Source organism: Sphingobacterium sp. WOUb80 (assembly GCF_050058145.1).
Lineage (GTDB): Bacteria > Bacteroidota > Bacteroidia > Sphingobacteriales > Sphingobacteriaceae > Sphingobacterium.
This window is the reverse complement of the sequence record NZ_CP165617.1, coordinates 4,094,680-4,152,350: the sequence shown is the minus strand read 5'-3', so window position 1 is coordinate 4,152,350 and position 57,671 is coordinate 4,094,680. Positions and strand designations below refer to the sequence as shown.

Below are 57,671 nucleotides of genomic sequence, written 5' to 3'. Positions count from 1 at the left end.
GTCGGATGGACGATTTTGGATCAATTGGAAGGAACAATATAAATGGTATGAAAATAAAAAAGCACCCCGAAGGATGCTTTTTTAGGATATAAATCAAAATCGGATTAACGATTTGAAAATTCAACGTAATCGCGTTCAGTGTGGCCAACATATACTTGTCTTGGACGACCGATAGGCTCTTTGTTTTCACGCATTTCTTTCCATTGTGCAATCCATCCCGGTAGACGGCCTAAAGCAAATAATACGGTAAACATATCTGCTTTGAAACCTAACGCACGGTAGATGATACCTGAATAGAAATCAACATTTGGATAAAGTTTTCTGTCGATGAAGTATTGGTCATTCAATGCCGCTTCTTCTAATTTCTTCGCGATATCCAATACAGGATCTTGAACACCTAATTTTTCCAAGATATCATCACATGCTTTTTTGATGATTTTAGCACGAGGGTCGAAGTTTTTGTAAACACGGTGACCGAATCCCATTAAACGGAAAGGATCGTTTTTGTCTTTTGCCTTAGCAAGATATTTTTCAGCATCACCACCATCATTTTTAATGGCTTCAAGCATCTCGATTACGGCTTGGTTTGCACCGCCATGCAATGGACCCCATAATGCATTGATACCTGATGCAACAGATGCATAAAGGTTTGCATTGGATGAACCAACGATACGAACCGTAGATGTCGAACAGTTTTGCTCATGATCAGCATGTAAAATCAACAATTTGTGCATGGCGTCAATGACAACAGGATCAAATGTTTTTTCATCATTCACTTCTCCAAACAGCATGTTTAGGAAGTTGTCAATGTAGCCAAGATTATTTTTTGGATAAACAACAGGGTGACCTAATGATTTCTTTTGAATCCAAGAAACGATTGTTGGCATTTTTGCCAAAAGGTTGATGATCGTTTGATCTTCTTCTTCGTCTGTTAAGTTTGGATTTAAAGATTCTGGATAAAATGCCGACAATGCGCCTACTAAGCAAGAAAGCTGACCCATTGGGTGAGATTTGGACGGGAATCCAGCGAAGAAATTTTTCATATCTTCGTGGATCATCATTTGCTTCTTGATGTCAGCTCTGAATTTTTCCAATACTTCTTTTTTCGGAAGCTCTCCATAAATCAACAAATAAGCAACTTCCAGGAAAGTTGATTTCTCTGCCAACTGCTCAATTGGATATCCTCTATATCTCAATATGCCTTTTTCACCGTCAAGGAAAGTAATCGCACTTTTCGTTGCACCTGTATTTTTGTATCCTGGGTCTAACGTAATAAATCCGCTTAGATCTCTTAATTTGGAAATATCAACTGCTTTTTCATTTTCAGTACCGACAATGACCGGAAGGTCATACGAAGTGCCGTCTAAATTTATAGATGCTTTATCTGACATGTTTATATATTATCTTATATCTGATTTGTTATGCTAATCTCACAAATTTAACTATTTGATATTTAAAATTGAAAGTTCTTTTAGAATTAAAATGACATGATTGCGTCATTTTGGATAATATTCACTAATTATTTACTTAAATAAGCAAATAATTTATTCAAATTTAACATTATCTTATTCTGCAAAAATATCAATCGATTTTTCTTTGTGCAACCTTTCCTTTGTCTTCATAGTTGCCCTGTTTACCTGATCCGAAAAAGGGTATGATGACAAAACAAACCAGAATAATGGAAGTCAGTGTCAGAATTCCTGTGGTCCACAATATTTTGCTGAAATTTTCTGCATCTAATAGTTGAATGCCCCAGAGCCCCAAAAGGAAATAGGTGGCCACGAAAAGTATCACCAGTGTGAATAATATGCCGAATATGTATTTCATACCTGAATTAATTTATTTGTTATGAATGGATTCGCCACAGTATAATTGAGTCGAATCGTCCGATGAATATCCCTTAATACATTATATTTTGTTGAGAATCTGTTTTTTTAATGTATCGAATTCTTCTTGGGTAATGATATTCTCACGGAGCAGCAGCTGCAGCTTCTGGAGTTTCTCGACAAAGTCGCCCTCTTGCTGAATATGATCTTTGATCTCCTCTTTTTGAAGGTCAAATTGCTTTCCGAGTTCCATGCCGACTCCCAGTTGTGCACCTACACCGGCGATTCCCCCTTCATTTTTAGCCGCATCGCGTAGTGCCCGTAATTTTTCCAATTCAACATAGCTTAAGCCTGCCTGTTGTGCCGCTTGTGTCTGTGTGCTTAAATCTGCTATTTCTCCAATTCTTCGTTGTGTATTAGCATCAAATTGAGTCCCTAAAATTTTGAAATCCGTGATGTCGAGACCAAGGTCTTTAAAGTCTTGTTCAACAGCGGTCTTGATGTCGTTGGATAGCAGTCCCAGTTGACTGTCAATCTCATTATAACCTAGTTTCTTTTGTGCAATCTGCGCAATAATTTGTTGGGGAATCCGATTATTGATGATGTCTTGAATGACAGCTGTGCTGACCGTATTTTGGTTAGCCACAATGTTTTTGTAGAAATGCACGGGTTCTTTGATCAGGTAGGAGAATGTTCCATTCAAGCCGATTTCTATGGGTAAGTTATAGTGCGGGTCGATGTATTTAATCGGAGATCCTGTACCCCAGGACTGATTAACGATAGCGGCCGTGCGAAAAAAGTAGATGTAAAGTTTATGTTCGGATTCAAAATTTTGCCGCAAGCGCGCTAAAGTGGTGAAAAATGGATGGTTATCCGTTTTTAGGTTGTATGTACCGGCCTCGGTCAGGAGGTTTTCACCTTTTCCTTCGTAGACAAGGATGCAGCCCTGGCCTGGAGCGAGAATCAGCTTGCTGGAATTTTTGATCTCATTCTTCTCCGATGGAAATTTATACCATAGTAATCGAGGATCCTGGTTTTTCCACTCGATGACCTCAGAAAGCTGGTTGTTAAAAAGATTAAATAGTCCCATAGTGTTTAATTTAGTGTGTCGAATTTAGGGTTATACCCTTCAAACTTGTTGATTTGTTTGCCATTATTATCAAAATAATAATAGCTGCTCCCGTCTTTTACGATAAAACCATCCTTTAATAGGCACCCATTTCCATAAATAGACTTCAGGTCTGTGCTGATCGTTTTTTGTATGGCACCTGTTGTTATATCCAGCAGCTGTATCTGTAAGGGGTCGTCTTCAGCAGGTGTCGGTTTATACGCAATGAGGAGCGTTTTGTCGTTTTGTGCGACCACCACGGGCTGAAAATAGAGCCTTCCCGGTGTAAAGTCTTTGAAACTAATCAGACGGGCTCCTTTAAATTGCCATGGATTGATCAGCACCTTTTTGTAGGGGTCACGGTCGGTGAAAATACCTGATCCGCCATAGTCCTTATCCCAAGAAAAGCGCGGGCTATCTTTGGGAAATCCATATTGGTATTGGTAGCTGTACTGGATTAACTGAATTTTTTCCTCTGGATAGTAACTGGATTTACTTGAAAAGGTGAATTCCGTTTTTGTCGTTGGATTGGGCAGTTTTTTCCTTCTTTCGTCATATAGCTGCTTATCGGGAATAGATTTGTTGATTAAGGGATAGTAAGCTAAATTTTGCCCTTCATTGTTGATAATTTGATAGGCAGAACCATAGTCTTCGTATTTAAATTCAACTTTCGCGATGCCTGTGCTTAAAGACGGCGCATCTTTTACATAGTTCTCCAGTACACTTTTATAAGTGAGTGTATTTCTGTCAAGCTGATAAATGTATTTGGATTTGACGATAATATAAAGATTCTGATCTTCAAATACCTGAAGTTTGACATCGCTGCTCGACAGTTCGACAGGAGTTTCCATCAACGTCTTTACCCATTCTTTTTTACCGGTTTTGGGGTCGAAGAGTCCAATATAAACTTTGTTGTCCTTGCCTTCGTCCATTCGATTCCTGAACGTCCCAACGTTACCGACGACAACGACATGCGGCGCATTATCTTTGCCCAGAAATAACATGTTGCTCGCATAATTCCATTCCAATGGTTCGGCTTCTTCTTTTTTTTCTGGTGTGTTGGAGGAGCTGTAAGTTGAATAATTCGGTTCCGGCTTTTTAGAAAAGATAGCGCTTAAACCACCGATGACGAACATAAGTGCAACAAAACCTACTATCGCAAATAATACGATTCGAATGGCTTTATATTGATCTTGGTTATTACGTGGGTAGTTATAGTTGTGGTTGATATTGATGTCATCGCTATCCAGAAAAAATTCTGTTCCGCAGCTATCACATTTGTAATAATCGGGACGTAATGTAGTGATTTTTATGCTTCCGCAATGCGGACATTTGATCGCTTTGATATTTTTAGCCATTTATCTTTTTTGTATTTGTTTTGAACCATGCATTTAGCGCAGAAGGTCCGACTGATTGCTCTCAATTTTGCACAGTGAAAACGCCTGTTTTTTCAATTGATGAACGATTGATGAATGAATTTAGTATTAAAATAAACGTATCACAAATTTTCTGCCAGCTAACTTATATTCGTCGGATTTGAGTTTAAATACGCAAGAAATGAGCCATTTCTTTTTTTAAGCGTTGGAGGTACTGCTATTTAGCATGGATTTATAAAACAGGGAAAAATATTTTTTGTATTTACGAATTATTCGTAGATTAGTGAAAGATTAGAAAAAGGAAGATAAAGACATGGAAAAATTAACAGCACAGGAAGAGCAGGCAATGCAATCTATTTGGAGCCTAAATGGAGGTTTTATAAAAGAGATCTTGGATAATGTAAAAGGCGAGAAGATGCCCTATACAACTTTGGCTTCTACAGTGAAGAATTTAGAACGCAAGGATTTTGTGAAAGCAGTACGCTATGCCAATGCCAAGCGCTATGAGCCAATGGTGAGTGAGGAGGATTATAAGGCTAAGTTTATGAACTCCTTTGTGGGCGATTATTTCAAAAATTCCTATAAGGAGATGGTTTCCTTTTTTGTACAGGAAGAAAAACTGACCGCCGATGAGTTAAAGGAGATCATGGACATGATTAAGCATAATAAATCTTAATAGCATGGAAAGTCTACTAACCTATATTATACAAGTCAATCTCTTGTTGGGTATTATCTATCTAGGATATATGGGGCTATTGAAAGGCTTGACCTTCTATTTTTTAAATAGAGTCTACTTTTTAGTAGGTGGGCTATTTGCTTTTGTATATCCATTTCTGGATTTAAAGTCTTTGTTTGTACAGCGTGGGCTGGATATGGGGGTGGTAGGCGAGCAAATTTCGCTTTATATGACGGAACCGGAGGTTCAGCAGCAGCTGACGTTAGGAAGGTTGGTGGAAATCGTGTTTATGGTCGGTGCCGTTTTATTGTTATTAAAATTTGTATTTCAATTAGTGAGTTTATTGCGGATTCATCTGAATTCGAGGTCCGATCAATGGAGGACCTACCTATTCAGGAATGTATTGATTCCTATCGTTCCATTTTCGTTTTTGAATAAAATCTATGTTAATAAGGAACAGCATCTGGATGCTGAACTAAAAGATATTTTTAAGCATGAGGATATTCATGTGAAAGGCCTTCACAGTTTGGATATTTTATTGTTTGAAATGATATTGGTGTGTTGTTGGTACAATCCTTTCGTCTGGCTCATGCGCAGGGCCATTCGCCAAAATTTGGAGTTCCTGACTGATCAACAGGTTCTCGATAAAGGAATTGACAAGCAGACGTACCAATACAGCCTATTGAATGTGTCCAAAAAGGGCACTTCAGTAGGGTTGAGCAATCAATTTAATTTTAAACTTTTAAAACGTCGCATTATGATGATGAACAAGAAACGATCATCGAAAATAGAATTGAGTAAGTATGCTTTTCTTTTACCTGTATTTTTATTGACTGGGGCAGCATTTACGGTAAGTAAAGCCGAGGGCAGTATAGAAAACGTGGTCGATAAGGTAAATGAGACGGCTGTTATCGACTTGAACAGAGATTTACAGGTTGATGTTTCCTTGCCAGCAAAGATGGTCAGTAAGGTAAATAAGCCTTTAGTGGAATTGAATACCATAGAATTAAAAAAAGATACTGTAAAATCCAAGAGTGGAGCAGATACTATTCATTTTCGGACAAGTATGAAATTCGAAAAGGAGCCTCTCTATATTGTAGAAGGGAAGGAGGTTAATCCAACTATTATGGCTGCTATCCCGGGATCGGAAATCCAGTCGATCGATGTGATTAAAGATAATGGAAAGGCAATATATGGCGAAAAGGGTAAGAATGGAGTTATTCTTGTTACGTTGAAGAAAAAAGGTTCACCTACGATCACCAATCAGACACTTACCTTTACCTATGATAAAAAAGAAGATGTCGGTAACGCTGTCAAGACGGTGGCGAAAGGGGAGCCTTCGGAAGTTGTCGTGACGGGTTATAAAAAAGAAGATGCGAATGCACCGGAGCTCAAGGGAAAGGTACAAGGAGTTGTAGTCTATATGAAGGGACAATCTACAGATCTTGAGCCGGGCAAGTTTGGTGCCCGTAGTATTGGTGGGATTAAAGGAGATCCGCTATTTGTTGTTGACGGAAAAATTGTCGCGGACTACAGCAAGGCTAAAGAGATCGATCCGAATACAATTGGTCATATATCGGTCTTAAAAAATCAACCTGCCACTGCACTCTATGGTGATCAGGGAAAGGATGGCGTTGTTATTATTACCACCAAGGCATATGCAAAAGAACATCCTGAAGCGGTGTCTTCTGATGTAGAGGACCGTCTATCTGGAAAAGTGAAAAAAGTAATTAAGACCGAGTTGGAGAAGGAAAAAGGTGAAGCGGTTAAGAAAGAACAGGGGCAATAGTCCATTCAATAAGAAAAAGCCGATTTATTCGGCTTTTTCTGACTTATTTTGTATTAAGATTCGTCATGGTCAGCTCGATGCCGATATTGACGAAACTCTGGATCATTTTAACGGAATGGTCAATTAAAGCTGGTAGCTCAGCTTGTTCTTCTTTGTCAAAAGGGCCAAGGACATAATCTACCTGCCTGCCTTTTGGGTAATTATCTCCGATCCCAAAACGCAAACGGGGATACACCTGTCCGCCGCAGAGTTGTTCAATGGATTTGAGCCCGTTATGACCGGCACTGCTTCCTTTGGGTTTCATGCGTAATGAGCCAAATGGAATAGCCAGATCATCCACAATAACCAATACATTCTGAATTGGAACTTTACATTGTTGCATGTAATAGTTGACAGCCTTACCACTCAAGTTCATGTAAGTCGTGGGCTTAATCACGGTGACATTGTGCCCTCTTTGCTTAAACTCGCTATAATAAGCTAATTTTAGTAAGGAGAAACTGGCACCGGCCTGTTTAACAAGTTCATCAGCTACCATAAAACCTATATTATGCCGTGTGTCGGCATATTCACTGCCGATGTTGCCTAATCCAACGATAAGATAATTCATGACGCAAAAATAGAAATTTTAACAGAAATGAAAGTGAAAAAAAAAGCACCGAATTTCGGTGCTTTCTGTAGTATTTTAAGAATCTTGTTCAGATTATTTTTTACCACCTTTAGTTGCTTTAGCTGCTTCTTGTTCAGCTTGACGCAATGCACGAGACATGATTACTGATACAATTGTATCATCAGCATTGTTCAATACTTTTGCGTTTTCCAATTGAATTTGACCTACACGAACTGATTTACCAACTTCTAAAGATTCCATTGGTACAGCAATTTCTTGTGGTAAGTTTGCAGGTAATGCTTTTACGCGTAAATTACGTAATTTTTGAACTAATTTACCCCCCATTTTAACACCTGGAGAAGTTCCTGTCAATTTGATAGGAATATTTAATGATACTTCTTTGTCATCAAATAATTCTAAAAAGTCGATGTGAGTAACTAGGTCAGTTAATGGGTGGAATTGTGCATCTTGAACGATAGCTCTTTTAGTTTGACCTTCAATGTTTAATTCAACAATGATTACGTCTGCAGTATAAAGAACTGGTTTCAAATCAGCTGCGGATACAGAAAGAGCTGTTTGCTCGGTACCACCGTAAAGTACTGCTGGTACTAAACCTTGGTAACGCAATTCTTTTGCATCTCTTTTCCCTACGTTCTGTTCTTACAGAACCGCTAATAGCAATTGATTTCATCTTTTAATTTTTTATAAATTTGAGGTGCAAAGATAATCTATTTTTTGATATTACCAAAAAATGTGATCGATATTAGCTCGAAAACAGGCACTTATTCAAGATCTTCAACTTTTCTATGTTCATGATTGCGCTCATTCAACTTTGCTTGTTTAGCCTAATGTATGACCAAATTGATACCATTTCCTATGTTAAGACTAGAATAAAACTATTTTAGCAGGGATATAACAGGGGGTTAACAGGGATTTACCCCTGTTAACCCCCTGTAAATACCTTGTTAATATAGAAGTTAATATAAATCAAGTGTTAACTCCTATACGAGTTAAAAAAGCTGCTCGCTTGTTGTTAAAAGATAGGGGGCAAGCGGAATAGTGCTTCTAAAGGTTTGTCGCTTTTAAAAAAGGGTGGGCTGGTGCCATACAAAAAAAACTCTGGTCGTTCCGCCAAATGCTTCCCGTACCAGAGTCCAATATTTAATAGCTACAACGAGACGTTTATTCTACTTCAAATAAATCGGAGATAGAAGAGTGTTGATTTACGCTTTTGATAGCTTTTGCAAATAAATCAGCTGTTGATAACACTTTGATTTTGGTTGACTGTTTTGCTTTTTCTGGATCCAATTGAATGGTATCAGTCACAATCATTTCCGACAATACAGAATTTTCAATTGTTTCATAAGCCTTTCCTGATAGCACAGCGTGCGTACAAACTGCTCTTACAGATCTTGCACCATTTTCCATAATCAATGCCGCTGCTTTTGAAAGTGTACCGGCTGTATCACAGATGTCATCGATCAATACAACATCCTGACCTGTTACGTCACCGATGATAGACATCGATTCGATTTCGTTCGCACGTTTACGACGTTTGTCACAGATAATAACTTCTGCATTGAAAAATTTAGCAAAGGTACGTGCTCTGTATGAACCACCCATATCTGGTGAAGCAATCGTTAGATTTGGAAGTTTTAACGATTTGATATAAGGAACAAAAATGATAGAGCCATCCAAATGGTCAACAGGGATATCGAAAAAACCTTGGATTTGTGCTGCGTGTAGGTCCATCGTCATGATGCGGTGGATACCAGCTGCAGTCAACAGATTGGCGATCATTTTTGCGCCAATAGCAACTCTTGGTTTGTCTTTTCGATCTTGTCTTGCGAAACCAAAGTAAGGGACTACCGCTGTGATATAATGCGCTGAAGCTCTCTTCGCTGCATCTGTCATCAATAATAATTCAAAAAGATTGTCGGTAGGTTGGTTGGTGGATTGGATGATGAATACATCGCTTCCGCGAACTGATTCATTGTAGAAAGGTTGAATCTCACCATCGCTAAAACGCGATAATGTTTTGTCTCCTAGTGGTTTCCCGTAAGATTGTGCGATTTTTTCGGCTAGTTCTGTAGTGCCAGAACCTGCAAATAGTTTAACCGTGTTGAATTGCAAAGGCATGGTTTTGTATATTTATGTTGGGTTATTGTATTGTCGTTTATTCAATATTTTTATTCCCTTACTGTTTTTTAAAGTTAAACATTAAAAAAAATGGATTGTTTTCACAATCCATATACGCTTAACTTTAAAAGTTGTCCGACCTGGATTCGAACCAAGACAAACAGAACCAAAAACTGTTGTACTACCCTTATACTATCGGACAATGTCTCTAAAAAGTCAACGTTTCCGTTTTTCTCTTTTTGACGACGCAAAGATAGAGATTTGTTTTAAAAATCAAAATGTAAATTTAAAAAAATCTAAACCCTTTTATAAATAATAAGCCTTGCATATAACGCAGAAAAGGCTTGCATTTGCAAGCCTTTTCTATTGTTTGTTGTCCGACCTGGATTCGAACCAAGACAAACAGAACCAAAAACTGTTGTACTACCCTTATACTATCGGACAAACAATACCAAAAGTGTTTTCTATCGTGATGATGTCGTTCACATTTGATGATGCAAATATACGGACTATTCTTATTTCTGCAAATAAAAATGAACTCAAAAGTGCATTGGGGCTGATTTTCAAAGAAATAATTTTTGTTTTTATCTAAAATGAAGGGTCTGGTTGCTGTATTTCTTTCCGGATTTTCGTTTCCAATAGACTATGTTGCATATCATTCACCTGTAAAGTGCCTAATATCGCTGGGGACAGAAATGTTTTTTTAATTAAGATGTGTTAAAAAATCAGAATAAAGTTCATTTCTTATTAACTTATCCTTATTTTCGAGCCGTATTAATAATACTTTTTACAGTTATCATTTTATGAACTATACTAAAATCAACAATCTTTTAGGATGGATATGTGCGCTAATTGCAACTGTAGCGTATGTCATGACTGCCGAACGATCGACGAGCTGGTGGGACTGTGGTGAGTTTATCGCTTCAGCCTTTAAGCTTCAAATTGTGCACCAGCCAGGAGCACCTTTATTCTTAATGATTCAAAATATCTTCTCAAACCTTGCCGGTGGGGATGTTACGCGAATTGCGTTCTGGATGAATGTAGGCTCGGCGGTATGTAGTGGTCTGACCATTTTGTTTTTGTTTTGGACAATAACAGCCTTAGCAAAGAAAATCGTTGTAAAGGGTGTTGATGGATCGTATACATCAACCGATTTAATCAAAATATTCGGCTCGGGTGCTGTAGGCGCCTTAGCTTACGCATTTACAGATACATTTTGGTTTTCTGCGGTGGAATCTGAAGTATATGCCATGTCTTCTTTATGTACAGCGGTTGTATTTTGGGGCATTCTAAAATGGGAAAACCACGCCGATGAAGCTGGTTCGGACCGCTGGTTGATTTTTATCGCCTATGTAATGGGGCTTTCCATTGGAGTTCACTTACTGAACCTTTTGGTTATTCCTGCAATTGCTTTGGTTATTTATTTTAAACGGTCGAAAACAGTTACATCATCAGGGGCAATCAAAGCATTCTTAATTGGTGTCGTTGTCTTGGCGTTGATTTTATGGGGTATTATTCAATATACCGTTAAAGCGGCGGCATATTTTGATCTGTTCTTTGTGAATAGTTTGGGCATGGGCTTCGGTACAGGCTTCAACCTATTTATGGTTTTGGCCATAGCCCTTTTTGTCTACGGTATCTGGTACTCGATCAAGAAGGTCAAACCTATGCTGAATCTGATCCTGATCAGTGCAGCATTTATCATTTTTGGTTATAGCTCTTTTGCCATGATCATGGTACGTGCCAAAGCAAATCCTACGTTAAATAACAGTGATCCGGATAATGCGTTCTCCTTTGTAAGTTATCTCGGACGTGAGCAATATGCAAGTGAGCCTCTTTTAAACGGGCCTACATTTGATGCGCAGGTAGTTGATGCGGAGCCGACTTATACGTATAGAAAAGATAAGGATAAGTATACAAAAGTGGAGAACGGCATGGACTATAAATATGATAAAACCATGTTTTTTCCGCGTGTTTACAGTTCTAGGGATCAGGGCCATATTGATTATTACCGTGATTATTTAAAAATACCTGACGGGCAGTCTCCGACGTTTGGTGATAATTTGAAGTTCTTTTTCAGTTATCAGATCGGACATATGTACGGACGTTATTTCCTATGGAATTTTGCTGGCCGTCAGAATGACCAACAGGGTCAAGGGTCGTTTACAGAAGGTAATTGGATCTCAGGTGCTAAACCTGTAGACCAAATGCATGTCGGTGGACAAAATGCCATTCCAGATTCATTGAAGACTGATCCTTCGAATAACAAATATTATTTCTTGCCTTTGATTATTGGTTTAATCGGTGCATTTTGGCATTTTGGAAAGAGACAGCGCGATGCGGGAATCGTGGGCTTGCTGTTTTTCTTTACAGGCTTAGCAATTGTATTGTATTTGAATCAAAGTCCGCTTCAACCTCGTGAGCGTGATTATGCTTATGCAGGTTCATTTTATGCCTTTGCGATCTGGATCGGTTTGGGGGTATTTGCAATCGCTGATTACTTGAGCAAAAAAGTAGATGGTAAAGTGGCTGCCGGTGCTGCTACCGTAGCTTGTCTATTGGGTGCTCCAGTATTGCTGGGATTTCAAAACTGGGACGATCACGATCGTTCGGAAAAAACTACTGCACGTGATCTTGCTAAAAATTATTTGGCTTCTTGTGCGCCAAATGCCATCTTGTTCACCTACGGTGATAACGACACCTATCCTTTGTGGTATGTACAGGAAGTTGAGAATTATCGTCCGGATGTACGCGTGGTGAACTTAAGTTTGTTGAGTTCGGACTGGTACATGCGTCAGATGAAACAGAAAGTGAATCAGGCAGACGGCTTACCGATCAATATCGACGACGAAAAGTTCAAAAAAGGCGTGCGTGAAGTCCTTTACTATCAGGATATGAAAGTACCTGGGCATGTGGATCTGGATTTGATTATGCAGATTTTATTGTCCGACGATCAAAAGAACAAATTGGAGTTGAGAGGGGGTAAGTTCGAAAACTTCCTGCCAACGAAGAACTTTAGCCTTCCGGTGAATAGAGAGTCTGTTCTCAAAAATAATGTAGTGCCTAAAGCTTGGCAGGAATCCATTGTAGATACAATGAGCTGGACCTACAACAGAAATTATATCTCTAGAGCCGAACTGTCTATCTTAAATGTGTTGTTAAATAACGATTGGAAACGTCCGATCTATTTCGCAACGACCGTTCCAAATGATAATTACCTTGGTCTGGATAAATATTTGGTGCAAGAAGGTTTTGCATTGCGTTTAATGCCGATTGCTACGCCTGCTGGAGCGGAAGGTACACTGGTCGATACGCAGTCTGCTTTTAAAGATATTACAACGAAATATCAATGGGGCAATATGGCGCATGCTTCTTACTTGGATCCGGAATCGTATCGTATGATTACCATGATTACAAATACAGTAATGGGTGGTACAGCGACACAATTGATGATGGAAGGGCATAAGGATGAGGCGCGCAAAGTCGCTGTTGAAACTTATGAGAAGATGCCAAAACGTGTTTATTTGATGCGTGATGTTTTAGGGTATATTCCAATTATCAATGTACTGTATGAAACTGGCGAAACCAAACGTGCAAATGAGATCGTAAACCGCAATTTGAAGTTTATGACACAGAATATGCGTTGGTATCAGGATATTGCCCAGACCAAACCTGAACTCGAGTATTCAAATATTGGTACTGCTTTACGGGCTTTGGGTGCTTATAAGAGTATCTTGGCCTCTACTTCGGAGAAGCAATTGCTGCAGCAAGTGACCGATTTAGAGAAATCATATAAACAACAATATGGTGTCGAATAACAGTTAAAGACATTATTTTACTATAAGACGCTGCCCTTTGCTGCAGGCCTTCAAAAAAAGAAATTTATTTTTTGAAAGCGATGTAGGAAAGGGCAGCTTTTTTTTGATTATTTTTTCTTAGCTTAAGGGCGTATAAACCAGCCTGAATTAGGATGAAACACCCCTGTTGAAAAGCATATTTACTTATGAAAAATACGGGGGATTCTATATGGCCTTTACAACCACTGAAGGTGGTATAGCTGCCCCAATGATGGTGAAAATCAATACTTAATAAATAATTATTTGCATATGAAGCGTCAGTTAAAATTGTGGGATGCAGTTATGCTGGTCATGGGATCAATGATCGGAAGCGGTATTTTTATTGTCTCGAGTGATATGATGCGGCAGCTGGGCTCCGGATATTGGTTGGCGGTCGTCTGGCTGTTGACTGCATTGGCTACAATTGCGGCAGCAATATGTTATGGTGAATTGTCGTCCATGTATCCGAAGGCTGGGGGGCAATATACCTATCTGACAGAAATATTTGGGAAGCCAATTGGCTTTTTATATGGGTGGAGCTTGTTCACCGTCATTCAAACGGGGACTATCGCTGCGGTTGCTGTTGCCTTTGGTAAGTTTACCGCCTACCTTATTCCGCGGCTGAATGACGCAGCTCCGCTGTTTCAGCGTGGAGAGTTTAAGATTACCTGGATCCAGATTCTCGCTATGGGGGTTATTATGCTGCTTACCTTTATCAATACAAGAGGGATCAAAAGTGGGAAAACCGTTCAATCCTTTTTTACTTCTGCAAAAATCATTGCGCTGATTTTATTGATTGTAGGTGGCTTGTTGTTGATTAAAGAAAATCACTTTTCGGAAAATATGGCGTATGGCTGGGATTCTTTTCAAAATTTAAAAGGTGCTGGCTGGTCGCAAATCTCCGGGGGAGCATTGATGGGGGCATTAGCTGCAGCAATGGTCGGTTCGGTATTTAGCAGTGTGGCCTGGGAAAATGTAACTTTTGTTTCCGGCGAGATTGTCAATCCGCAGCGTAATGTTGTTCGGGCATTGGTTATCGGTACGAGCCTGGTAATGTTGCTTTATATCAGTTGTAATTACATTTACCTGGCGGCTTTAAATCGTGAGGAGATTGCTTTCGCAGCCAATGATCGCGTTGCCATTGCCGCCGCGGAAAAAATGTTGGGGCATAGCGGGACGATCGCCATGGCAATTTTGGTTATGATCTCTACCTTTGGCTGTGTCAATGGACTTGCGCTTTCAGGAGCACGTGTTTTTCAGACCATGGCAAAAGATGGCTTATTTCTGAAGCAAGCTATTCCCAATAACAAATATGATGTGCCTGCAAGATCACTATGGCTACAGGGAATCTGGGCCTCCCTGCTTTGTCTAAGCGGACAATACGGCAATTTACTTGATATGATATCCTTTGTTATCGTGATATTTTATATGATTACTGTGCTTGGTGTTATTATACAACGTCTCCGAAGACCGGATCTGGAACGCAGCTATAAGACTTTCCTCTTTCCGGTGACACCAATCTTGTACTTGCTGATCGGTACAGTATTTTGTGTGTTGTTGATTATTTATAAACCACAATATACCTGGCCTGGCTTTATATTGGTGCTCATTGGGGTACCTGTATACTTTTTTGCACGGAATAATAAAAATACACAGGCAGACTAGTGATCACAAGCTGTAAAGTGTCGATTTCGCATAGGGCTGTCTGCAGAGAAAAATGGGAAATCTGCATCGCTAAAATCAGATGGACATAGGAGCAGGGAATCATGCAAATATTGAAATTAATTGCCCTTCATGGCTTCATTTTTGTTAAAAAAAGTGTAGCTTTGCTCAAACATTCCCATAATGAAACAGTCGATTTTATTAGACGGACCAAAATTTCAAATCACAATTCAAAGACTATGTCGTCAATTGATTGAGAATCACGGTGATTTTTCAAATGCTGTCGTCATAGGTATTCAGCCCCGAGGAACTTTCTTAGCTCGACGTATAGTCAAAGAGCTCGAGCAGATGATCGGAAAAGAGATTTTAGTTGGTGATTTGGATATTACCTTTTATCGCGATGACTTCCGAACAAAAGGGAATGCCGGCCCGCTCTTAGCAAATAGCACAAATATCAATTTTATTGTAGAAGGTAAAGACGTCATTTTTATAGATGATGTTTTATGGACAGGACGTACTATTCGTGCCGCGATGGATGCTGTACAGGCATTCGGCCGGGCAAGAAGCATAGAGTTGCTTGTTTTGGTCGATCGTCGATTCTCTAGACAGATCCCTATTCAGCCTGATTATATCGGAATACAGGTAGATTCTATTGATTCACAAAAAGTAATTGTTAACTGGAAAGAATCCGAGGATCAGGATAGTATTATCTTGATTACGGAGAAGAAAACTTCAGCTAGCGACTAGTATTGGTGTAGCAAGATTCTAGAGGTATTGTAGACTCTTGGAGAAGCACACTGTCAATAAAAAATGATTAGTAAATATTTGAATATACTATAAAATGTCATCTGTAGCAGAACAATTAAGCACCCGCCATTTATTGGGGATCAAAGATCTAAATGAGAAAGATATCCAATTGATCCTGGATACAGCAAGCAATTTCAAAGAGGTATTAAATAGGCCAATCAAAAAAGTCCCTTCATTACGGGATATTACGATTGCAAACGTGTTTTTTGAGAATTCAACGCGGACACGTCTGTCCTTTGAACTTGCTGAAAAAAGACTTTCTGCAGATATTGTTAATTTTGCGGCATCTTCGTCTTCCGTAAGCAAAGGCGAAACACTCATCGATACGGTCAATAATATTCTTGCCATGAAGGTCGATATGATTGTGATGCGACATCCCTATGCCGGAGCAGGGGTATTTCTAAGTAAACATGTGGATGCACAGATTGTCAATGCAGGTGACGGTGCACATGAACATCCTACGCAAGCTTTGCTTGACTCTTTTTCGATTCGTGAGCGCTATGGTGATGTAGCCGGCCGTAAAATCGCTATCGTTGGAGATATCACACATTCACGTGTTGCATTGTCCAATATCTTATGTCTTCAAAAGCAAGGGGCAGAAGTGATGGTGTGTGGTCCAACAACATTAATTCCCAAACATATTACTTCATTAGGTGTAAAAGTTGAGCACGATTTGAGGAAAGCGCTGAACTGGTGTGATGTGGCAAATATGTTACGGATTCAATTGGAACGTCAGGATATTGCCTATTTTCCTTCCCTAAGAGAATACTCCATGCTATATGGACTCAATAAAGAAATTCTGGATTCTCTGGAGAAGCCGATCACAATTATGCATCCCGGACCAATCAATCGGGGTGTTGAGATTACATCGGATGTCGCGGATAGCGAACATTCCATTATTTTGGATCAGGTTGAAAATGGTGTTGCTGTGCGTATGGCTGTCTTGTATCTACTAGCAGGACAACGCGGATAGTTGAAGCTTCGTTCTATTACCCCTGTGGGGATTCGAAATGAGGTTATACTGTTTTCTAATTCAGCAATATTATGCCTGACTTTATTTTTTGTCGGGCATATTTTTTGTGCAAAATTTCCGTTATAATACAGGGTTATACACAGATGTTAATAACTTTTGTGTAAAATAGCTCAATTAAAGTATAATTTAGTAAAATGAATAAAACTATCTCCCTGAGAAGTGGAGGTTTGAATTGATTTTCAATAAATTTTGATCTATCTTCAAGCCATCAAAGGCGGTAGAGTTTTGATGAATTTGAATTTAAATCAAATGATCGTTTTTTGGAGGGAGATTCACTTACATTTGCAGATAAATAACATATTAAGGTTTCACATATTATGTATAAGAAGATTTACCAGGTGGGAGTTGCATTAACCGTTATGGCGACGCCAGCATTAGCGCAACAGACAGAATGGCAACAAATCAACAAGGCGTACAAAACAGGGATGGAATTGTATGAACGCGGAAAATTTAGTTCTGCTTCAGCACAATTTGACCGGGTTGAAGCGTTGAGGACAAAATCCAATTTACAATTGGACGAAACAGAGGAACTGTCTTTGTTGAAAGAGAACGTACGGTATTATCAAGCGGTTTGTGCCTTGGAATTGGGCGAATCCGATGCCGAAAACCGTTTTCTAAAATACATTAAAGATTTCCCTGTCAGTGCAAATGCTAAAGCGGCTTATTTTCAGATCGGTAAATCCTATTATGCTAAAAAAGATTATGTTAAAGCACTAGAGTGGTTTAACAAAATCGATAGCAAAAATTTGGCAGGTAAGGAAAATGTCGAATATCGCTTTAAATATGGATATGCTTCCTTTATGACAAAGGATTATAAAACGGCGAAACCATTATTTGAAGGATTGAAAGATCAAAAAACTGAATTTCAGGAAGCTTCGATTTATTACTATGCTTACTTATCGTACTTAGACGCAGAGTATAAAACCGCATTGAATGAATTTGAACGTCTGAATGGATCGAAACAATTCGAAAATAGCTATCCTTACTATATCACGGCCTTGTATTTCTTGGATAAACGCTATGATGATGTGCTGGACTACGCATTGCCAATTCTCTCAAGAACGAAACAAGAAAACGAAACAGAGATGTTCCGTATTATCGCGGCAACGTACTTTATTAAGGGTGATTTAAAAACATCAAAAGAATATTACGATAAATTCCAGGCACAAGATCAAGGTAAGACGCAGAATAATCAGGATAGCTACCAAATTGGTTACATTGCCTATAAATTGAAGGATTACGATAAGGCGATCACCGAATTGGAAAAAATGACTGATCCTGATGCATATTATCAATCTGCGATGATTACCCTGGGTGATTCTTTCTTGAAGAAAGGCAATAAGCAATCTGCACGTAACGCATTTTTCCGTGCCTCGAAATTGGATTTTGATCCTGCAATGCAAGAAGAGGGTTTATTCAATTATGCTAAGCTTTCGTATGAATTGGAATTTCACCAAGTGGCCTTAGCATCGACACAGGAATACCTAAAAACGTATCCAAAATCCAAACGTTTGGAGGAAGCGAAAACCCTGCTTGCAGAAGTATTGTTGAGTACAAAAAACTACCGCGAGGCAGTTGATATTTTGGAATCTATCCCTAAGCGTGGAAAAGAAGCAAACGCAGCTTATCAAAAGGTGACTTACTATAGAGGTTTGGAATATTATAACGAACGTGCTTTTGAAAATGCAATTTCCCTATTCATGCGCTCCGAAGAGTTCCGTTACGATGAGGAAATTTATGCCTTAGCAACCTACTGGAAAGCGGAAGCGATGTACGAAGTTCGTAAATACGGTGAAGCGGTTACAAACTTCAATAAATTTTTACGTTTACCAGGCGCCAGCAAAACGGATGTTTACAGCTATGCCAATTATGCATTAGCCTATGCGGCTTTCCGTAATGGTAACTACAGCACTGCGGCAAATTACTTCGAGCGTTTCTTAGCGTCTGGTGGTTCGAAAGGAATAGAACTGAACACACGTAATGATGCAATTGCTCGTTTAGGTGATTCTTATTTCTCTTCGAAAAACTACGGTAGAGCATTAACAGAATACAATAAACTGATCTCCTCTAAAGCTCCTAGTCAGGATTACGCGTTATTCCAGCGAGGTATTATTCAAGGATTACAAGGGGATAACAATGGTAAGATCTCAACATTGAATGCTGTTATTTCACAATTCCCGAGTTCTAATTATGCCGATGACATTGCATTTGAGATTCCTTATACTCGTTTCTTGATGGGGGAAAGTGATCAGGCAATTGCTGGTCTTCAAACGATGGTAGAAAAATATCCGCGTAGCAGTTATGTGCCGCGTGCTTTGGTGACGATTGGTCTGGTTCAATACAATCAAGATAACAATGATGCCGCATTGGCAACTTTCCAACGTGTAGTCGATCAATATGCATCAACCGACGAAGCAAGACAGGCCATGCGTTCCATTGAGAACATCTATTTGGACAAAGGCGACGCAACAGGATATATCAAATATGCTACGGGAACAAATTTGGGTGACGCTTCGAAATCTGAGCAAGACTCACGTTCATTCTCTACTGCGACAACTTTATTCTCCAGAGGTAATTATCAAGGTGCAGTGGAAGCTGTAAATGCATATTTCGACAAATTCCCGAAACCAAATCAAGAGAAATATGCACGTTTTGTTCGTGCTGAAAGTAACGCAGCTTTGGGCAATACAGAAGATGCACTACATGATTACAATATTATCTTGAATGACTGGACATCTCCTTATACAGAACGCACGTTGATTTCGGTGTCCAATTTGTATTTGAAACAAAAGAAATATAACGAAGCGACACAGCTGTTGAAAAAACTGGAGCTTACTTCTGAATATAAGTCTAACTATGGTTTTGCAATCAACAACCTCATGGTCTCTTATTACCAAATTGGAGATTATAAGGAAGCCTTAAATTATACCAATGCGGTTAAGAATTACGAGAAGTCTTCGGAAGAGGAGATCGCAAATGCCTTCTTGTATGCCGGTAAATGTTATGTGAAGCAGAATAAGAAAACTGAAGCAATGAAAGAATTCAGTTTAGCAGCATTAAAGAGCCGTACAGTCTTTGGGGCGGAAGCAAAATACAATGTTGCAGTTCTGCAATTGGAAAATAAACAGTACGATGCTTGTATTAAAACAGCAATGGATTTATCTGATAATTTTTCTTCCTACGAATATTGGGTAGCAAAGAGCTTTATCACTATGGCTGATGCTTATGCAGGTAAAGGAGATTCTTTCCAGGCGAAAGCTACACTTGAATCGATTGTGGAAAACTATGATGCGAAAGACGATATTTTGCCAGCAGCAAAAGAACGTCTAAATAAATTGAACAACAAAAAGAAATAGGATATAATGAAGAAGTTGCAAAATAGAAACGTGAAGAAATATACTTTAGCAGCGCTTTTGATGGGCGTGGGATTGAATTCTTTTGCACAGGAAACAGGCAAGAAGAATGATCCTGAAAAACCGGTCACTATCGATTCTTTTGATGTTGTTCGTGATTATAAGCCAATTCTTGCGGATGCTGTAAAAATCCGCCGCAGCCCGGATATGACCAATAAAAGGGAATACCAACCCAAATTGTCCTACAATAATATTTTGGACAAGAAATTGGATATCAATACAGGTTTGAAACAATTGAATGTACAAGAGATTCCTTTTGCACAACCTTTTGAGCATAGTAGCAACTATGTCAAATTTGGTATCGGTAACTATAATAGTATTTTGGGCGAGGCTTATTTAGCTTCTGAACAGTTTGAAAACACACGTTTTGGCTTATTTGCAAAGCATTTGAGCCAAAAGGGTAATATTGATGGACAGAAGTTCAGTACACAGGATATCGGTATCTTTGGCCGCCGTGTATTGGATGCCGTCACCGTTAAAGGTACCCTTGGATACAATCGTTATGGAACAAATTTCTACGGTCAGACCTTTGATCAATCAGGAACAACCTTGTTGAATACAACTCCGGATAAACAGACTTTTACAGATATCTATTTGAATGGGGAGCTGTCAAGTAATGTGGATCCAAAAAATGAGCAGGCATTAAGCTATTCCGCAAAAGTTGATGGCTATTTGTTTAAAGATGCCTACAAAGCCAAAGAAAATTCGATTGCGTTATCTGGTTATTTGAACAAGCGTTTAAGTGCATTCAATGTTGGTGCAAATTTAAGCGTGACAATGAATAACGTGAAAGATAGTGCCGAGGTGAAAAATCACTTAGCAGTTATCAATCCATATATTCGTTTTAAGGGCGACAACTATAACGTAACCTTGGGGGCGAATTTAACTTCTGAATTTGGCGATAGCTCAAGATTCAATATTTTCCCATCAGTGGAGGCTGATTTTGCTTTGGCACCTGAATACATCTCTTTGTTTGCCGGAATTAATGGTGGCGTAAAACAAGCATCTTTCCGTAGTTTCGCTAAAGAGAATCCGTATTTGGCTCCTAACGCTAAAATGATCAACTCGATTGAGAAAATGAATGTTTATGCGGGTTTAAAAGGAAATGCTGGCGCAACATTTGGTTATAAAGTAAAGGTATTCTACAAGCAGATAGAGGGACTGCCTTTATTTAAAAATAGTGCATTTGGCGATAGTCAAAATGGTTATGTTCCTTGGGCTTTTGATGTTGTTTACGATGGCGTGATCAATAAGGCTAAACATATGGGATTGGAAGGAGAAATCAATGTACGTCTTTCTCAACTGGTTAATCTAGGCGGAAAAGTGTATATAGATGATTATAAATTGAGTGACGAGGAAGAAGCATGGGGATTGCCAAAATTCCGTATGCAGGCTAATGCACGCTTCAACATTTCCGATAAATTTTTCGTAGATGCTGAACTTTCTACACAAGGCAATACCTATGCGTATATTTATGATTATAACACAGATGGCAGTCGTATTGCCAACAGTGGGCATAAGGCAACAATAGGCTCGTTTGCTGATCTTAATGCAGGCGCAGAATACAGAATCAAAAAACAATTTGGTATTTTCGTCAAAGCAAATAACATTTTTGGAAAAGAATACGAACGTTATATGTATTACCCAAGATTGGGCTTTAATGTAATTGGTGGTCTTAATTATTCGTTTTAACGAATTAAGATTATAAATTTGCATCTTAAACATAGTGCGCGATGAATCTAGGCAAAAACATTAATAGTTTATTAAAACGTTATGCGGAAGTATACGTGCCCGGAATAGGTGTGTTCAAACGAATTCATTCTCCGGCTCAGTTCGATAAACAGAATAATGTGTTTTTGCCCCCGATTTCTTATGTTGAGCTGGACTATTCTGCTCAACATGGATTTAATATTGTGCATTATATCCAGCAACAGGAAAACTTGGGCCTCAATCAGGCGCAACAGATTTTGTCGGAAACTGTTGATAAGCTGCGGGCCGATTTGGGGCAATTCGGACAGGCTAAATTAGATGATCTTGGATTATTGATTAGTTATGGTGCGAGTTTAGTCTTCAAACCTTTGGACCTATCGGGGTTTGACTTTCAGCCGGTTACAAATCTTGTTGCACCGGAGATTGAAACAGTTGTTTCGTCTTTGGAGGAAGCGAAAGAAGAAGAGCTTACAGCTCCAGTAGGAGAAGAAGAAGCTGCTGTGGTCGCTGATCATCAACAGGAACTTGAGGATGAACTTGTTTCGGATACCGAGGTCTCGGAAGAAACAATTGCGGTTGAAGAGGTCAAAGAAGAAGTGAGATCTGCAGATGAACCGGTCGCGGTAACGGATTCGGTAGCGGATGAGCTTTCGCAGGAGACAGCACCAACAAACGATCGTACCGATGTTGAAGCTGAAGAATCGTTGTTAGCGCAAAAGGAAACTGAAGAGTTTGAACCTGTGGATGCTGCTGTGATAGCTGATAGCAGTCATTCGGTTACTCCGAAAGAAGAAAACACTTCAAAAAAAGAAATCGGAGCTATAGCGTCGGCTAATGCCAATTCAACATACGCGCCAAATGTCTATGAAGAAGAACCCCGCCATTCCAATGCGATTTGGTATTGGATCACCGGCATTATTGTGCTGGCTATGGTTGCTGTAGGGGTCATTTACACGAATCCTGCCTTAAAGGATTCACTATTTGGCGCAAGCAAACCAGTTGTCAAAAATGCGGATACAATTGTTCAGAATAAACCGATTGTGCCTACTGATACAGTGTCCAATACGTTGCAAGCCGATAGTTTGAAGAAAATCGATTCATTGGCCAAGCGTAATGTAACAGATTCTGTTAAAAAGACAGCAGCTGTACCAGCGACCAATGCGGCAGCAAAAACTCCGGTTTTGGAAGCAAATCCTGTGATCAAAGAATCTATTCCTGTTGCGCAACCACGGTACCAGGTGGTCATTGGATCAGCAAAAACTATGGCAAGCGCCGAGCAGGAAGCACAACGTCTTCGTGCATTGGGCTATAAAACAGCTCGCGCTGTTGAAGGGAAAAATAAAAGAGATAAAAAGAAAATTATCTTAAATACCTATATGACAAACGAGGAAGCACAGCTTGCTAAGAAGTCGGTACTCAATAAAATCAAGGATGCTTGGGTAGATCCCCTATAAAAGTTAAAACTATATAAAACTATTAATAATTATGTCATTAGTACAAGATACAGCACGGGCTGCTGTGGATTCGTTTAATCAAGCTGCACAACAACCATTACCTGCTGCTGCGCCTACAGAAAACATGAGTTTGATCGATATGATGATCAAAGGGGGATGGATTATGGTTCCAATTTTACTGTTGTTCTTTATTGGATTGGTTATCTTTTTTGAACGTTATTTGACCATTCGTCGTGCCGCAAAATATGATAACAGCTTAATGTCGCAAGTAAAGGCAAATGTTTTGTCCGGAAACCTGGATTCAGCATTAGCTGTAGTTCGTTCAAGTAACTCAGCTTTGGGACGTATGTTGCAAAAAGGCTTATTGCGTGTCGGCAGACCGATCAAAGATATTGAAGGAGCGATTGAAAATGTAGGTAAATTGGAAGTTGCCAAGCTAGAAAAGAACATCAATATTTTGGGTATTATTGCTGGTATTGCCCCAATGCTTGGTTTCGTGGGTACTATTTTTGGTGTAATTAAGATTTTCCACGACGTAGAATTAGCGGGTGGTATTGATATTGCATCTGTATCCGGAGGTTTATATGTAAAAATGGTATCTTCTGCATCAGGTCTTGCCGTTGGTATCTTAGCTTACCTAGGTTACCATATTCTGAATATGATGGTGGAGCGATTGATTTTACGTATGGAAACGGATGCAGTAGAATTTATTGATTTATTGGATGAACCAGGACGATAATGAACTTACGAAGTAGAAAAAATAAACCATCTGCAGAGGTACATACTTCAGCGCTGAATGACATCATGTTTTTCCTGATGTTGTTCTTCCTGTTGGCTTCTGCAGTTTCTAATCCGCAAGTGGTGAAGCTATTATTGCCAAAGTCAAGTGCGGGAGAACAATCTGTTGCTAAAAAGACCGTCACGGTATCGATTACAAAAGATTTGGGCTATTTTATTGACAAAACTCCAGTTCCCATTGAAGGATTGGAAGCTGCAATTCAATCGCAAATGGCTGCGGGTGAGGAAGTGACAATTATGCTCTATGTCGATAATACAGTTCCCATTCAAAATGTTATTTCTGTAATGGATGTCGCTAATCGATTGAAGATTAAAGTGGTATTGGCAACAGAACCAAAAAAAGATAAATAGGAACAATTAAACTTTTTTAAAGTTTATTGGTCAGCTATTAATATAGGAGATTAATGCGATGAGATATCACCTTCAACATGAAGAAAATAATTTCCCCAAAGCATTGGGGATATCGACTTTGGTCATGGCATCGTTGCTCTTGATTGGATTTTTTGTTGTTTTTAAAGCTCAGGTACCCGATGAATATGGAATGGGAGGGATGATCGTCAATTACGGGACTTCACCTGAGGGAATGGGAGATGACTATATGAGTGTTGAGGAGCCATCGGTGGATCCTAATGCCAATAATGAACGTCCCGACCGTATTGATCCTGTAGAAACACCTACCCCAACGCCAACGCAGCAAGTTGCGGAGAAAGCGGTCGTCACACAGGATTTAGAAGATGCCCCCGCGGTAACAAAAACTGAAAAGAAAGTCGTTTCAAAAGCACCGGAAACAACCAAAGCGGTAAAAGAGGTGGCACCTCAGGCTAACGCCAAAGCGCTTTTTAAAGGCAATAAAAATAATGGTACTGGAGGTGGTGATGGTACAGGGACAACTCCTGGAAATCAGGGTTCCAAATTGGGTGATCCTTTAGCAAGTAATTACGGCGAAGGTGGATCTGGAAATGGTAACATGATGTTGTCTATTGAAAACCGAAGTTTTACGCAACGGCCAAGTATCGACGATAATGGACAGCAAGCAGGAAAGGTTGCTGTAGAGTTTAGAGTCAACAAGCAAGGGGTTATCACCTATGCGCGTGCTGGTGTAAAGGGAACGACGATAACCGATCCATCGTTATTGGAGAAATGTGAGCGTGCTGTGCGTGGCGCCCGGCTAAACCAATTGCCGAATGCTCCCGACTCGCAAACTGGACGGATTGTATTCAATTTTAGATTAAGATAAAAATCATTCACATGAATGCTTATAATGAGGCAATCGAGTATCTGTATACTCGATTGCCTATGTTTACAAGGGATGGCGCCTCAGCCTTCAAAAAAGACCTTGACAATACCATCAAACTTTGCGCTGCGTTGGACAACCCACAGCGAAAATTCAAAACATTACATATTGCTGGCACAAACGGAAAGGGATCTACCTCCCATATGTTGGCCGCTATTTTGGCCGAAGCAGGATATAAGACAGGTCTCTATACTTCACCACATTTACTGGATTTCAGAGAACGTATCCGCGTCAATGGTCAGTTATGTGAGAAAGAATTTGTTGTTGATTTTGTTAATACCCATCGTGAGCTTATAGAAGAAGTCAGTCCGTCGTTTTTCGAGATTACGGTAGCCATGGCTTTTGATTATTTCGAGAAGAATAAGGTTGATATCGCTGTCATTGAAGTCGGCCTTGGCGGGCGTTTGGACAGTACCAATATTATTCAGCCTTTGCTGTCGGTAATTACCAATATTGGTTTTGATCACATGAATCTTCTTGGTAATACACTGGCAGAAATTGCTGCTGAGAAGGCGGGAATTATCAAAAGAGATACTCCTGTGGTTATTTCAGAATATGCCGAAGAGACGGCATCCGTCTTTTTGAATAAAGCACAGTCAGAACAGGCTCCTCTCCAATTCGCTTCAGATATATATAGTACGAAGATGTTAGCAGTAGACCAGGATTACCTAACAGTACAAGCTGTTGATCCTACAGGTCATTCGGTGGCCTATCAGCTCGATCTGAAAGGCTCCTATCAGGTAAAAAATCTTGCAGGTGTGCTATTGGCAGTGGATGAGTTACGTAAACAGGGCTTTGAGATCAGTGAGCAGCATGTTCATCGTGCGTTAACAAAAGTACAGAAGGCTACAGGAATTCAGGGCCGCTGGCAACAACTGTCTAAAGATCCATTTGTTATCTGTGATACGGGGCATAATGAAGATGGAATTCATGAAGTACTGAAAAACTTGGCTACGACAACTTATGATAAGTTGCATTTCGTCATAGGAGCGATGCGGGATAAGGATTTGTCTCATATGTTGCCTTATCTTCCGAAAGATGCAATCTATTATTTCTCAGCTCCGGATATGCCGCGTGCAATGCCATCCGAGGAGCTGCGGAAAGAAGCTTTGGAATTTGGTCTAATGGGGCTAGATTATCCATCGGTAGGTGCTGCGTTTGATGCTGCCAAAGATGCGTATCAGCAAGGTAACCTTATTTTTGTTGGCGGAAGCAATTTTGTTGTTGCGGAAGTGCTTGCTCGTTTGACGCAGGAATAGGAATATCACTTTTCTCGCAAATAAATCTGCGGGAGGAATTCATAGAAATCGATCAAAAAAAGGGAGCTGCATGAACTGCAGCTCCCTTTTTTGTTATTTTGTGCCGTTGGTCATTAGTCATTGATAGTCAATTCACCGCGAATATCCTTTTCAATCCAATAAGCAACTTCTTTCTGATCTTCCAATTCACCTTGAAGGTACATTAATTTGGTGACAGCTGCTTCGAATGTGAGGTCATAGCCATTGAGTACACCGATGGATTTAAGTCCTTGTGAGGTCTCATAGCGCCCCAATTCTACCGATCCAACTTTACATTGGGAAATATTAAGGATATTTTTACCCTGTTCAATTGCTTCCTTTAGTAGATCCAGAAACCAAGTGTCGGTGGTTGTATTGCCCGATCCGAATGTTTCCATAACTACGGAGCGGACATCGGAATCTAGGACGGCTTTGATTGTTTGTGCAGAGATCCCCGGAAATAATTTCAATACGGCTACCCTGTTGTCCAGTTTGGTATGTAAAATAAATTCCTTATCAATATTATTTAATAAAGCATCTGTATTGTATTGCAGGTGAATACCAGCTTCAACCAATACGGGATAGTTTGGCGATCTAAAGGCCTCAAATTTGGCCGAATTATATTTAAAAGAGCGATTGCCACGGAATAATTTATTGTCGAAAAGAATGCATACCTCTTGGATAATGGAGATACCATCCTGCTTCGCCGAAGCGATTTCCAACGCTGTCATCATATTTTCCCTTGCGTCCGTCCGGATCTCACCGATAGGTAGCTGAGAGCCGGATAAAATGACCGGTTTTTGGAGGCCTTCCAACATAAAGCTCAATACTGATGCCGTGAAAGCCATGGTATCGGAACCGTGTAGAATAACAAATCCGTCATAGTCTGCATAGTTATCCTTAATAATTTGTGCCATTTCAATCCATATTTCAGGCTTCATGTTAGATGAATCGATAATGGGTTCGAAAGAGTGCACGGTCAGCTTATAGTCTAAGCGACTTAAATCAGGGAGATTACGTTTGATTAATTCAAAGTCGAAAGGAACGAATGTTCCTGTTTCATCTTTAACCATTCCAATGGTCCCACCTGTGTAGATAATAAAGATATTATGCATTGAGTTTTGAAATTATATACCAAATATACGTTTTGAATTTTCTGTTGTGATTTCTGCCACCTTCTCGACGGAAATCTGATGCAGATCAGCTACTTTTTGCGCGACGTAAATCAAATAGCTGCTTTCATTTTCTTTACCGCGGAAAGGGACAGGCGCCAGATATGGCGCATCGGTCTCAAGAACAATATGCTTCAAGTCGATTTCTTTGACCACTTGATCTAAGCCCGCTTTTTTAAAGGTAACGACTCCGCCAATACCAAGAGCGAAGCCTAAATCGATCGCCTGATGGGCCTGCTCGAGGGTGCCCGTAAAACAATGCAGTACGCCAAACAATTTATCATCGTGCAGTTCTTCCAATAATTCGAACAATTCTGTAAAGGCTTCCCGACAATGGATATCGATTGGTAAATTTAATTCCTTAGCCCATTGAACCTGAGTTCGAAAGGCATCTTTTTGAATTTCAAGCGTGCTTTTATCCCAATAAAGATCCAGCCCAATCTCACCTATGGCATGGACTTTGTTTGTTTCCAAGCTCTTTCGGATGGTGTCTAACTCTTCCACATAGTTTTCCTTTACATCGCAGGGATGCAATCCAAGCATGGGAAAACAATGTTCTGGATAAGCTGCTACGGTATCAAATACAGGTTTTATGGAAGCGCTATTCACGTTCGGCAAAAAAAGGCGTTGTATGCCATTATCAAAGCAACGTTGGAGGTGTTCTTGCAGTTTTTCGGTTCCTGCATGGTAATAAATGTGTGTATGTGTATCTGTAAGCAACATAGTTTTCTGCGTGGAGGCAGCGGGTTAGGGTAAAAACTTGTTTTTATTATTATCGAATAAAGTGGTCTACTTAATTACCAAAATTTCAATTCGCTCTCCAAAGATAACTTATTAATTAGCAAAAATGAAAATTAATACAGGATTCCTTCGATTGAGATGAATTCCTTTTTCGTATCTTGGAAAACGCCATCAACAGGAGCTCCGACCTTCATGCCATGGAGGCATTTGCAAAGATTATTATTGGTCCTTGAAAAGAGAGGTTTTAATAAAAAGAGTCAGAAGTCAAACATACCGTAAGATTTACTGTTAAACAGATAAACGAGGCGGTTGTTGTCCTATTTTTATAAGAATAAATGAATCATATGATGAATAAGAAGTTATGCCTGGGTTTATTGACTTTGGCGTCGGTTATGTTTTTAAACAAACTACATGCACAATCCCTGATTGACCCATCGGTAAAAGATATTATTCAAAAAGCCTTTCAAACAAATAAAGAATTGAAATTAAAGGCGTACGAGGTTGATAAAGCGAGACTGGAGGCAGAGGGGGTGAAAGCAAACCGGCTACCACATGTCTCAGCACTTGGCTTATACGGTTATGTACATAGCAATGGGAGTGTGGACATCCCTACGGTTAATATTCCTTTATTAAATTTAGGCTTGTTTGAGGGAGCAACTGGATTTAGTATGCATGGGCAAGCTGCTTATGCGGGGGTGTCTGTAAAGCAGATTATCTTTTCAGGCTTACAGATTCCGAATGGAATAAAAGCTTTGCAGGAGAAGGCTGTAGCTCAACAATATTTAGAATCAGCCAGTCGAGAGACACTCTCAAAGGATATTATAGCATCTTTTGATCAGTTAATGTTGTTAGATGAGGTGGATAAATTAATTGTAGATTCGGAAAAACGATTAAAGAAAGAGCAGGAAAAGGTAAATAAAGCTATTCAAAACGGACTTGCAATTCCTTACGATCGAGATAAATTGAAATTGGCCTTGCTTGAACTGGAGGAGAAGAAGGTAGAGGTTTCTGGAAATCGGGATTTATTGTGCCAAAAGATCGAACAAGAGACAGGGGTGTCTTTTCAAGAAGTAGGCGGAATTCATTATGGCCTTAAACCTATATTTTTGTCGGAGCTACCAGGTGACGTTGAGCAAAGATCCGAATTGAAAGCACTAGATGCTTCCTCAAAAGCGTATGAGTACCTGTATAAAAAAGAAAAGGGGGGAGCTCTTCCTGCTGTCTTTGCCTTTGGATCAGCAAACTATCTGAATGTATTCAACTCCAAGCTCACGGTGAAAGACCAACCGCTATTTGGTACCGTCAACTTACCGCTCAATTCAATAAAAGGTAGTCCTAACTTACTAGTCGGAGTGGGGATAAAATGGGATCTATATACCGGTGGAGAGCATCACAATAAGATTAAACAAGTTAAACTCGATCAAAATATCAATACCACCAAACGGGAAGATACGCAGGAAAAGTTAAATCTATTATTGAGCAAGAATACAGTGACCTATACAACTGGCAACCAAAAGTTGAAAGTAGGGGAACAGCAGCTGAAAGTTGCCGAAAATAACCTTTCTATGGCTGTCAAACAGTATCAAGCAGGATTGATTGATGTGACCGAGCTGCTGGCTGCTGAAAACGATTGGTACAAAGTTAATTTGGGCTATTTTAATAATGTGTTGCAGCAACGCACTGCTGCAGTTGAATTACTACATACATCAGGAAAATTATTGCAAACTATACATGAGTAAGATGAAGAATTTATATGGGATATTATCGCTGTCTATTTTTGTTTCTTGTACAAATCAAGTGAAAGAGAAGGCTATTGAAGGGAAGGTAGAGCGTGAGCAAGTGACAGTTGTAACCAAAGTTCCGGGAAAAATCGCAAAACTTCTGGTTGAAGAAGGGGATTTCGTGCATGCGGGCGATACCCTGGCCATTTTGAGTATTCCCGAGGTGGATGCTAAAGAGGAGCAGGCAAAGGGGGCTTTACAGTCTGCTGATGCGCAATATAATATGGCCGTTAAGGGAGCTACAAAAGGACAATTGGTACAATTGCAGGCTAAAGTAGACGGTCTAAAGGAACAATATGAATTTGCCAAAAAATCAATAGGTAGGCTGGATGCGCTTTTGCAAGACAGTCTCATTCCGCAGCAGAAGTATGATGAAACCTATGCGAAATACCAAGGTGCAAAAAATCAGTACCTCGCTGCTCAGGCTGAATTGGCCGAAGCGAAAGGCGGCGCTAGGCAGGAACAGCAGATGATGGCCTTGGGGCAGAAAGAACGTGCGCTAGGTGCAGTATCTGAAGTTAGTGTCGCTGCACAGGAGAAATATGTTATTGCACCACAAGATATGAGCGTAGAGACGATTAACCTAAAGGTCGGGGAACTGGCCATGGCAGGTTATCCGATTATTAATGGCTTTCTTGACCGATCAACCTATTTTAGGTTTACATTGCCCGAAAATCAAATTGGAAAAGTCCAAAAAGGCGGATCTGTCGACGTAGAAATTCCTTATTTGAACCATAAAAAGGTTAAAGCGAAGGTGATTAGCATTAAAGCCTTGAATTCTTATGCAAGCATTGCCTCTGCTTATCCTGATTTTGATCCGCAACAGGCTGTGTTTGAATTAAAAGTTGTACCTGTGGACGCTGCAGAGGCAAAGGATTTGTTAACTAAAACGCTTGTGGTTCTCCATGCAAATTAAAGGGCTTGACTGTGAAAAAATTTTTAGAATTGATCCAACGGGAGTTTAAGCTCTTCTTCAATAATAAAGTGTTGTTGATGCTTTTTCTGGGGGCACCTGTATTGTATGGTGTCTTAGTGGGGCATGTTTATCAACAAGGTAAAGTAACTCAGATGCCAATTATTGTGGTCGACGAGGATCATAGTCCCTTAAGCAGTTCATTTATTGATATGCTTTCAGATAATGAGAGTATTGAAGTTGCCCGTGTATTACCTTCTTTATTTGATTCAAAAGATATTGCTATGCAATATGAGGCAACAACGATTGTACATATTCCTAATGGCTTTGCATCTGGAGTTCAGCAAGGGCGTTTGCCGGAGATGACGGTTTTTGTAGACGGTGCCAATACACTGACCTCTAATACTGCGATGATGGCTGTCAATGTTTGTGCTTCGACCCTTAAGGCAGGGATACAGATTCAGGCGCAAATGAAACGTGGTGTTCCGGCAAAGGTTGCCGCACAGCAGTACGAACCTTTTAAGACAACTTTTGTTAAGCAGAATATTCGAAGTGGGAATTACCTTTATTTTATGCTGCCCGGGGTACTGATTACCGTGTTGCAGCAGGTTTTGCTTTTGGGGCTGGCATTGTCTTTTTCGTCGGAATTTGAAGGGAATACGTTTCCGGAGCTTGTAAAGAAGATCTCTAATCCGGTGGGGCTTATTCTTGTCAAAATACTGCCCTATGTGCTGATGTCCATAGGGATCTTGTTGTTATATTGGGGCTTTGGCCAGTATTACCGTATGCCTTTGCATGCTGATTTTGGTCGCTTTGTCCTGTGTACTTTTGTCTTTTTACTCGCTGTCTGTTTTATAGGTGTACTCGTTAGTATCCTACTGCCATCGCAGCTGAAATCGACGGAAGTCCTTATGGTTATTGCAACACCAGCATTTATCTTGAGCGGATTTACCTGGCCGTCGAGTCTGATGCCGGAATGGGTGCAGGCTATCGCAAATGTTATCCCATCCACACATTATCTTCGGATTTTTAGGTTGATGTTTATTCAGCATGCGGAAAATTATCATACCGATAAGGCACTTATTGCACTGACGATCATTATGGTTATTAGTTTTATATTGGCTGCTGTCGTGCTTTGGATGAAGATAAGGAAGATTAAAAAAGAAGAGAAGAAGGCCGCATAGCGGATCCATTACCAACAAAACCTGCACGATTTTGCAGGCACCAACAGCAATGAAAGCGAACTGAAGATTCTTTTTAGCCAATATCAGCAGACACTTTCAAAAAAAAACGGTTCCATCGAGATGAAACCGTTTTTTTGTTAACTGAAAATTACAGTCAAATTATTTTTTTGCTGCTGGAGCTTTAGTTGCAGGTGCTGTTGTCGCTGGAGCAGTCGTTCCAGTTGGAGCTACCATACCCGGAGTTGTCGCTGTAGGAGCAGGAACTTTTCCTGGTTTGATATCCAATACTTCTACTTCAAATACCAAAGGAGCATATGGAGGGATAACACCTGAAGGGCGATCGCCATAAGCCAAAGATGAAGGAATTACCAACGTTGCTTTAGTACCTTTGTTAAACAATTGGAAAGCTTCAGTCCATCCTGGGATAACACCATCAACACCCAATTGGAATTTCAATGCTTCATAAGGACGTTGCGCGTTGAAAATTTTCTCTTTTTTAGCCACATCTGGAAGGTTAGTATCAAATACTTTTCCTGTAGTCAATGAACCTACATAATTAACGTGGATAGAATCTCCAACTTTAGCATTTGCACCTGTTCCAGGTTTAGTGATTACATATTGAAGACCTGAAGCTGTTTTTGTTGTTTTCAAGCTTTTATCCTTGATGTATTTTTCAAGCTTAGCTGGTTCAGCAGCTTTGTGCTTGTTCAATTCTTCTTCAAAATATTTCTGAACTTGTTCGCCCAATTGTTGATCAGTCAATTTTCCTTTTTTGAAGTGTTTTTTGACTTTGATCGAATAAACAATGAATTTATCTGCAAACTCTGGTTTTGGTTGATGTGTTTTAGCAGCCATAGAATCCAAGTTGATTTTGAATACTAAGCTATCGCCTTCACCTACGTATTTGAATAAACCAGTAGGGTCACCTGGATTTTTTGCAATGATACTGTCTGGATATAATTGAACGATTTGAGGGACTCCCATGTCATATGTACTTTGCATTGTAGAATCTCTGTCCGTTTTCACAACCATGTCAAGTGCTAATAAATCGCCTGATACTGCTTTTTCTTTGGCATTATCATCAACGATTTTATACTCAAGACCACCTTCAGCCTTTTTGAATTTTTGGCATGACGTCATCAAAAGACCGGCAGCCGCGAAAAATAGAATTGCTTTCTTCATTTTCTAATGTATGTTACGATATCTTATTTTGTTAATATTTCTTTATAATTTGGTAAAACCGATTTGAATTTTGCAATTACCGCTTCAAGACTTTCTTTTGAATTACCACCTGAAGCGTTAAGATGCCCGCCCCCATTGAAATACAATTTACAGATTTCATTGCAGGGAACTTCTCCAATCGAACGCAAAGATAGTTTAATTTGTTCATTTCTGTCAATAATTAACGCAGCCAATCGAATTCCTTTGATAGAAAGTGCATAATTGACTAATCCTTCGGTATCACCGGTGATAACTTCAAACTGAGTGAGATCCGCTTTAGTCACATGGATAATGGCGGTATTATATTCATGGATAACCTGTAGACGGTTAAGTAAACAGAACCCCAAGAACTTTAGACGACTTTCAGACGAACTATTATAAATTTCTTCATGAATCGCCCAATTTTGTGCGCCACAATCAATGAGTGATGCGATGATGCGATGAATTTCAGCTGTCGTCGAACGGAAACGAAAAGAGCCTGTATCGGTCATAATGCCGGTATATAGGCAGGTTGCCATATCAGCACTGATATGATCTGGATCTTGCATCTCATGGACTAAGAAACGATAGATCAATTGTGCAGTCGCTGCGGCAGATGGATCCCAAAAAGAGTAATCTTCAAACCCCTCCGGATCTAAATGGTGATCGATCATGCATTTGATCCCTTTTGCTTGACGAATTGGTTCGCCCATTTCGTGGATCCGGGCAAGACCATTAAAATCTAAGCAGAAAATTAATTCAGCTGCATCAATCTGTTGATTGTGCAGGTCAATATCCTGCGTGTAAATTTGTACATTTTCCAAGCCAGGTAACCAATCCAAAAAGGCAGGAAAATCTGATGGTACAATGAGATTTACTTGGTGCCCCTTAGCGGTCAGCCAAAAATATAATCCTAAAGATGATCCTAATGCGTCGCCATCTGGTTTGTAGTGCGTTGTAATTACAATACGTTTTGGTTCAGCCAATAATTCTTTTAATTCTTCCGATTTCAGCATAGTCATATTAAGTCTGCAAACCTACTATAAAAAAATTAGATTAGACAAATTTTTTATAAAGATCTTTTAGCATCTTATTGTATTTGGTGTTGATTTTAAAAAATTGATTTTCAGCATCTTAAAACTTATACACATAGACCTTGAAATCCCGCTTCATGCAGATTAGATAATTGGCATTGTCGCCATAGTTAATCGGGCCATAATAGAACTTAGAGAAGCCTTCTACGGGGAATCCTTCCTGGACTAATCCATCAGATCCGAACACATAGATCATGCGGTTGTCGGTTCCAACGCCTATGATATCAGATTTACCTATTCGTTTAAAAAACAAAGGTCTGTTATTGGCTTCTTCGATGAATTTATATTCAAAGTAAGAAGAGGAGTCTCTTGCGCTGTATGCATTCAGTTTGTTGTTGGCTAGAATAACAAAGTCTCTGTCTGCTCCACCGCTAATATCTTCAAAATTAAAGAAAGCATCTTTGCTCCAGTCGCCTAGTTTTATTTTTTTTGTTTCGCCTTCGAAAGGAATTTTGAATACGCTACCTCTATTATTTGCCAAGTAAATGAAGGAGTTCTTTTCATCCGACGCCGCAACTAAGCCTATCGGATTTTTAACGCTTTCGCCATCCGTATCCATTGTTTTTTTACGGATGATCTTACCATTTTGATCAAAGAAATACACGGAAGCCGTGCTTGTACCCGCAATAATATAATTTGTCTGACCTAGAGTGGTTGTTTTTAAATCGAATAAAATTCGACCATCTACGCTATTGTTTTCAAAGCCCTCCACTTTTTTGCCCTCGAGGGTATAGGCAAGAATTCGGTCTGTTGCGGGAATGTAAATACGTTGTTCATTATTGAAGGTGGCGATCGTAGCCCCGTATGTTGCCGAGTATGGCAATTCAACTGAAAAACCGGTCCTGTTTTTACCATCTGGCATAAAACGATATAAACGGCTTTTTGTAACGGCAACAATACTGAGATCCTGTAATTGAATTGGCTCACCCAAGATTTCACCTTGGAAGAGATTTTGCCAAAGTTCTTTTCCATCCGGTGAAAAGGCGTGTACCGTATGATCCTGTTCTTGAATCAGGATAAATTTGGTCTTACCATCCTGGTCTAAGATCCAAGGTTTATTAATAATCCGGCTCTCCAGCTGGGCAGTCCATTCTGGTTTGCCGCCAAGTCTTGTGTCACTCTTAAAAAGTGCATATAAACTGGATGAAAATGTGCCTTGATTGCCACTTAGCTGATAAGACCATGAGTAGAAATTTTGAAAACCATATTCGTCTTCGTCTTTGAAGTTCTTCGCAAAATCAGATTTTAAGTTATCTAGGATGTTGCTTTTACCAGCTTTAGGTTCTAAATAGAAAGTTACGTTACTGCGGCTGTTCTGTAATGCTGCGTGATTTTTAAAAATTGCTGTTCCTGAGAGAAATTGCTTTTCCCGAAAAGATTCACGATAGTCTCTTAAAATGCCTGTTCGGCTGGCTACGACCATAATATTGTCCACAATGGTAAAATATGGTCTGCTAAAGCTCTTGAATGGTTCGCCAAAGAGCGCATGCAAGAGATTCGAATATTTAAATTGATAGATCGAATCACCGACAGAGGAACTAAATTTCTTAAAGTTATCTGCAAATTGTGTCGAATCGGAAATACTGATCAAACCAATCGCATCCTGATTATCCAACTCCGCGAGTGCAAATTCATCGTTGAAAATGGGCGCAATAATACTGTCAAAAGATACTTTGGTATCCTCTTCAAAGTTTTTTATGCTCTTGGCCAATCGGCCATCTTCTTTTTGCTGCACCAACAATGCTTTTAGTCCGCTGCGAAAGCTATGCGGATCTGAAATACTGAAGTCTATATAAGATGCTGCATTTTTAGGTAGGTAATTTCCTAAAGCTTGAACCTGGGCTGTCTGGGTCGCAAACAACTGGAGGTAACTGTTTTTGCTCGCCGTGAGGTCTGTTTCACCTTTAAAGATAAAAGCATCCTTTTTAAAATTCATATTCCAGGATGTTTGTCCTTTTAAGGAATCGATAAGGTTAAGATAAGTACCAAATTTGGATTTCATCAATATTCGAGCAATTTGCGACAATTGCTCATTGAAAAAATAGAGACTAAGTGGTGTGTTTTTATTGTTATGGTTGACGAAGAACTCAATCTGTTTGGCATTTATTTTCTTGACATTTTTGTCAAAGATCTGAGCGAGTACTTTTTTGGAATAGCTAGCAAAAATGATCTCGTGAGCATAGGCACAATAAAGCGTACTATCTTTACCACCTTGATGAAGACCATAAAAACGTTGCCCTAACGTGTCGAATGGTTGTACCTTATAGTTTTTTCCGATATTTCCGATTAGTGTTGCCAACGAATTATTATCGATACTTTGTCCAACCTGAACACTATACAAGGGGGTAATCTGATCTTTTTCCTGGTGAAAAGAGAGTAATATTTGTTGCCCGGATACAAGAGGGGCTAGCTGTTCACTCTGGAGCAGCTCCTCTTTTAGCCGTTCCAAATTGCTGAAATTCTGCTGACCAATAATAGCTTTAAAAAGTTCATAATCGTTAAAGATCGTGTCTACTGTCTGATCATTGGCAAAAGAGGTAATCGCTAATGTGTTTTCAGGTAAGTATTGTAAAGCTTTAGAATCTTGTTTATTGTTTTTATTGAAGTCTCCGAAAAGATAGATCGTGGCCGCGATGACCGCGATGAATAATAGAACAGTGATGATAATTGTTTTTTTCATCCTTTTATTTTTTTCAATGACTGACTAATCCCGAATGCATATTTATCGATCTATTGACCAATACGCGTGAATCCGGATTTCATCAGAACAAATATGTAAGAAGTACTCACTTTTTTGACTTTGAGCAAGTACACTGAACTCGAATTTTTAAACTTTGATGAAGCGATCATGAGGCAAATGTTTATCAAGGATATACCTATCCTTATACGTGTTCCAACATGTCGGTGAGCAGCACGTTGCTCATGATGATTCATACGTAAAACAAACCTAATAAAAATATATGGGAAGCGGTAGATAATCGTTCCAATAATGCGCCTTTGTAATATAATTTTAACAAAAAATTCCTTATTTTGTTCTGTTTTTAATACATTTATCGCTAGAAACTCATTTTCAGCATTCACTTTAACATAATGAATAAGAAAATCATTTTAGCCGCTTCTTTATTGGGAGCATTAGCTGTAATATTAGGTGCCTTTGGTGCCCATGGTCTAGAAGGAAAGGTAAGTACATATCATATTGACACTTGGAAAACTGCAAATCAGTATCATTTCTATCATACCTTTGCACTGTTATTTTTATCAACTTTTTCGCGCGCAAAAACGTACTCCATTAAAGTATCATTTATTGCTTTTCTTATTGGGATTCTGTTCTTCTCGGGGTCTTTGTATGTATTGAGCGTTCGAGAGATTACAGGCTTTGGTAGCCCATCTATTTTGGGACCGATTACCCCTTTAGGAGGGCTATCTTTTATCGTAGGCTGGGTGGCACTCTTTATTGCTGCGCTTAAAAATAAATCATAATTTTCCCATTGAATAGGTCTATGCGAATGCGTATTCGTATCGAATATTAGAAAAGCCTTCTTGAATCGATTTCAGGAAGGCTTTTTTTGGTTATTTTATTGATTGCTGAAACCGTGATGGCTCTTTGCTTGAAGGTTTTTTGTATTTTTATACCATAATTTGAATTTATGTCCATTCCACAAGCTACGATTTTTAGCGAAAGAGATACTTTATTTATTGATGTAGTTCTACCGTTAGCATTGGCAAGAACATATACGTACCGTATTCCGGCTGATTGGAACGATCGCGTGCAGATTGGCGTACGGGTGATCGTACAATTTGGACGGAATAAGATCTATTCAGCGGTGGTAAAGTCAATCAGTCAGGAGGCACCAAAGCACTATGAGGCAAAGTATATTTTGGACATCATTGATGAAAAACCCATTGTCAATTTAGCACAGTTTAAACTTTGGGACTGGCTGGCTGAATATTACATGTGCAGTTTAGGTGAGGTCATGCAGGCGGCATTGCCTTCTGCATTAAAACTGGCTAGCGAGACCAAGGTGGTTTCTTCGATTTCCGAAGAGTTTGATCGTGCGACACTTTCGGATAAAGAATATCTCATTATCGAAGCCCTGGAAGTGGCTGGCGAACTTAAGGTCAACGATATTGTGAAATTGCTAGGTCAAAAAACAGTTTTTCCTATATTGAAGCAATTGTTTGATAAGGGCATCGTATTGATTTCGGAAGAGATTACGGAAAGATATAAACCCAAGACAAAAGCATTTCTACGTTTTGCTCCAGACTTCAGGAATGAAGATGCAAAAAGAGAACTATTAGATAGCTTAAACCGAGCGCCGAAACAACAGGATGCCGTCCTGGCATTTATGCAACTTTTGAAAAAGACCGAGGAAATTACTCGGCCAATGCTGGTTGAAGCTTCTGGCTGCGGAAATGGTGCAGTTACAGCCTTGATTGATAAGGGGGTTTTTGAAATAAAGGAAAAGGTTGTATCCCGCTTTCAAGGAGAAGATATCGAACTGGATGCTAATTTTCAATTTAACGAGAATCAGCAACGTGCCTATGATGAAATACAACAGTCTTTTGACGAGAAGGAAGTGACGCTATTGCATGGGGTGACAGCCTCAGGAAAGACACAAATTTATATACGGCTTATAGAGCAAGCAATAGCTGCAGGAAAATCTGCGCTCTATCTCTTGCCCGAGATCGCGTTGACAGCTCAGATTACGGCGCGGTTAAAGCTTCATTTTGGTGATAAGCTGGGAGTGTATCACTCGAAATTTAATGATAATGAACGTGCTGAAGTATGGCATAAAGTGATGAAAAACGAGTTTCAGGTTGTTATTGGGGCACGCTCTTCTGTGTTTTTACCTTTTCAGGATTTAGGAATTATCATTGTTGATGAGGAGCACGAGAGTTCCTATAAGCAATTTGATCCGGCTCCTCGCTACCATGCCCGTGATACAGCAATCTATCTTGGTTTTTTACACCAAACGAAAGTCCTTTTGGGCTCAGCAACTCCTTCTTTGGAAAGTTATTACAATGCGAAGGCCAAGAAGTATGGCTTTGTTCAGTTGCTTGAACGCTATGGTAATGCACAATTGCCAAGTATTGAACTGGTTAATATTCCAGAAGAAGGAAGAAAAGAAAATATGTTTTCCTATTTTTCAGGGACATTGTTAAAAGCAATCGATGAAGCGGTAAAAAATAAAGAGCAGGTTATTTTATTCCAGAATAGACGTGGACACACGACGATGATCCAGTGTAATACCTGTGGATTTGTTGCGAAATGTGTCAATTGCGATGTGAGCTTAACCTATCACAAAAGCTCTAATATGATGCATTGCCATTATTGTGGCCATGTGGAACCTCCGCTTCGTGTTTGTCCGGCCTGCGGTATGCCACATATCGAAAGTAAAGGGTTTGGTACCGAACGGGTAGAAGAGGAACTTGAACTGTTGATGCCTGAAATTCGCATCGGTCGGCTCGATCTTGACTCCACAAAAGGTAAGTACGGTTTTGATAAGATTATCACAGCTTTTGATGAACATGAATTTGACGTTCTAATCGGTACACAGATGGTTGCAAAAGGACTCGATTTTGGACGAGTAAGCCTTATCGGTGTTGTCAATGCAGATACAATTATTAACTTTCCGGATTTCCGTTCATATGAGCGCTCTTTTTCTCTATTTTCTCAGGTAGCGGGCCGTGCAGGGCGCCGGGAAGCAGGCGGAAAAGTTATTATTCAAAGCTATACCACAAACCACCGGGTGCTAGAACAGGTCGTCAACAATGATTACGAGGGGATGTTTATGACCGAGATTACCGAACGGAAAAACTACCTTTATCCACCTTTCTATCGTCTTATCCGGATTGATATTAAACATGCCGATTTTCAGAAATGCTACGATTCGGCCAATCGTTTCGCTTCGGCACTACGACAGCAGCTGGGAGCAAGGGTCTTAGGTCCAGAACCACCTTTAGTTTCGCGTGTACGGAACAATTTTATTCAGACGATTACTTTAAAGATAGAACGTACAAATATCAGTATTGCCAAAGTCAAAGAGTTGATCCGTTCTGTGTTATTGGACTTTGAAATAGATAAAAGCAATACCGGAGTGCGCGTACAAGTAGATGTTGATCCGTATTAATAGGGGAGTGTTTTACACGACGTCCACCCGTCTTCATAAAACAGGGATGCTAAGTTCGCTGGAATATTTGTACTTGCTTGGTGTTTAGTTATTTGCGATTAGTTCTGTTGAATCTGCCTTTTTAAAAGTAAATTTGAAAATCATGGCGTACAAGTTTATTGATAATTATCGGGAGAAAGGTGCTCGCAAGAAATTGATTGAACATCTAAAAAGTCGGGGTATTGCAGACCAAAAAGTCCTGGATGCCATTGGAAAGGTACCACGTCATTATTTCTTTGATGAAACGTTCTGGAATCAAGCTTATCGGGATATTGCTTTTCCAATAGGTGATGGTCAAACAATTTCACAGCCCTATACGGTTGCTTATCAGTCTGAATTGCTCCACGTGAAGAAAGGGGATAAGGTGCTGGAAATCGGAACAGGATCCGGTTACCAAACCTGTATTCTATTGGAGCTTGGAGCTGAAGTTTATACCATCGAACGTCAGGAAAATCTGTATCAGCGAACAATTCAGGTATTGCCGTATATGGGATATAAACCCAATTTTTTTTTGGGTGATGGCTCGAAGGGAATTGAAGCACATGCTCCTTATGATAAGATTATCGTAACCGCGGGGGCTCCCTTTGTACCGGAAGTTATGTTGAAACAGTTGAAGATGGGCGGGATATTTGTGATTCCGGTGGGCGATGAGAAGTCGCAAAAGATGATGACGATCATCCGGGTAGGTGAAAATGATTTTGACCGTATTGAATTGGATACCTTTCGTTTTGTGCCTTTGGTGGGAGATCAAGCCTGGTAGGACCATTCAACCTGCTTACATGGGCTTGCCAAGGTCTCTAAGCGGCAATAGAGCGCTCGTTTTATGAAACATATGCAAAATCCATGATCGAATTAAAATGAACGTGAAAGAATAACTATTCACATTATGACTCCAACAGCGATATTATATAACCAGAAGCATCAAGAAATAGCTTCAACTGTTCTCAAATTAAATAAGCAAGTCAATAGACTGAGCTTGTCGCGACTATTTGTTATCCTAGGCGGCGGGGCACTGTTATTTTATACATTTCAACTGGAAAGCCTTCCACTGGTCTTTTTCTGTTTTTTTGCACTATTGTTTTTATTCGCTTATCTCGTGCGGAAGCAGAGCAAGCTTGAGCTGCAAAAAAACTATTTTGAAGCTTATTTAAAAGTTTTGGAAAATGAACAGGCTCTTGCAGATGGGAAATTAAACATGTATGACCATGGTCAGCATTTTGAAGAAGGAAATCATCCTTATAGTTCTGATATGGATGTCTTTGGAACATACTCCCTATTTGCGCAATTAAATCGGGCAACAACCAGACAAGGAATTGATCTGTTGGCCTCATGGCTTGATGCACCTCTTCCTAAAGGGCAAATTCAATGCAATCAGGAGGCTTCCCAGGAGCTGGAAGCCGAATCTGAATGGATATGGGATTTTCAGGCGAAACTTTTGGCGAATCTGAATCATAAACTGGATATCAAAACTTTCTTAACGAATTACTTTCAAGACCGGAATTTTCAATTTGGAAATTCTTTTATGCGATTCTATATCAAAGCAGGTCCCATTTTATTTTTGGTCGCTTTAGCTGGAAGTTTCTTCGTTCCCAAATTGGCCGGAGTAGCAACATTACTGGGGTTATTTCATATTCTATGGGCTTTAGCAAAAGCTGGAAGCGTCAGCCTGTTCTCCTCTCGGATAGACAAGATCGGTGGGGTACTGGGATCCTATGCCGATGCTATTCAATCTATTGAAAGCAAAGACTGGAAGTCCCCTTCCATGCAGGAAATAGCTGGAGAGCTTAAACGGAACCATGGTGGAGGATCCATTTCCCTTGCTTTTAAAAAACTTGCTGGCTTGATCAATAATTTGGATGCCCGGAATAATATTTTTGTTGGAATATTTCTGAACTTATTTCTGCTTTGGGATTTCAGACAGGTGTTGGCCATTGTCGACTGGAAGAATAAATATGAGCATGAGATCCTAAATTCATTCGACACCCTGGCCAAGGTTGAGGCGGTAACGAGTCTGGCCATTTGGAAGAGGAACCATTCGTCCTATAGTTATCCGGTAATTTTGGACAATCCATTAAAAGATAAGATTGAGGCACGAGAATTATATCATCCCTTGATCCCAATTGATCAGGTCGTTGCCAATGATTATGATAGTAAGGATCATCGTATTGCTTTGGTAACAGGGTCCAACATGGCTGGTAAAAGTACATTTCTGCGGACAGTAGGTATTAATGCCATTTTGGCCTATGCGGGGGCAGCAGTTGCAGCAACTTCCTTTCAGCTGCCGATTTACAAACTGATATCCTATATGCGGATTAAGGATAACTTGAATGAAAGTACGTCAACTTTTAAGGCCGAGCTAAATCGTATGAAGTTTATATTGGATACTGTTGCAATCCATAACGATAGTTTTTTCCTCATTGACGAGATGCTTCGGGGAACAAATTCGGTGGATAAATATCTTGGATCCCGGGCGATCATAAAAAAACTGGTCCGGCTGGATGGTAAGGGCATGGTGGCTACACATGATCTGCAGCTTTCGAGTTTACAAGAGGAATTTCCAGGGGACATCAAAAACTATCATTTTGATATTCGTGTCGATGAAGGGCAGATGCTGTTCGATTATAAGCTAAAGATAGGAGAATGTAAGATATTCAATGCCTCTCTCTTGTTGAAGGGGATAGGTGTGGATATCGACGAAAATATGGGATAAAAATGACGTAACTGAAGCTAGATTGGTTTACATTTGTCTCCTCTTAAATACACTAAAAAATAATAAATGACTTTACAAGAACGTATTGATTTATCAGAAACACATGTTTGCAGTACTGTGTTTCCGTTTTTGACGAATCATCACGATACATTGTTCGGCGGTAAGGCGATGTCCATTATGGACGAAGTATCTTTTATGGCTGCAACACGATTTTGCCGCAAAACGTTGGTAACTGTATCAACAGACCGTATTGACTTCAATAAGGCCATTCCCTCCGGGAGCATTATAGAGGCTATTGCAAGAGTTCAAAATGTTGGACGAACCAGCTTGAAGGTGAAAGTGGAAATATTTTTGGAGCATATGTACGAGGAAGGAAGAGAACTGGCCATTGAGGGTGTTTTTACATTTGTTGCCCTGGATGAAAACAAACAGCCGATTCCAGTCCTTGAAGGCTTGGATATTGAATAAAATACCCGTTCCGAATGAGCACATTCTTCAGAGATTTTATAAAAATTATAGCATTGGAAAGGGACGCATCTGCGCCCCTTTTTTCTTTTAGAGAGTGATCCAAGAATTTTATAGGTCATCTCTACAGTGTTGTGATTCTATGGTGTTTTATGTTTTGTCTGTCATTCGTTCCGCTTGATTGGACTGAGGTCGTTAAGCTCTTCAGCTGTAAATAGTCTATAATGAACTTTGAAAGTTTTACCCAGTGGAGTTTCCAATGAGAATCCCCCCGGACCAAATCCGTCCAGCACATCGAGTGTAAAATGCGCATGTTTCCAATATTCGAAGAGATCACGATCCACCCAAAATTCATATCCTTCCGCTAATCCGATCATGGCATCATTCGTCCTCGGAAAATACCCTCCTTCCTCAAAACACTGTGGCTGCGTACCCTCGCAGCAGCCTCCGGCCTGATAAAACATTAATTTACCATGCTTGGCTTCAAGTTCATGAATGAGCTCCCTGGCTTTTTCAGTGATGTCTAGTCTATTTATCATGGTGAAATCAGTTTATGTGTTTTAGCGTTGGCTTATACGAAATTTAGCTTTAGGGGCAGCATTTGCTTCCCCTAAACTCGGGCATTAAGCTGTTCGAAAAGTATGCCCGGTATGTTTCAGTTAAAAGAAACCAAGTTTTTCTTTACTGTAGGAAATCAGCATATTCTTGGCCTGTCTGTAATGGGCAAGCATCATTTTATGGTTTTCCCGTCCAATTCCTGATTGTTTGTATCCGCCAAATGGAGCACCAGCCGGGTAGGAGTGATATTGGTTTACCCATACACGGCCTGCTTGTATGGCACGTGGAACCTGATAAAGCTGATGTGCATCTCGGGTCCATACGCCCGCTCCTAGGCCATACATGGTATCGTTAGCGATAGCAATTGCTTCCCGCTCATCTTTGAATGTGGTGACTGCCAACACCGGACCGAAGATTTCTTCCTGGAAAATGCGCATCTTATTATTGCCTTTGAATAAGGTAGGTTTGATGTAATATCCCTCTTCAAAACCGGCGCCGACATTATTTTCATCACCGCCAGTCAATACTTCGGCTCCCTCTTCTTTACCAAGCTTAATATAGGACATAATTTTGTCCTTTTGTATCTTTGATGCCTGCGCACCCATCATTGTTGCTGGATCTAAAGGATCGCCCACTTTGATCTGATTAACCCGATCGATCACTTTAGCGATGAATTTTTCATAAATGTCCTCCTGGATCAGTAAACGGGAAGGACATGTACAAATTTCTCCTTGATTGAGCGCGAACAATACTGCACCCTCAATTGCTTTGTCCAAAAATGCATCATCTGCATCCATAACCGAACTGAAAAATATATTCGGCGATTTCCCGCCCAATTCAAGCGTTACCGGGATGATATTTTCAGTAGCATATTGCATAACTAAACGTCCTGTTGCTGTTGAACCTGTGAAAGCTGCTTTAGAAACTTTGGGGTTTGTAACCAATGAGCGGCCAAGCTCTGCACCGAAACCATTAACAATATTGACTACGCCGGCAGGAATTAAGTCACCGATGATCTCCATCAGGATAAGAATAGATGCAGGTGTACTTTCAGCCGGTTTTAACACAACAGTGTTTCCTGCTGCAAGAGCAGGTGCCAGTTTCCATACTGCCATTAAAATAGGGAAATTCCATGGAATAATCTGTGCAACAACACCAATAGGTTCGTGTACAATCAGCGATACCGTATTACTGTCCAGTTCACTTATGGACCCCTCTTCAGCACGGATTACACCGGCAAAATATCGGAAATGGTCGATGGCTAATGGGATATCGGCATTGAGTGTTTCACGTACAGCTTTTCCGTTGTCTATCGTTTCAACGGCTGCGATATATTCTAAATTAGCTTCAATACGGTCCGCGATTTTATTCAGGATGATACTTCGTTCAGTAGCGGAAGTTTTACCCCAAGTTTCAAAAGCTTCGGCTGCAGTGTTGACCGCGAGATCCAGATCTTCTTTTGTTGAATGTGCAACCTGGGTAAACACTTTTCCGTCTACCGGGGAGATATTATCGAAATATTTTCCTTGGATTGGTGCGATAAATTTACCACCAATGTAGTTGTCATATCGTTCTTTGAACGACGGTCTTTTAATTGTGCTCATATGGTTTATTATTAATTATTTTTTAATCCCTTCTTATCAAAGTTAGTCAGCAATTATTCATTCCTGTAGCAGTATTGATCCAAAGCATAGCACGATTGTCGCAAATGACCTTCAGGCATCTTTCTGTTTTTTTTATTATATTTGATTGACTGCCAATTATATTTAATTGTTGCACTATGGGAGATAGGACGCTGATTCATACATTGCCGTTTTCGCAGGCACAGGAGCTTAGTACATTAGTAGAGAACCGACGCGCATTTACGTTAGATAGCTTGGAACTTAATATTTACGAAACGTACCGGGTGTCGCAGCATGTGCCTTTGTGTTTTGATGATCTGGTTATGATTAACATGATCCAGGGGAAAAAAATCATGCATTTGGAGAATATAAAGGCTTTTGACTATTTGCCCGGTCAGATGATGGTGTTGCCTGCATCGGTGGCTATGCATATTGACTTTCCGGAAGCGACCCTCGACCAGCCCACACAGTGTACCGCTTTAACGATTCATAAAGAGAAGATAGCAGCGGTCTTGGACTATCTAAATGAGTTTTATCCGAAAGAACAATTTAGTCAGTGGCGGCTTGATCCGGATTTTTTTCATCTGTACAATTCGACTGAGCTCGCCGACCTGGTGAACAAGTTGTTTCAAATTATTATCAGCGAAAATCCGTTGAAAGATGTACTTGCAGATTTGACTTTTAAAGAGCTTACGATTCGGCTACTTCAGTCACAGTCGCTGATTGCATTAAAAATTGGGAAGTCGCCCAACAAAGTACTGTTACATGTGCAGGAATTTATTCAGAAACATATTACCGAGAAAATTTCAATTGGTTTATTGGAGCGGACTGCCCACATGAGCAAAGCGAGCCTTACGCGGATGTTTAACCGTGAACTTGGACTTAGTCCGATGGAGTATGTGATCCAACAGCGTATCGAGAAGGCAAAAAAAATGCTTTTACTCACCCGTAATGTAAAGGAGTCTTGCTATGGGGCTGGATTTAATGATGTTAACTACTTTGTCCGGCTTTTTAAAAGCAGGGTAGGAATGACGCCAGGCGCATTTGTCCTGGCGCGTTAATCTAGAATTTCATCACGCGATCAAGCTCACGTTTAACATCTCTTTCTTTGATGTTTTCTCGTTTGTCAAAATCTTTTTTACCCTGTGCCAAGGCGATTTCAACTTTGGCAAAACCACGGGCACTGATAAAGATGCGTAGGGGTACAATGGTAAAGCCACGTTCTTCGCCTTTCTCTTTTAGTTTTTTTAATTCTCTTTTTGTCAATAGTAGTTGACGGTCACGTTTTGCCTCATGGTTATAGAAAGATCCCATGGAGTATTCAGCGATGTGCATGTTACGGATATATAATCCATCCTCAAAAAAACTGCAGAAACTATCGTTAATATTTGCCTTTCCTTCGCGTATGGATTTTATTTCTGTACCCAATAATCGAATTCCTGCAATGTACTTGTCCAGTAAGTGATATTCAAAAGAAGCTTTTTTATTTTTTATATTGATATCTGAAGATAAAGCCATATATTGTTGTATATTAGTAAGTCTATACCATTGCTATTGCAATGAACCTAAATGTAACTAATTATAGGATAATTTAAAGTTCGCAAATATAATTATTAAAATTGTCTTATTTTAAAGTAGAATTGTGTGGGTAGATGTTAGCGGAGTATTAAAATAAAATTAACTGTTTTGGGCGATGTGTTAAAAATATGACTAAATTTAAGTGAAAGTCAGATTATGTTTTCGTATGTTTGCAACGTTTTTTGGAATTATTGTGAATATATACAACGTAGCATTTCAACTTACATTGTGGATATAGCAGATTTTTAGTCGGAGACCGAGTTTTTTATATAAAAGTCCAATTCGATAATTTTGTTTGTTACAATAACATCTAAAAGTTAGAAATAGTTTTAGAAATACCTTTTTATCGCATGAGTAAAGGAAAGTTAGGCGAAAAAATATCGCAATTTAAGATTGTTGAGGAGTTGAAAGCTAAAGGCTTATATGCCTATTTTAGACCTATTCAATCGAAACAAGATACCGAGGTAAAAATCGATGGTAGACGTGTATTGATGTTTGGTTCTAACTCTTATTTAGGGTTAACAACTGATACACGTATTATAAAAGCAGCGCAAGATGCTTTGGAAAAGTATGGTACTGGATGTGCTGGATCTCGTTTCTTAAACGGTACGTTGGATATTCACGTGGAACTGGAGGAAAAATTATCTGCCTATGTAGGTAAAGAAGCCGCTATTCTTTTTAGTACAGGATTCCAATCAAATCTAGGGCCTTTGTCCTGTCTAATGGGACGTAATGATTATATTTTGTTAGATGAACGTGATCATGCATCCATTATTGATGGTAGCCGCTTGTCTTTTTCTAAAGTAATCAAATACGGTCACAATAATATGGAAGACTTACGTGCGAAGTTATCTCGTCTACCAGAGGATAGTGCGAAATTAATCTGTACGGACGGCATCTTTAGTATGGAGGGTGATATTGTTAATTTGCCTGAACTTACATCGATTGCCAATGAGTTTGACGCTGCCGTTATGGTGGATGATGCACACAGTTTAGGTGTTATTGGGCACAAAGGAGCTGGTACAGCTTCGCATTTTGGGCTTAATGATGATGTAGACTTGATCATGGGTACTTTTAGTAAATCTTTGGCATCTTTAGGTGGATTTGTGGCAGGTGATGCAGATGTAATTGATTTCTTAAAACATAATGCACGTTCGGTGATGTTCAGTGCTTCAATGACGCCAGCTTCAGTAGCTTCAACATTGAAAGCGTTGGAAATTATTCAAAATGAGCCAGAGCATATAGAAAAATTGTGGAAAAATACAGACTATGCCAAAGCCCAATTATTAGATCATGGATTTGATTTAGGTGCTACTGAAAGTCCTATTTTACCAATCTTTATTCGTAGCAATGAAAAAACGTTCTGGGTAACAAAAATGCTCCAAGATGATGGTGTATTTGTTAATCCGGTTGTTTCTCCAGCAGTTCCTGCTGAAGAGTCTTTGATTCGTTTCTCATTGATGGCGACACATACTTATGACCAAATCGACGAAGCTATTGAGAAGATGGTTAAAGTATTCAAACAAGCTGAAGTTGAAACATTAATATAAAATCTAATCGTATGATTCAGATTATACCCGTTGAAACAAAGAAACAAAGACGGCTGTTTATAGATTTCCCTCATAGTCTCTATGAGGGAAATCCTAATTATGTACCTGCCTTATTTCTTGAACAAAACGATTTGCTTTCCCCTGATAAGCATCCCTTTTATAAACATTCCCAAGCACAACCTTTTCTAGCTTATCGTAACGATAAGATTGTTGGTCGTATATGTGCAATCTGGAACAACAACCATAATGCCTTTAATCATGTGAATGAAGGACAGTGGGGGTTTTTCGATTGTATAGATGATCAAGAAGTCGCAAACGCGTTGTTTGAGACCGCAGAGAAATGGGTTAAAGCTAAAGGTGGGGATACGATCGTTGGGCCGATCAATTTATCGACCAATGATACCGTTGGTCTATTGGTTGACGGTTTTGATAAACCTCCAGTGGCCATGATGCCCTACAATTCGCCTTATTACATCGACTTGATTACCAATTCAGGTTATGGGCATAAAGTGGATTTGAGAGCTTACTTGGTTATGGAAAAGTCGGCGGATAAGCGTTCTGTATTGCTTTTGGACAGGCTGGAAGAGCGTTTGAAAAGATCTGGTATTACATTGCGTCAATTCAATGTGAAGGATTTTAAAAACGAAGCAGCGAAAGTTCGTGACATTTACAATAGAGCCTGGGATAAAAATTCGGGATTTGTTCCGATGACAGAAGACGAATTTAATTATACGGCCAAAGATTTAAAAATGATTCTCGATCCACGTTTTGCTATCGTGGCAGAGAAAGATGGAGAACTTGTTGGTTTTGGTTTGGGTATACCGGATATTAACCAGATCCTTATCAAAGTTAAGCGTGGACGTTTACTTCCTACAGGTATTTTTAAATTGTTGTTTGGAAAGAAAAAAATCAATTTGCTTCGTGTATTGATGTTAGGTGTATTGGAAGATTACCGAAAATTAGGGATCGAAGCATGTTTGTATGGCCGAATTATAAAAGAATCAAAAGATTCTAATATTAAGGGGGCCGAATGTTCATGGATGTTGGAGCATAATTATATGATGAATCACGCCATTGAACAAATGAATGGAGAATTGTACAAACGTTATCGTTTGTATCAAAAATCATTATGATAGAAAAAATATTAATCACCGGAGCGAGTGGTTTTGTAGGCTATCATTTGACAAGAGCAGCGAAGGAGGCAGGAATGGAAGTTCATGCTGCGGTGAGGAAGTCAAGTGATGTCTCGGAAATTCGCTCCGTTGTGGATAGATTTGTTTATCCAAATTTCTCCGATGAAGCATCCATTAGTGAATTGCTGGAAGCGGAAAATTATACCTATGTTGTTCATGCTGCGGCAATGACTCGTGCCAAACATGAAGAAGATCTCGAAAAAGTCAATGTCGGTTACACTAAAAACTTGGCTTCTGCTTGTTTTTCTTTGAAAAATCCGGTCAAAAGATTTGTTTTCGTCAGTAGTCTCGCAGCGATTGGTCCTGTGAGCTATGATGCTAAGTTGATCGATGAAAGTAACCCTTATTGTCCTGTTACGGCCTATGGTCGTAGCAAGCGGAAAGCGGAGCTCGCCTTGAATGATTTTAAAGATCAGCCACTAACGATTTTGCGCCCTACTGCAGTATATGGCCCTCGGGAAAAGGATATTTTTATTCTTTTTAAAACAATGAACGGAGGTCTGGATGCCTATGTTGGCCGCTCTCCTCAAAAGCTCAGCTTTATTTATGTTGCCGACTTGGTGCAAGCAATTATTCATGCCTGTCGTTTTGACCAAGGAGGAAGACAGGTGTATAACCTCAGTGACGGGCAGGTCTATGGTCGTTATGAGATAGCAAAGTTTTTCAAAGAGTTTAGCCAAAGGAAAATGATCCGTATGCATATTCCTTTAGGCGTTGTGAAGACTATCGCCGTTATTTTTGAGCGTTTGTATAAAAATTCTAAAGCAATACCTGTACTATATCCGGAACGGCTGAATGAACTTACAGCTGAAAACTGGGGCTGTGATATCTCAGCGGCTCAACGTCAGCTACAATACCAACCTAAATATGATTTGAAGAAAGGCTTAATGGAGGCATTGGCTTGGTATAAAGAAAATAAATGGCTATAATCGCAGATAATGAGTGAGTTAAAAATAAATAAAAAACTTTTTCAGGATAGAAAGAGAACAAATATCTTAAGTGAACCCGAACAAAAACTTATTTCGTACCTCGTTCCTCGAATCCCAAATTGGATTACTTCGGACGGACTTACAGCAATTGGGTTTTTAGGCTCCTTAATGATATTGGGGAGTTTTATCTTGGCTGAATATGTTGATATTCGCTATTTGCTTTTAGGAATCCCTGGTTTCTTTGTGCAATGGTTTGGTGATTCATTAGATGGGCGTATCGCATTCTATCGCAATAAATCCCGTCGTTGGTACGGTTTCGCGCTGGATATTGTAATGGATTGGATCAGTACGGTTTTTATTGGACTGGGCTATGTTTTGTACACCGTAGGGGATTTCAAATATCTGGGATTTACATTGGTAGCATTGTATGGCTGGGCAATGATCATTTCTCAGCTTAGATACCGAATTACAGATAAGTATACAATAGATGCTGGAATTTTGGGACCAACTGAAATTCGAGTAATTATTTCACTGGTTATGCTGTTGGAAGTTTTAATGCCTGGATCTATTAATTGGTGTGTACTGGCGATTTGTATAGCACTTTTTATCATTAATACAAACGATACGCGCCTACTTCTTAAATTAGGTGATGAAAAAGATAAAGAGGATAAATTGAAAAAACAGCAGGAGGAGGCTATTTAGCGATGTCTTCAAAAGTTATTACTTTTTTAAAAGCTCAACTTTCCGCCTTTTTAGGCGGATTGTTTGATTTTGGAGTATACTCTGCTTGTTATAAATTACTTCATATCAGTGCGCCTTTTTCTAATGCTATTAGTGGTAGCCTTGGTGCTGTTGTTAATTTTTTGATCAATCGATATTGGTCTTTTGGTAGCACACAAAAATCAGTGGGGAGTCAATTATGGAAATTTGTGATTGTTGTCTGTGGCAGCATTACATTGAAGTCTACTGGTATTCATTTTCTGGTTGATATATATCATCTGAATTTTCTGTTTTCAAAACTTGTTGTAGAGCTGCTCGTTTCTCTGGGATTCAACTATACGCTTCAGCGCTTTTGGGTCTTTAGGTCTGAGGAGAAATAAGGAGATCAGCTCAAATCTAATATAGCTTCATTTTTTTTCTGATGTTTTCAAGGTGTCTAAGCCGCCCCCTCTAAATAAAGAAGAGTTGAAGACTTCTTATTCCTTAGTTTAGCTTTTGTTTATGTTTAGCCTAGCATTAAGTTAGGTTTAGTTTAGGTCTTACCTATACTATACCTAAACTAACCCTAAACAAACCCTAACTAAACCCTAACTAAAAGGGTAAGAAAGTATAGTTATGAAAGGGGTTATTCTGCGGCCCTATTCTGCGCCGGGATCAGCCGTTATTTGCCAGCTGCTGCACCTCCCGCTACCAATAACCAAAAAGAATCTCGCACCGTTACAGGCAGTTAAGAGGAAAATGAAATAAATAAGAACAAAAGGCTTGGAAGTTTGTATTTAAACTCCCTATCTTTGCACCACTCCGCAAGGGAGGAACGGTTACCTCGAAAGAGGGAATCATGAAAAAAAGAAGGGTTTAAGCGAGCCTGGCAGGATTTAAAATCCCGCTGAGTTTATTTTAAACGCGGAAATCGAGAAAAGAGAAAAGAAAAAAAACTTAAAAAATTTTTTGGAAGTTCAGAAAAGATTTCTACCTTTGCAGTCCCAACGGAAACGGAGGGAAAACAAAAAAAGATAAAGACGGCGCAATGCCATCGGAATATAGCGGATACGGAAGTTGAAGCGGCAAAAGTTCTTTAAGAAAATACAATCATGTAAGCGTGACGAGTAGACAGACGAAAGTCGAAAGTCATGAACAAATTCAAGTAATTAGTTCAATTCGATCCAAGATCAGAGATATAAAAAAAGAATTCTGATTATGTAAATAGTTGGAATCAAAAACTTCATTTTACAATGGAGAGTTTGATCCTGGCTCAGGATGAACGCTAGCGGCAGGCCTAATACATGCAAGTCGGACGGGATCCGTCGGAGAGCTTGCTCGAAGACGGTGAGAGTGGCGCACGGGTGCGTAACGCGTGAGCAACCTACCTCTATCAGGGGGATAGCCTCTCGAAAGAGAGATTAACACCGCATAACATCAACAGTTCGCATGTTCGGTTGATTAAATATTTATAGGATAGAGATGGGCTCGCGTGACATTAGCTAGTTGGTAGGGTAACGGCTTACCAAGGCGACGATGTCTAGGGGCTCTGAGAGGAGAATCCCCCACACTGGTACTGAGACACGGACCAGACTCCTACGGGAGGCAGCAGTAAGGAATATTGGTCAATGGGCGGAAGCCTGAACCAGCCATGCCGCGTGCAGGATGACTGCCCTATGGGTTGTAAACTGCTTTTGTCCAGGAATAAACCTATCTACGTGTAGATAGCTGAATGTACTGGAAGAATAAGGATCGGCTAACTCCGTGCCAGCAGCCGCGGTAATACGGAGGATCCGAGCGTTATCCGGATTTATTGGGTTTAAAGGGTGCGTAGGCGGCCTATTAAGTCAGGGGTGAAATACGGTGGCTCAACCATCGCAGTGCCTTTGATACTGATGGGCTTGAATCCATTTGAAGTGGGCGGAATAAGACAAGTAGCGGTGAAATGCATAGATATGTCTTAGAACTCCGATTGCGAAGGCAGCTCACTAAGCTGGTATTGACGCTGATGCACGAAAGCGTGGGGATCGAACAGGATTAGATACCCTGGTAGTCCACGCCCTAAACGATGATAACTCGATGTTGGCGATAGACAGCCAGCGTCCCAGCGAAAGCGTTAAGTTATCCACCTGGGGAGTACGCCCGCAAGGGTGAAACTCAAAGGAATTGACGGGGGCCCGCACAAGCGGAGGAGCATGTGGTTTAATTCGATGATACGCGAGGAACCTTACCCGGGCTTGAAAGTTAGTGAAGAGTGCAGAGACGCACTCGTCCTTCGGGACACGAAACTAGGTGCTGCATGGCTGTCGTCAGCTCGTGCCGTGAGGTGTTGGGTTAAGTCCCGCAACGAGCGCAACCCCTATGTTTAGTTGCCAGCATGTAATGGTGGGGACTCTAAACAGACTGCCTGTGCAAACAGAGAGGAAGGTGGGGACGACGTCAAGTCATCATGGCCCTTACGTCCGGGGCTACACACGTGCTACAATGGATGGTACAGCGGGCAGCTACATAGCAATATGATGCTAATCTCTAAAAGCCATTCACAGTTCGGATTGGGGTCTGCAACTCGACCCCATGAAGTTGGATTCGCTAGTAATCGCGTATCAGCAATGACGCGGTGAATACGTTCCCGGGCCTTGTACACACCGCCCGTCAAGCCATGAAAGTTGGGGGTACCTAAAGCATGTTACCGCGAGGAGCGTGTTAGGGTAAAACCGATAATTGGGGCTAAGTCGTAACAAGGTAGCCGTACCGGAAGGTGCGGCTGGAATACCTCCTTTCTAGAGTATCGAAGATCGGTGCTCGTCACGTTACATATGATTGACAAGAAGAAAACATCAGAAGAAAGTGCCCGCCCCGCAAGGAGCAGGACCGAGAGAAAGAGATGAACAAGATAAGCTAGTCCCGTAGCTCAGTTGGTTAGAGCACTACACTGATAATGTAGGGGTCAGCAGTTCAAATCTGCTCGGGACTACGAAAAAATACGGGGAATTAGCTCAGCTGGCTAGAGCACCTGCCTTGCACGCAGGGGGTCAACGGTTCGAATCCGTTATTCTCCACATCTCCGGAAGGAACATCGACAGATGCTCCAGAATAAAAACCGGAAAAAGAGTTCTTTGACATATTGAAAGAGAAAAAAAATTACAAGAGAAGACAACAGTATAGAGACAATACGTGTATGTGCTTGATGTAAAGAGGAGACCCTCGGTCAAGGCCGAACGAATCTTTGCGTAGCATACGGGTATATATATCAAAAGCAGCCGCATAGTAGCAAAAGGCTATGCCGGTGAAGAAAGTAAATAAGGGCACACGGGGGATGCCTAGGCTCTCAGAGGCGAAGAAGGACGTGATAAGCTGCGATAAGCTTTGGGGATTGGCAAATGCGACTTGATCCAGAGATTTCCGAATGGGGCAACCTGACTATTTGAAGAATAGTCGTATAAAACGCGAACGCGCTGAACTGAAACATCTAAGTAGGCGTAGGAGAAGAAAATAACAATGATTTCCCAAGTAGTGGCGAGCGAACGGGAAAGAGCCCAAACCGATCATGTTACGGCATGGCCGGGGTTGTAGGACCACGACATTGTACAGCGCTATGAACTGGAAGCAGGTGGGAAACTGCGCGACAAGGGTGAGAGCCCCGTACAGGTAAAGAATGTTGACATAGTGGTATCCTGAGTACCGCGGGACCGGAGAAATCCTGTGGGAATCCACCAGCACCATCTGGTAAGGCTAAATACTCCTGAGAGACCGATAGTGAACCAGTACCGTGAGGGAAAGGTGAAAAGAACCCCGAACAGGGGAGTGAAAAGAACCTGAAACCGTGTGCTTACAAGCGGTTGGAGCAGACGAGTTCTGTGACAGCGTGCCTTTTGCATAATGAGCCTACGAGTTACTCTTGTCTGGCAAGGTTAAGTCCTTCAGGGACGCAGCCGAAGCGAAAGCGAGTCTTAATAGGGCGCATAGTCAGATGAGGTAGACGCGAAACCTTGTGATCTACCCTTGGGCAGGTTGAAGTTGCAGTAACATGTAATGGAGGACCGAACCGATAAACGTTGAAAAGTTTCCGGATGACCTGAGGGTAGGGGTGAAAGGCCAATCAAACTGGGAAATAGCTCGTACTCCCCGAAATGTTTTTAGGAACAGCGTCGGCGTAGAGTTTGATAGAGGTAGAGCTACCGATTGGGTGCGGGGGAGTCAAATCCTACCAAATCCAGACGAACTCCGAATGCTATCAAATATAGCCGGCAGTGAGGCTTTGGGTGCTAAGGTCCAAGGCCGAGAGGGAAAGAACCCAGACCATCAGCTAAGGTCCCCAAATTCGTTCTAAGTTGAACTAACGAGGTCCGGTTGCCCAGACAGCTAGGATGTTGGCTTGGAAGCAGCCATTCATTTAAAGAGTGCGTAACAGCTCACTAGTCGAGCGGCCGGGCGTGGATAATAAACGGGCATCAAGAACGGTACCGAAGCTATGGATTTGTACTTAGGTACATCTGGTAGGGGAGCATTCCATCGCCGGGGAAGCAGTTTGGCAATGAACTGTGGAGGTTATGGAAAAGCAAATGTAGGCATAAGTAACGATAAGGCGGGTGAGAAACCCGCCCACCGAAAGACCAAGGTTTCCTGATCAACGTTAATCGGATCAGGGTCAGTCGGGACCTAAGGCGCACCCGAAGGGGGCAAGCCGATGGACAACTGGTTAATATTCCAGTACTCTTCATAACTGCGATGTGGTGACGGAGTAGTGACACTGCCGCGAACTGACGGAATAGTTCGTTGAAAGGCGTAGGTATTGGAGTTGTAGGCAAATCCGCAACTCTAGCTGAAACCCAATAGTACAGCAAAGCTTCGGTGGCGCTGATAGAGCAGGTAAACAGACTTCCAAGAAAACCCGCTAAGCTTCAGGTTATGAAGACCCGTACCGCAAACCGACACAGGTGGTCGAGGAGAGAATCCTAAGGTGCTCGAGTGAGTCATGGCTAAGGAACTCGGCAAAATGGCCCTGTAACTTCGGGAGAAGGGGCGCTGTCTCTGAGAAGAGCAGCCGCAGTGAAAAGGCCCAGGCGACTGTTTAACAAAAACATATGGCTTTGCAAAATCGCAAGATGAAGTATAAGGCCTGACACCTGCCCGGTGCTGGAAGGTTAAGAGGGGATGTCATCGCAAGAGAAGCATTGAATCGAAGCCCCAGTAAACGGCGGCCGTAACTATAACGGTCCTAAGGTAGCGAAATTCCTTGTCGGGTAAGTTCCGACCTGCACGAATGGTGTAACGATCTGGGCGCTGTCTCAGCCATGAGCTCGGTGA

Annotated in this window: 41 protein-coding genes, 2 tRNA genes, 2 rRNA genes and 1 pseudogene (1 of these 46 running past the window's edge); 31 read left to right on the top strand and 15 right to left on the bottom strand. The window is 40.4% G+C overall.

Going from position 1 to position 57,671, the window contains the following annotated elements:
- Positions 1-104 precede the first annotated feature (104 nt).
- The 4 genes from AB1Z56_RS17440 to AB1Z56_RS17425 all read right to left on the bottom strand — a co-directional run bounded on the left by AB1Z56_RS17440 (position 105) and on the right by AB1Z56_RS17425 (position 4,292).
- Complete coding sequence (locus tag AB1Z56_RS17440) at positions 105-1,391, bottom strand: citrate synthase (protein ID WP_075994228.1); 1,287 nt, start codon at positions 1,389-1,391, stop codon at positions 105-107.
- 190 nt (positions 1,392-1,581) lie between these two features.
- Positions 1,582-1,827: a hypothetical protein gene (locus tag AB1Z56_RS17435; RefSeq protein WP_293902138.1), complete on the bottom strand. Its 246-nt coding sequence runs from the start codon at positions 1,825-1,827 to the stop codon at positions 1,582-1,584.
- A gap of 81 nt (positions 1,828-1,908) precedes the next feature.
- On the bottom strand, positions 1,909-2,916 hold the full coding sequence (locus AB1Z56_RS17430; protein ID WP_309365964.1) for an SPFH domain-containing protein: 1,008 nt from the start codon (positions 2,914-2,916) through the stop codon (positions 1,909-1,911).
- Between the two features lie 5 nt (positions 2,917-2,921).
- Complete coding sequence (locus AB1Z56_RS17425; protein WP_426789748.1) at positions 2,922-4,292, bottom strand: hypothetical protein; 1,371 nt, start codon at positions 4,290-4,292, stop codon at positions 2,922-2,924.
- 331 nt (positions 4,293-4,623) lie between these two features.
- Here AB1Z56_RS17425 and AB1Z56_RS17420 point away from each other — a divergent pair, with 331 nt between their 5' ends.
- The gene (locus AB1Z56_RS17420) at positions 4,624-4,986 is read left to right on the top strand and encodes a BlaI/MecI/CopY family transcriptional regulator (RefSeq protein WP_075994224.1); all 363 of its coding nucleotides are present in this window, start codon (positions 4,624-4,626) and stop codon (positions 4,984-4,986) included.
- Between the two features lie 4 nt (positions 4,987-4,990).
- Entirely contained in the window at positions 4,991-6,775 is a 1,785-nt protein-coding gene (locus AB1Z56_RS17415; RefSeq protein WP_426789747.1) for a M56 family metallopeptidase, read from the top strand.
- Between the two features lie 43 nt (positions 6,776-6,818).
- Here the strand turns inward: AB1Z56_RS17415 and pth are convergent, their stop codons facing one another.
- The 3 genes and pseudogenes from pth to AB1Z56_RS17400 all read right to left on the bottom strand — a co-directional run bounded on the left by pth (position 6,819) and on the right by AB1Z56_RS17400 (position 9,521).
- Positions 6,819-7,382, bottom strand: a complete 564-nt coding sequence (pth, locus tag AB1Z56_RS17410) for an aminoacyl-tRNA hydrolase (RefSeq protein ID WP_075994222.1) — start codon at positions 7,380-7,382, stop codon at positions 6,819-6,821.
- Positions 7,383-7,475: 93 nt separating this feature from the next.
- Positions 7,476-8,073, bottom strand: a pseudogene (locus tag AB1Z56_RS17405) (50S ribosomal protein L25/general stress protein Ctc).
- Positions 8,074-8,564: 491 nt separating this feature from the next.
- Positions 8,565-9,521 (bottom strand): ribose-phosphate pyrophosphokinase, encoded by a 957-nt coding sequence (locus AB1Z56_RS17400; RefSeq protein ID WP_309365974.1) that lies wholly within the window; start codon positions 9,519-9,521, stop codon positions 8,565-8,567.
- An 803-nt stretch (positions 9,522-10,324) separates the two neighbouring features.
- On the opposite strand from AB1Z56_RS17400, the gene AB1Z56_RS17395 reads away from it, so the two are divergent.
- The 11 genes from AB1Z56_RS17395 (at position 10,325) to AB1Z56_RS17345 (ending at position 26,787) form a co-directional block, all read left to right on the top strand.
- On the top strand, positions 10,325-13,339 hold the full coding sequence (locus AB1Z56_RS17395; protein ID WP_426789746.1) for a protein O-mannosyl-transferase family: 3,015 nt from the start codon (positions 10,325-10,327) through the stop codon (positions 13,337-13,339).
- 288 nt (positions 13,340-13,627) lie between these two features.
- Positions 13,628-15,022: an APC family permease gene (locus tag AB1Z56_RS17390; protein ID WP_426789745.1), complete on the top strand. Its 1,395-nt coding sequence runs from the start codon at positions 13,628-13,630 to the stop codon at positions 15,020-15,022.
- Positions 15,023-15,202: 180 nt separating this feature from the next.
- Positions 15,203-15,766 (top strand): bifunctional pyr operon transcriptional regulator/uracil phosphoribosyltransferase PyrR, encoded by a 564-nt coding sequence (gene pyrR / locus AB1Z56_RS17385; RefSeq protein ID WP_293902174.1) that lies wholly within the window; start codon positions 15,203-15,205, stop codon positions 15,764-15,766.
- Between the two features lie 94 nt (positions 15,767-15,860).
- Positions 15,861-16,799, top strand: coding sequence for an aspartate carbamoyltransferase catalytic subunit (locus AB1Z56_RS17380; protein WP_293902177.1), 939 nt, complete (start codon positions 15,861-15,863; stop codon positions 16,797-16,799).
- A gap of 377 nt (positions 16,800-17,176) precedes the next feature.
- Positions 17,177-20,215 (top strand): tetratricopeptide repeat protein, encoded by a 3,039-nt coding sequence (locus AB1Z56_RS17375; protein ID WP_426789744.1) that lies wholly within the window; start codon positions 17,177-17,179, stop codon positions 20,213-20,215.
- Between the two features lie 6 nt (positions 20,216-20,221).
- The gene (locus AB1Z56_RS17370) at positions 20,222-21,964 is read left to right on the top strand and encodes a TonB-dependent receptor (protein ID WP_309365981.1); all 1,743 of its coding nucleotides are present in this window, start codon (positions 20,222-20,224) and stop codon (positions 21,962-21,964) included.
- Positions 21,965-22,005: 41 nt separating this feature from the next.
- On the top strand, positions 22,006-23,436 hold the full coding sequence (locus AB1Z56_RS17365; protein ID WP_426789743.1) for a hypothetical protein: 1,431 nt from the start codon (positions 22,006-22,008) through the stop codon (positions 23,434-23,436).
- Positions 23,437-23,467: 31 nt separating this feature from the next.
- Positions 23,468-24,175 (top strand): MotA/TolQ/ExbB proton channel family protein, encoded by a 708-nt coding sequence (locus AB1Z56_RS17360; protein ID WP_046672749.1) that lies wholly within the window; start codon positions 23,468-23,470, stop codon positions 24,173-24,175.
- Positions 24,175-24,585 (top strand): ExbD/TolR family protein, encoded by a 411-nt coding sequence (locus tag AB1Z56_RS17355; RefSeq protein WP_046672748.1) that lies wholly within the window; start codon positions 24,175-24,177, stop codon positions 24,583-24,585. The genes AB1Z56_RS17360 and AB1Z56_RS17355 overlap by 1 nt, the downstream gene beginning before the upstream one ends.
- A 58-nt stretch (positions 24,586-24,643) precedes the next feature.
- A complete protein-coding gene (locus tag AB1Z56_RS17350) occupies positions 24,644-25,471 on the top strand; it encodes an energy transducer TonB (RefSeq protein WP_426789742.1) in 828 nt (275 codons plus the stop codon).
- Between the two features lie 11 nt (positions 25,472-25,482).
- Positions 25,483-26,787 carry a bifunctional folylpolyglutamate synthase/dihydrofolate synthase gene (locus AB1Z56_RS17345; protein ID WP_426789741.1) on the top strand — a complete coding sequence of 435 codons (1,305 nt, stop codon included), beginning with the start codon at positions 25,483-25,485 and terminating at the stop codon, positions 26,785-26,787.
- A 113-nt stretch (positions 26,788-26,900) separates the two neighbouring features.
- Here AB1Z56_RS17345 and AB1Z56_RS17340 read toward each other — a convergent pair whose 3' ends face one another.
- Together AB1Z56_RS17340 and AB1Z56_RS17335 are read right to left on the bottom strand one after the other, a co-directional pair.
- Positions 26,901-27,920 carry an asparaginase gene (locus tag AB1Z56_RS17340; RefSeq protein WP_309365985.1) on the bottom strand — a complete coding sequence of 340 codons (1,020 nt, stop codon included), beginning with the start codon at positions 27,918-27,920 and terminating at the stop codon, positions 26,901-26,903.
- Between the two features lie 12 nt (positions 27,921-27,932).
- Positions 27,933-28,700 (bottom strand): TatD family hydrolase, encoded by a 768-nt coding sequence (locus AB1Z56_RS17335; RefSeq protein ID WP_309365986.1) that lies wholly within the window; start codon positions 28,698-28,700, stop codon positions 27,933-27,935.
- 362 nt (positions 28,701-29,062) lie between these two features.
- Here AB1Z56_RS17335 and AB1Z56_RS17330 point away from each other — a divergent pair, with 362 nt between their 5' ends.
- The 3 genes from AB1Z56_RS17330 to AB1Z56_RS17320 are packed head-to-tail and all read left to right on the top strand — an operon-like array spanning position 29,063 to position 32,596.
- Complete coding sequence (locus AB1Z56_RS17330) at positions 29,063-30,457, top strand: TolC family protein (protein ID WP_309365987.1); 1,395 nt, start codon at positions 29,063-29,065, stop codon at positions 30,455-30,457.
- Between the two features lies 1 nt (position 30,458).
- Positions 30,459-31,415 (top strand): HlyD family secretion protein, encoded by a 957-nt coding sequence (locus tag AB1Z56_RS17325; protein ID WP_309365988.1) that lies wholly within the window; start codon positions 30,459-30,461, stop codon positions 31,413-31,415.
- 11 nt (positions 31,416-31,426) lie between these two features.
- Positions 31,427-32,596 carry an ABC transporter permease gene (locus tag AB1Z56_RS17320; RefSeq protein WP_309365989.1) on the top strand — a complete coding sequence of 390 codons (1,170 nt, stop codon included), beginning with the start codon at positions 31,427-31,429 and terminating at the stop codon, positions 32,594-32,596.
- A 159-nt stretch (positions 32,597-32,755) separates the two neighbouring features.
- Here AB1Z56_RS17320 and AB1Z56_RS17315 read toward each other — a convergent pair whose 3' ends face one another.
- The 3 genes from AB1Z56_RS17315 to AB1Z56_RS17305 form a co-directional block, all read right to left on the bottom strand.
- Entirely contained in the window at positions 32,756-33,778 is a 1,023-nt protein-coding gene (locus AB1Z56_RS17315) for an FKBP-type peptidyl-prolyl cis-trans isomerase (RefSeq protein ID WP_309365990.1), read from the bottom strand.
- A 23-nt stretch (positions 33,779-33,801) separates the two neighbouring features.
- Positions 33,802-34,812 (bottom strand): DHH family phosphoesterase, encoded by a 1,011-nt coding sequence (locus AB1Z56_RS17310; RefSeq protein WP_426792396.1) that lies wholly within the window; start codon positions 34,810-34,812, stop codon positions 33,802-33,804.
- A gap of 118 nt (positions 34,813-34,930) precedes the next feature.
- The gene (locus AB1Z56_RS17305; protein WP_426789740.1) at positions 34,931-37,570 is read right to left on the bottom strand and encodes a hypothetical protein; all 2,640 of its coding nucleotides are present in this window, start codon (positions 37,568-37,570) and stop codon (positions 34,931-34,933) included.
- Between the two features lie 410 nt (positions 37,571-37,980).
- Here AB1Z56_RS17305 and AB1Z56_RS17300 point away from each other — a divergent pair, with 410 nt between their 5' ends.
- The 5 genes from AB1Z56_RS17300 (at position 37,981) to AB1Z56_RS17280 (ending at position 44,238) form a co-directional block, all read left to right on the top strand.
- On the top strand, positions 37,981-38,370 hold the full coding sequence (locus AB1Z56_RS17300) for a DUF423 domain-containing protein (protein ID WP_293902224.1): 390 nt from the start codon (positions 37,981-37,983) through the stop codon (positions 38,368-38,370).
- Positions 38,371-38,537: 167 nt separating this feature from the next.
- A complete protein-coding gene (gene priA, locus AB1Z56_RS17295) occupies positions 38,538-41,021 on the top strand; it encodes a replication restart helicase PriA (protein ID WP_309365993.1) in 2,484 nt (827 codons plus the stop codon).
- A 142-nt stretch (positions 41,022-41,163) separates the two neighbouring features.
- The gene (locus tag AB1Z56_RS17290) at positions 41,164-41,820 is read left to right on the top strand and encodes a protein-L-isoaspartate(D-aspartate) O-methyltransferase (protein WP_426789739.1); all 657 of its coding nucleotides are present in this window, start codon (positions 41,164-41,166) and stop codon (positions 41,818-41,820) included.
- 126 nt (positions 41,821-41,946) lie between these two features.
- Positions 41,947-43,770 carry a MutS-related protein gene (locus AB1Z56_RS17285; RefSeq protein WP_426789738.1) on the top strand — a complete coding sequence of 608 codons (1,824 nt, stop codon included), beginning with the start codon at positions 41,947-41,949 and terminating at the stop codon, positions 43,768-43,770.
- Between the two features lie 66 nt (positions 43,771-43,836).
- On the top strand, positions 43,837-44,238 hold the full coding sequence (locus AB1Z56_RS17280) for an acyl-CoA thioesterase (protein WP_309365995.1): 402 nt from the start codon (positions 43,837-43,839) through the stop codon (positions 44,236-44,238).
- A 161-nt stretch (positions 44,239-44,399) separates the two neighbouring features.
- On the opposite strand, the gene AB1Z56_RS17275 is transcribed toward AB1Z56_RS17280, so the two are convergent.
- The gene (locus AB1Z56_RS17275; RefSeq protein ID WP_046672734.1) at positions 44,400-44,774 is read right to left on the bottom strand and encodes a DUF779 domain-containing protein; all 375 of its coding nucleotides are present in this window, start codon (positions 44,772-44,774) and stop codon (positions 44,400-44,402) included.
- Between the two features lie 120 nt (positions 44,775-44,894).
- The gene (locus tag AB1Z56_RS17270) at positions 44,895-46,397 is read right to left on the bottom strand and encodes an aldehyde dehydrogenase family protein (RefSeq protein ID WP_426789737.1); all 1,503 of its coding nucleotides are present in this window, start codon (positions 46,395-46,397) and stop codon (positions 44,895-44,897) included.
- A 176-nt stretch (positions 46,398-46,573) separates the two neighbouring features.
- Here AB1Z56_RS17270 and AB1Z56_RS17265 point away from each other — a divergent pair, with 176 nt between their 5' ends.
- Positions 46,574-47,476, top strand: coding sequence for an AraC family transcriptional regulator (locus tag AB1Z56_RS17265; protein ID WP_309365997.1), 903 nt, complete (start codon positions 46,574-46,576; stop codon positions 47,474-47,476).
- A 1-nt stretch (position 47,477) separates the two neighbouring features.
- Here the strand turns inward: AB1Z56_RS17265 and smpB are convergent, their stop codons facing one another.
- Positions 47,478-47,933, bottom strand: coding sequence for an SsrA-binding protein SmpB (smpB, locus tag AB1Z56_RS17260; protein ID WP_046672731.1), 456 nt, complete (start codon positions 47,931-47,933; stop codon positions 47,478-47,480).
- A 410-nt stretch (positions 47,934-48,343) separates the two neighbouring features.
- Between smpB and spt the strand changes: the two genes are divergently transcribed.
- The 9 genes from spt to AB1Z56_RS17215 form a co-directional block, all read left to right on the top strand.
- The gene (spt, locus tag AB1Z56_RS17255) at positions 48,344-49,543 is read left to right on the top strand and encodes a serine palmitoyltransferase (protein WP_046672730.1); all 1,200 of its coding nucleotides are present in this window, start codon (positions 48,344-48,346) and stop codon (positions 49,541-49,543) included.
- 11 nt (positions 49,544-49,554) lie between these two features.
- Complete coding sequence (locus AB1Z56_RS17250; RefSeq protein WP_070561222.1) at positions 49,555-50,676, top strand: hypothetical protein; 1,122 nt, start codon at positions 49,555-49,557, stop codon at positions 50,674-50,676.
- Positions 50,673-51,665 (top strand): NAD-dependent epimerase/dehydratase family protein, encoded by a 993-nt coding sequence (locus AB1Z56_RS17245; RefSeq protein WP_426789736.1) that lies wholly within the window; start codon positions 50,673-50,675, stop codon positions 51,663-51,665. The genes AB1Z56_RS17250 and AB1Z56_RS17245 overlap by 4 nt, the downstream gene beginning before the upstream one ends.
- A 9-nt stretch (positions 51,666-51,674) precedes the next feature.
- Positions 51,675-52,367, top strand: coding sequence for a CDP-alcohol phosphatidyltransferase family protein (locus AB1Z56_RS17240; protein WP_309365999.1), 693 nt, complete (start codon positions 51,675-51,677; stop codon positions 52,365-52,367).
- Between the two features lie 2 nt (positions 52,368-52,369).
- Positions 52,370-52,765, top strand: a complete 396-nt coding sequence (locus AB1Z56_RS17235; protein WP_426789735.1) for a GtrA family protein — start codon at positions 52,370-52,372, stop codon at positions 52,763-52,765.
- A gap of 849 nt (positions 52,766-53,614) precedes the next feature.
- Positions 53,615-55,144 (top strand): 16S ribosomal RNA (locus AB1Z56_RS17230).
- 120 nt (positions 55,145-55,264) lie between these two features.
- Positions 55,265-55,338: transfer RNA gene (locus tag AB1Z56_RS17225), tRNA-Ile, on the top strand.
- A gap of 11 nt (positions 55,339-55,349) precedes the next feature.
- A tRNA-Ala gene (locus AB1Z56_RS17220) sits at positions 55,350-55,423 on the top strand.
- A gap of 230 nt (positions 55,424-55,653) precedes the next feature.
- Positions 55,654-57,671: ribosomal RNA gene (locus AB1Z56_RS17215) — 23S ribosomal RNA — on the top strand; it runs 862 nt beyond the window's last position.
- Together the 16S and 23S rRNA genes with 2 tRNA genes alongside form the textbook arrangement of a ribosomal RNA operon.

Excerpts from the sequence above, each read along its gene's own strand:
- AB1Z56_RS17440 (WP_075994228.1), bottom strand. The coding sequence starts at position 1,391 with ATGTCAGATAAAGCATCTATAAATTTAGACGGCACTTCGTATGACCTT.
- AB1Z56_RS17435 (WP_293902138.1), bottom strand. The coding sequence starts at position 1,827 with ATGAAATACATATTCGGCATATTATTCACACTGGTGATACTTTTCGTG.
- AB1Z56_RS17430 (WP_309365964.1), bottom strand. The coding sequence starts at position 2,916 with ATGGGACTATTTAATCTTTTTAACAACCAGCTTTCTGAGGTCATCGAG.
- AB1Z56_RS17425 (WP_426789748.1), bottom strand. The coding sequence starts at position 4,292 with ATGGCTAAAAATATCAAAGCGATCAAATGTCCGCATTGCGGAAGCATA.
- AB1Z56_RS17420 (WP_075994224.1), top strand. The coding sequence starts at position 4,624 with ATGGAAAAATTAACAGCACAGGAAGAGCAGGCAATGCAATCTATTTGG.
- AB1Z56_RS17415 (WP_426789747.1), top strand. The coding sequence starts at position 4,991 with ATGGAAAGTCTACTAACCTATATTATACAAGTCAATCTCTTGTTGGGT.
- pth (WP_075994222.1), bottom strand. The coding sequence starts at position 7,382 with ATGAATTATCTTATCGTTGGATTAGGCAACATCGGCAGTGAATATGCC.
- AB1Z56_RS17400 (WP_309365974.1), bottom strand. The coding sequence starts at position 9,521 with ATGCCTTTGCAATTCAACACGGTTAAACTATTTGCAGGTTCTGGCACT.
- AB1Z56_RS17395 (WP_426789746.1), top strand. The coding sequence starts at position 10,325 with ATGAACTATACTAAAATCAACAATCTTTTAGGATGGATATGTGCGCTA.
- AB1Z56_RS17390 (WP_426789745.1), top strand. The coding sequence starts at position 13,628 with ATGAAGCGTCAGTTAAAATTGTGGGATGCAGTTATGCTGGTCATGGGA.
- pyrR (WP_293902174.1), top strand. The coding sequence starts at position 15,203 with ATGAAACAGTCGATTTTATTAGACGGACCAAAATTTCAAATCACAATT.
- AB1Z56_RS17380 (WP_293902177.1), top strand. The coding sequence starts at position 15,861 with ATGTCATCTGTAGCAGAACAATTAAGCACCCGCCATTTATTGGGGATC.
- AB1Z56_RS17375 (WP_426789744.1), top strand. The coding sequence starts at position 17,177 with ATGTATAAGAAGATTTACCAGGTGGGAGTTGCATTAACCGTTATGGCG.
- AB1Z56_RS17370 (WP_309365981.1), top strand. The coding sequence starts at position 20,222 with ATGAAGAAGTTGCAAAATAGAAACGTGAAGAAATATACTTTAGCAGCG.
- AB1Z56_RS17365 (WP_426789743.1), top strand. The coding sequence starts at position 22,006 with ATGAATCTAGGCAAAAACATTAATAGTTTATTAAAACGTTATGCGGAA.
- AB1Z56_RS17360 (WP_046672749.1), top strand. The coding sequence starts at position 23,468 with ATGTCATTAGTACAAGATACAGCACGGGCTGCTGTGGATTCGTTTAAT.
- AB1Z56_RS17355 (WP_046672748.1), top strand. The coding sequence starts at position 24,175 with ATGAACTTACGAAGTAGAAAAAATAAACCATCTGCAGAGGTACATACT.
- AB1Z56_RS17350 (WP_426789742.1), top strand. The coding sequence starts at position 24,644 with ATGAGATATCACCTTCAACATGAAGAAAATAATTTCCCCAAAGCATTG.
- AB1Z56_RS17345 (WP_426789741.1), top strand. The coding sequence starts at position 25,483 with ATGAATGCTTATAATGAGGCAATCGAGTATCTGTATACTCGATTGCCT.
- AB1Z56_RS17340 (WP_309365985.1), bottom strand. The coding sequence starts at position 27,920 with ATGCATAATATCTTTATTATCTACACAGGTGGGACCATTGGAATGGTT.
- AB1Z56_RS17335 (WP_309365986.1), bottom strand. The coding sequence starts at position 28,700 with ATGTTGCTTACAGATACACATACACACATTTATTACCATGCAGGAACC.
- AB1Z56_RS17330 (WP_309365987.1), top strand. The coding sequence starts at position 29,063 with ATGATGAATAAGAAGTTATGCCTGGGTTTATTGACTTTGGCGTCGGTT.
- AB1Z56_RS17325 (WP_309365988.1), top strand. The coding sequence starts at position 30,459 with ATGAAGAATTTATATGGGATATTATCGCTGTCTATTTTTGTTTCTTGT.
- AB1Z56_RS17315 (WP_309365990.1), bottom strand. The coding sequence starts at position 33,778 with ATGAAGAAAGCAATTCTATTTTTCGCGGCTGCCGGTCTTTTGATGACG.
- AB1Z56_RS17310 (WP_426792396.1), bottom strand. The coding sequence starts at position 34,812 with ATGCTGAAATCGGAAGAATTAAAAGAATTATTGGCTGAACCAAAACGT.
- AB1Z56_RS17305 (WP_426789740.1), bottom strand. The coding sequence starts at position 37,570 with ATGAAAAAAACAATTATCATCACTGTTCTATTATTCATCGCGGTCATC.
- AB1Z56_RS17300 (WP_293902224.1), top strand. The coding sequence starts at position 37,981 with ATGAATAAGAAAATCATTTTAGCCGCTTCTTTATTGGGAGCATTAGCT.
- priA (WP_309365993.1), top strand. The coding sequence starts at position 38,538 with ATGTCCATTCCACAAGCTACGATTTTTAGCGAAAGAGATACTTTATTT.
- AB1Z56_RS17290 (WP_426789739.1), top strand. The coding sequence starts at position 41,164 with ATGGCGTACAAGTTTATTGATAATTATCGGGAGAAAGGTGCTCGCAAG.
- AB1Z56_RS17285 (WP_426789738.1), top strand. The coding sequence starts at position 41,947 with ATGACTCCAACAGCGATATTATATAACCAGAAGCATCAAGAAATAGCT.
- AB1Z56_RS17280 (WP_309365995.1), top strand. The coding sequence starts at position 43,837 with ATGACTTTACAAGAACGTATTGATTTATCAGAAACACATGTTTGCAGT.
- AB1Z56_RS17275 (WP_046672734.1), bottom strand. The coding sequence starts at position 44,774 with ATGATAAATAGACTAGACATCACTGAAAAAGCCAGGGAGCTCATTCAT.
- AB1Z56_RS17270 (WP_426789737.1), bottom strand. The coding sequence starts at position 46,397 with ATGAGCACAATTAAAAGACCGTCGTTCAAAGAACGATATGACAACTAC.
- AB1Z56_RS17265 (WP_309365997.1), top strand. The coding sequence starts at position 46,574 with ATGGGAGATAGGACGCTGATTCATACATTGCCGTTTTCGCAGGCACAG.
- smpB (WP_046672731.1), bottom strand. The coding sequence starts at position 47,933 with ATGGCTTTATCTTCAGATATCAATATAAAAAATAAAAAAGCTTCTTTT.
- spt (WP_046672730.1), top strand. The coding sequence starts at position 48,344 with ATGAGTAAAGGAAAGTTAGGCGAAAAAATATCGCAATTTAAGATTGTT.
- AB1Z56_RS17250 (WP_070561222.1), top strand. The coding sequence starts at position 49,555 with ATGATTCAGATTATACCCGTTGAAACAAAGAAACAAAGACGGCTGTTT.
- AB1Z56_RS17245 (WP_426789736.1), top strand. The coding sequence starts at position 50,673 with ATGATAGAAAAAATATTAATCACCGGAGCGAGTGGTTTTGTAGGCTAT.
- AB1Z56_RS17240 (WP_309365999.1), top strand. The coding sequence starts at position 51,675 with ATGAGTGAGTTAAAAATAAATAAAAAACTTTTTCAGGATAGAAAGAGA.
- AB1Z56_RS17235 (WP_426789735.1), top strand. The coding sequence starts at position 52,370 with ATGTCTTCAAAAGTTATTACTTTTTTAAAAGCTCAACTTTCCGCCTTT.